Source organism: Psychrobacillus sp. Z3-81 (genome assembly GCF_056620325.1).
On the sequence record NZ_JBWQPU010000002.1, the window covers coordinates 171,250 to 228,920 of the forward strand.

At 38.5% G+C, this 57,671-nt stretch carries 60 protein-coding genes (2 of these 60 only partly in view); 24 read left to right on the forward strand and 36 right to left on the reverse strand.

Translation table 11 applies throughout. The features are described 5' to 3' along the window. Together kdpB and kdpC are read left to right on the forward strand one after the other, a co-directional pair. Positions 1-1,530, forward strand: partial view of a potassium-transporting ATPase subunit KdpB gene (gene kdpB, locus AC1ECF_RS03025; protein WP_480388108.1) — the 3' portion only. It extends 465 nt beyond the left edge of the window; 1,530 of the gene's 1,995 nt are visible here — the last part of the coding sequence; its start codon lies beyond the left edge, outside the window; it ends in the stop codon at positions 1,528-1,530. A gap of 32 nt (positions 1,531-1,562) precedes the next feature. Beyond that, the gene (gene kdpC, locus AC1ECF_RS03030; RefSeq protein WP_480387915.1) at positions 1,563-2,168 is read left to right on the forward strand and encodes a K(+)-transporting ATPase subunit C; all 606 of its coding nucleotides are present in this window, start codon (positions 1,563-1,565) and stop codon (positions 2,166-2,168) included. A gap of 308 nt (positions 2,169-2,476) precedes the next feature. Here kdpC and AC1ECF_RS03035 read toward each other — a convergent pair whose 3' ends face one another. Together AC1ECF_RS03035 and AC1ECF_RS03040 are read right to left on the reverse strand one after the other, a co-directional pair. Beyond that, positions 2,477-3,292, reverse strand: a complete 816-nt coding sequence (locus AC1ECF_RS03035) for a VanW family protein (protein WP_480387916.1) — start codon at positions 3,290-3,292, stop codon at positions 2,477-2,479. A gap of 71 nt (positions 3,293-3,363) precedes the next feature. Continuing rightward, positions 3,364-3,831 carry a hypothetical protein gene (locus tag AC1ECF_RS03040; protein ID WP_480387917.1) on the reverse strand — a complete coding sequence of 156 codons (468 nt, stop codon included), beginning with the start codon at positions 3,829-3,831 and terminating at the stop codon, positions 3,364-3,366. 299 nt (positions 3,832-4,130) lie between these two features. Here AC1ECF_RS03040 and AC1ECF_RS03045 point away from each other — a divergent pair, with 299 nt between their 5' ends. Continuing rightward, on the forward strand, positions 4,131-4,715 hold the full coding sequence (locus tag AC1ECF_RS03045; protein WP_480387918.1) for a lipoprotein BA_5634 family protein: 585 nt from the start codon (positions 4,131-4,133) through the stop codon (positions 4,713-4,715). Positions 4,716-4,912: 197 nt separating this feature from the next. Beyond that, positions 4,913-5,311 carry an RDD family protein gene (locus tag AC1ECF_RS03050; RefSeq protein WP_480387919.1) on the forward strand — a complete coding sequence of 133 codons (399 nt, stop codon included), beginning with the start codon at positions 4,913-4,915 and terminating at the stop codon, positions 5,309-5,311. A 327-nt stretch (positions 5,312-5,638) separates the two neighbouring features. On the opposite strand, the gene AC1ECF_RS03055 is transcribed toward AC1ECF_RS03050, so the two are convergent. After that, a complete protein-coding gene (locus AC1ECF_RS03055; protein WP_480387920.1) occupies positions 5,639-6,076 on the reverse strand; it encodes a hypothetical protein in 438 nt (145 codons plus the stop codon). A gap of 106 nt (positions 6,077-6,182) precedes the next feature. Here AC1ECF_RS03055 and AC1ECF_RS03060 point away from each other — a divergent pair, with 106 nt between their 5' ends. The 3 genes from AC1ECF_RS03060 to AC1ECF_RS03070 all read left to right on the forward strand — a co-directional run bounded on the left by AC1ECF_RS03060 (position 6,183) and on the right by AC1ECF_RS03070 (position 8,647). Then, positions 6,183-6,953: a hypothetical protein gene (locus AC1ECF_RS03060; RefSeq protein WP_480387921.1), complete on the forward strand. Its 771-nt coding sequence runs from the start codon at positions 6,183-6,185 to the stop codon at positions 6,951-6,953. Positions 6,954-6,996: 43 nt separating this feature from the next. Then, a complete protein-coding gene (locus tag AC1ECF_RS03065) occupies positions 6,997-7,242 on the forward strand; it encodes a hypothetical protein (RefSeq protein WP_480387922.1) in 246 nt (81 codons plus the stop codon). A 358-nt stretch (positions 7,243-7,600) separates the two neighbouring features. Further along, positions 7,601-8,647: a hypothetical protein gene (locus tag AC1ECF_RS03070; protein ID WP_480387923.1), complete on the forward strand. Its 1,047-nt coding sequence runs from the start codon at positions 7,601-7,603 to the stop codon at positions 8,645-8,647. Between the two features lie 271 nt (positions 8,648-8,918). Here AC1ECF_RS03070 and AC1ECF_RS03075 read toward each other — a convergent pair whose 3' ends face one another. The 4 genes from AC1ECF_RS03075 to AC1ECF_RS03090 form a co-directional block, all read right to left on the reverse strand. Then, complete coding sequence (locus AC1ECF_RS03075) at positions 8,919-9,143, reverse strand: hypothetical protein (protein ID WP_480387924.1); 225 nt, start codon at positions 9,141-9,143, stop codon at positions 8,919-8,921. Positions 9,144-9,520: 377 nt separating this feature from the next. Then, positions 9,521-9,748 carry a hypothetical protein gene (locus tag AC1ECF_RS03080; RefSeq protein WP_480387925.1) on the reverse strand — a complete coding sequence of 76 codons (228 nt, stop codon included), beginning with the start codon at positions 9,746-9,748 and terminating at the stop codon, positions 9,521-9,523. A 176-nt stretch (positions 9,749-9,924) separates the two neighbouring features. Then, on the reverse strand, positions 9,925-10,386 hold the full coding sequence (locus tag AC1ECF_RS03085; RefSeq protein WP_480387926.1) for a hypothetical protein: 462 nt from the start codon (positions 10,384-10,386) through the stop codon (positions 9,925-9,927). 21 nt (positions 10,387-10,407) lie between these two features. Beyond that, the gene (locus AC1ECF_RS03090) at positions 10,408-10,824 is read right to left on the reverse strand and encodes a hypothetical protein (RefSeq protein WP_480387927.1); all 417 of its coding nucleotides are present in this window, start codon (positions 10,822-10,824) and stop codon (positions 10,408-10,410) included. A gap of 367 nt (positions 10,825-11,191) precedes the next feature. On the opposite strand from AC1ECF_RS03090, the gene AC1ECF_RS03095 reads away from it, so the two are divergent. From AC1ECF_RS03095 to AC1ECF_RS03125, 7 genes are all read left to right on the forward strand, one after another. Beyond that, entirely contained in the window at positions 11,192-11,716 is a 525-nt protein-coding gene (locus AC1ECF_RS03095) for a hypothetical protein (RefSeq protein WP_480387928.1), read from the forward strand. Between the two features lie 49 nt (positions 11,717-11,765). Further along, positions 11,766-12,119 (forward strand): hypothetical protein, encoded by a 354-nt coding sequence (locus tag AC1ECF_RS03100; RefSeq protein WP_480387929.1) that lies wholly within the window; start codon positions 11,766-11,768, stop codon positions 12,117-12,119. A gap of 32 nt (positions 12,120-12,151) precedes the next feature. Continuing rightward, entirely contained in the window at positions 12,152-12,448 is a 297-nt protein-coding gene (locus AC1ECF_RS03105; RefSeq protein WP_480387930.1) for a hypothetical protein, read from the forward strand. 21 nt (positions 12,449-12,469) lie between these two features. Further along, complete coding sequence (locus AC1ECF_RS03110; RefSeq protein ID WP_480387931.1) at positions 12,470-16,135, forward strand: multicopper oxidase domain-containing protein; 3,666 nt, start codon at positions 12,470-12,472, stop codon at positions 16,133-16,135. Positions 16,136-16,521: 386 nt separating this feature from the next. Continuing rightward, positions 16,522-16,794, forward strand: coding sequence for a hypothetical protein (locus tag AC1ECF_RS03115; RefSeq protein WP_480387932.1), 273 nt, complete (start codon positions 16,522-16,524; stop codon positions 16,792-16,794). A gap of 588 nt (positions 16,795-17,382) precedes the next feature. Continuing rightward, complete coding sequence (locus tag AC1ECF_RS03120) at positions 17,383-17,985, forward strand: SCO family protein (protein WP_480387933.1); 603 nt, start codon at positions 17,383-17,385, stop codon at positions 17,983-17,985. An 83-nt stretch (positions 17,986-18,068) separates the two neighbouring features. Further along, positions 18,069-19,022 carry a hypothetical protein gene (locus AC1ECF_RS03125; protein ID WP_480387934.1) on the forward strand — a complete coding sequence of 318 codons (954 nt, stop codon included), beginning with the start codon at positions 18,069-18,071 and terminating at the stop codon, positions 19,020-19,022. 271 nt (positions 19,023-19,293) lie between these two features. Here the strand turns inward: AC1ECF_RS03125 and AC1ECF_RS03130 are convergent, their stop codons facing one another. After that, positions 19,294-19,671: a FixH family protein gene (locus AC1ECF_RS03130; protein WP_480388109.1), complete on the reverse strand. Its 378-nt coding sequence runs from the start codon at positions 19,669-19,671 to the stop codon at positions 19,294-19,296. A gap of 370 nt (positions 19,672-20,041) precedes the next feature. Here AC1ECF_RS03130 and adhP point away from each other — a divergent pair, with 370 nt between their 5' ends. Next, complete coding sequence (gene adhP, locus AC1ECF_RS03135) at positions 20,042-21,058, forward strand: alcohol dehydrogenase AdhP (protein WP_480388110.1); 1,017 nt, start codon at positions 20,042-20,044, stop codon at positions 21,056-21,058. Between the two features lie 106 nt (positions 21,059-21,164). Here the strand turns inward: adhP and AC1ECF_RS03140 are convergent, their stop codons facing one another. Next, a complete protein-coding gene (locus tag AC1ECF_RS03140) occupies positions 21,165-21,887 on the reverse strand; it encodes a CPBP family intramembrane glutamic endopeptidase (protein WP_480387935.1) in 723 nt (240 codons plus the stop codon). 288 nt (positions 21,888-22,175) lie between these two features. Here AC1ECF_RS03140 and AC1ECF_RS03145 point away from each other — a divergent pair, with 288 nt between their 5' ends. The 6 genes from AC1ECF_RS03145 (at position 22,176) to AC1ECF_RS03170 (ending at position 27,181) form a co-directional block, all read left to right on the forward strand. Beyond that, positions 22,176-23,381 (forward strand): hypothetical protein, encoded by a 1,206-nt coding sequence (locus AC1ECF_RS03145; RefSeq protein ID WP_480387936.1) that lies wholly within the window; start codon positions 22,176-22,178, stop codon positions 23,379-23,381. Between the two features lie 30 nt (positions 23,382-23,411). Beyond that, positions 23,412-23,921: a hypothetical protein gene (locus tag AC1ECF_RS03150; protein ID WP_480387937.1), complete on the forward strand. Its 510-nt coding sequence runs from the start codon at positions 23,412-23,414 to the stop codon at positions 23,919-23,921. A gap of 108 nt (positions 23,922-24,029) precedes the next feature. Continuing rightward, the gene (locus AC1ECF_RS03155; protein ID WP_480387938.1) at positions 24,030-24,611 is read left to right on the forward strand and encodes an SMI1/KNR4 family protein; all 582 of its coding nucleotides are present in this window, start codon (positions 24,030-24,032) and stop codon (positions 24,609-24,611) included. Between the two features lie 160 nt (positions 24,612-24,771). Further along, the gene (locus AC1ECF_RS03160) at positions 24,772-24,969 is read left to right on the forward strand and encodes a hypothetical protein (protein ID WP_480387939.1); all 198 of its coding nucleotides are present in this window, start codon (positions 24,772-24,774) and stop codon (positions 24,967-24,969) included. Positions 24,970-25,305: 336 nt separating this feature from the next. Then, positions 25,306-26,121, forward strand: coding sequence for an SAM-dependent methyltransferase (locus AC1ECF_RS03165; protein WP_480387940.1), 816 nt, complete (start codon positions 25,306-25,308; stop codon positions 26,119-26,121). Positions 26,122-26,782: 661 nt separating this feature from the next. Next, positions 26,783-27,181 (forward strand): ribosomal maturation YjgA family protein, encoded by a 399-nt coding sequence (locus AC1ECF_RS03170; RefSeq protein WP_480387941.1) that lies wholly within the window; start codon positions 26,783-26,785, stop codon positions 27,179-27,181. Positions 27,182-27,433: 252 nt separating this feature from the next. Here the strand turns inward: AC1ECF_RS03170 and AC1ECF_RS03175 are convergent, their stop codons facing one another. From AC1ECF_RS03175 to AC1ECF_RS03210, 8 genes are all read right to left on the reverse strand, one after another. Continuing rightward, a complete protein-coding gene (locus tag AC1ECF_RS03175; RefSeq protein WP_480387942.1) occupies positions 27,434-27,664 on the reverse strand; it encodes a hypothetical protein in 231 nt (76 codons plus the stop codon). A gap of 580 nt (positions 27,665-28,244) precedes the next feature. Next, positions 28,245-28,589 carry a hypothetical protein gene (locus AC1ECF_RS03180; protein WP_480387943.1) on the reverse strand — a complete coding sequence of 115 codons (345 nt, stop codon included), beginning with the start codon at positions 28,587-28,589 and terminating at the stop codon, positions 28,245-28,247. Between the two features lie 42 nt (positions 28,590-28,631). Then, on the reverse strand, positions 28,632-29,051 hold the full coding sequence (fosM, locus tag AC1ECF_RS03185; RefSeq protein ID WP_480387944.1) for a FosM family fosfomycin resistance protein: 420 nt from the start codon (positions 29,049-29,051) through the stop codon (positions 28,632-28,634). Positions 29,052-29,590: 539 nt separating this feature from the next. Next, complete coding sequence (locus AC1ECF_RS03190; RefSeq protein WP_480387945.1) at positions 29,591-30,577, reverse strand: extracellular catalytic domain type 1 short-chain-length polyhydroxyalkanoate depolymerase; 987 nt, start codon at positions 30,575-30,577, stop codon at positions 29,591-29,593. A gap of 58 nt (positions 30,578-30,635) precedes the next feature. Next, positions 30,636-31,109: a GNAT family N-acetyltransferase gene (locus AC1ECF_RS03195; RefSeq protein ID WP_480387946.1), complete on the reverse strand. Its 474-nt coding sequence runs from the start codon at positions 31,107-31,109 to the stop codon at positions 30,636-30,638. 13 nt (positions 31,110-31,122) lie between these two features. Then, positions 31,123-31,626: an N-acetyltransferase family protein gene (locus AC1ECF_RS03200; protein ID WP_480387947.1), complete on the reverse strand. Its 504-nt coding sequence runs from the start codon at positions 31,624-31,626 to the stop codon at positions 31,123-31,125. Between the two features lie 112 nt (positions 31,627-31,738). After that, on the reverse strand, positions 31,739-32,839 hold the full coding sequence (locus AC1ECF_RS03205; protein ID WP_480387948.1) for a copper resistance D family protein: 1,101 nt from the start codon (positions 32,837-32,839) through the stop codon (positions 31,739-31,741). Next, on the reverse strand, positions 32,836-33,348 hold the full coding sequence (locus AC1ECF_RS03210; protein ID WP_480387949.1) for a copper resistance CopC family protein: 513 nt from the start codon (positions 33,346-33,348) through the stop codon (positions 32,836-32,838). Before AC1ECF_RS03210 ends, AC1ECF_RS03205 begins: the two co-directional genes overlap by 4 nt. 130 nt (positions 33,349-33,478) lie before the next feature. On the opposite strand from AC1ECF_RS03210, the gene AC1ECF_RS03215 reads away from it, so the two are divergent. Further along, the gene (locus AC1ECF_RS03215) at positions 33,479-33,712 is read left to right on the forward strand and encodes a hypothetical protein (RefSeq protein WP_480387950.1); all 234 of its coding nucleotides are present in this window, start codon (positions 33,479-33,481) and stop codon (positions 33,710-33,712) included. 5 nt (positions 33,713-33,717) lie between these two features. Here AC1ECF_RS03215 and AC1ECF_RS03220 read toward each other — a convergent pair whose 3' ends face one another. The 4 genes from AC1ECF_RS03220 to parE form a co-directional block, all read right to left on the reverse strand. Continuing rightward, positions 33,718-33,987 (reverse strand): hypothetical protein, encoded by a 270-nt coding sequence (locus AC1ECF_RS03220; RefSeq protein WP_480387951.1) that lies wholly within the window; start codon positions 33,985-33,987, stop codon positions 33,718-33,720. An 83-nt stretch (positions 33,988-34,070) separates the two neighbouring features. Beyond that, a complete protein-coding gene (locus tag AC1ECF_RS03225; protein ID WP_480387952.1) occupies positions 34,071-34,712 on the reverse strand; it encodes an HAD hydrolase-like protein in 642 nt (213 codons plus the stop codon). 225 nt (positions 34,713-34,937) lie between these two features. After that, positions 34,938-37,367 carry a DNA topoisomerase IV subunit A gene (gene parC / locus AC1ECF_RS03230; protein ID WP_480387953.1) on the reverse strand — a complete coding sequence of 810 codons (2,430 nt, stop codon included), beginning with the start codon at positions 37,365-37,367 and terminating at the stop codon, positions 34,938-34,940. Beyond that, complete coding sequence (gene parE, locus AC1ECF_RS03235; RefSeq protein ID WP_480387954.1) at positions 37,364-39,364, reverse strand: DNA topoisomerase IV subunit B; 2,001 nt, start codon at positions 39,362-39,364, stop codon at positions 37,364-37,366. Before parE ends, parC begins: the two co-directional genes overlap by 4 nt. Positions 39,365-39,640: 276 nt before the next feature. Here parE and plsY point away from each other — a divergent pair, with 276 nt between their 5' ends. Then, positions 39,641-40,246: a glycerol-3-phosphate 1-O-acyltransferase PlsY gene (gene plsY / locus AC1ECF_RS03240; protein WP_480387955.1), complete on the forward strand. Its 606-nt coding sequence runs from the start codon at positions 39,641-39,643 to the stop codon at positions 40,244-40,246. A 23-nt stretch (positions 40,247-40,269) separates the two neighbouring features. After that, positions 40,270-40,569, forward strand: coding sequence for a HesB/YadR/YfhF family protein (locus tag AC1ECF_RS03245; protein WP_480387956.1), 300 nt, complete (start codon positions 40,270-40,272; stop codon positions 40,567-40,569). A 47-nt stretch (positions 40,570-40,616) separates the two neighbouring features. On the opposite strand, the gene AC1ECF_RS03250 is transcribed toward AC1ECF_RS03245, so the two are convergent. The 15 genes from AC1ECF_RS03250 to acnA all read right to left on the reverse strand — a co-directional run. Next, entirely contained in the window at positions 40,617-40,931 is a 315-nt protein-coding gene (locus AC1ECF_RS03250; protein WP_480387957.1) for a hypothetical protein, read from the reverse strand. Then, a complete protein-coding gene (locus AC1ECF_RS03255; RefSeq protein ID WP_480387958.1) occupies positions 40,932-41,357 on the reverse strand; it encodes an acyl-CoA thioesterase in 426 nt (141 codons plus the stop codon). Positions 41,358-41,587: 230 nt separating this feature from the next. Beyond that, positions 41,588-42,040 carry a YehR family lipoprotein gene (locus AC1ECF_RS03260; protein WP_480387959.1) on the reverse strand — a complete coding sequence of 151 codons (453 nt, stop codon included), beginning with the start codon at positions 42,038-42,040 and terminating at the stop codon, positions 41,588-41,590. Between the two features lie 190 nt (positions 42,041-42,230). Continuing rightward, positions 42,231-42,959, reverse strand: a complete 729-nt coding sequence (locus AC1ECF_RS03265; protein ID WP_480387960.1) for an AAA family ATPase — start codon at positions 42,957-42,959, stop codon at positions 42,231-42,233. 49 nt (positions 42,960-43,008) lie between these two features. Then, positions 43,009-44,481, reverse strand: a complete 1,473-nt coding sequence (locus AC1ECF_RS03270; RefSeq protein ID WP_480387961.1) for an AMP-binding protein — start codon at positions 44,479-44,481, stop codon at positions 43,009-43,011. A 15-nt stretch (positions 44,482-44,496) separates the two neighbouring features. After that, positions 44,497-45,237: a 3-oxoacyl-ACP reductase FabG gene (gene fabG / locus AC1ECF_RS03275; RefSeq protein ID WP_480387962.1), complete on the reverse strand. Its 741-nt coding sequence runs from the start codon at positions 45,235-45,237 to the stop codon at positions 44,497-44,499. After that, positions 45,221-46,135 (reverse strand): intracellular short-chain-length polyhydroxyalkanoate depolymerase, encoded by a 915-nt coding sequence (gene phaZ / locus AC1ECF_RS03280; protein WP_480387963.1) that lies wholly within the window; start codon positions 46,133-46,135, stop codon positions 45,221-45,223. Before phaZ ends, fabG begins: the two co-directional genes overlap by 17 nt. Next, positions 46,132-47,154: a 3-oxoacyl-ACP synthase gene (locus AC1ECF_RS03285; RefSeq protein WP_480387964.1), complete on the reverse strand. Its 1,023-nt coding sequence runs from the start codon at positions 47,152-47,154 to the stop codon at positions 46,132-46,134. The genes phaZ and AC1ECF_RS03285 overlap by 4 nt, the downstream gene beginning before the upstream one ends. Further along, positions 47,151-48,158, reverse strand: coding sequence for a branched-chain amino acid ABC transporter permease (locus AC1ECF_RS03290; protein WP_480387965.1), 1,008 nt, complete (start codon positions 48,156-48,158; stop codon positions 47,151-47,153). The genes AC1ECF_RS03285 and AC1ECF_RS03290 overlap by 4 nt, the downstream gene beginning before the upstream one ends. A 6-nt stretch (positions 48,159-48,164) precedes the next feature. Continuing rightward, positions 48,165-49,025 carry a branched-chain amino acid ABC transporter permease gene (locus AC1ECF_RS03295; RefSeq protein ID WP_480387966.1) on the reverse strand — a complete coding sequence of 287 codons (861 nt, stop codon included), beginning with the start codon at positions 49,023-49,025 and terminating at the stop codon, positions 48,165-48,167. A 13-nt stretch (positions 49,026-49,038) separates the two neighbouring features. Next, positions 49,039-49,746 carry an ABC transporter ATP-binding protein gene (locus tag AC1ECF_RS03300; RefSeq protein WP_480387967.1) on the reverse strand — a complete coding sequence of 236 codons (708 nt, stop codon included), beginning with the start codon at positions 49,744-49,746 and terminating at the stop codon, positions 49,039-49,041. Further along, positions 49,730-50,497, reverse strand: coding sequence for an ABC transporter ATP-binding protein (locus tag AC1ECF_RS03305; RefSeq protein ID WP_480387968.1), 768 nt, complete (start codon positions 50,495-50,497; stop codon positions 49,730-49,732). Before AC1ECF_RS03305 ends, AC1ECF_RS03300 begins: the two co-directional genes overlap by 17 nt. Before the next feature lie 97 nt (positions 50,498-50,594). Next, on the reverse strand, positions 50,595-51,812 hold the full coding sequence (locus tag AC1ECF_RS03310; protein WP_480387969.1) for a substrate-binding domain-containing protein: 1,218 nt from the start codon (positions 51,810-51,812) through the stop codon (positions 50,595-50,597). A 147-nt stretch (positions 51,813-51,959) separates the two neighbouring features. Beyond that, complete coding sequence (locus AC1ECF_RS03315) at positions 51,960-55,160, reverse strand: AfsR/SARP family transcriptional regulator (protein ID WP_480387970.1); 3,201 nt, start codon at positions 55,158-55,160, stop codon at positions 51,960-51,962. Between the two features lie 489 nt (positions 55,161-55,649). After that, positions 55,650-57,671: the 3' portion of an aconitate hydratase AcnA gene (gene acnA / locus AC1ECF_RS03320; RefSeq protein WP_480387971.1), read on the reverse strand. The gene runs 687 nt beyond the window's last position; only the last 2,022 of its 2,709 coding nucleotides appear in the window; the start codon falls outside the window, past its right edge; it ends in the stop codon at positions 55,650-55,652.

Genomic DNA, 57,671 nt, shown 5'->3' on the forward strand with positions numbered 1-57,671 from the left:
GGAGGAACAACAGTCATTTCAGATGCTCTGATTATTAAAGTGACAAGTATTCCTGGAGAAAGTTTTCTAGATAAAATGATTGCAATGGTGGAAGGGGCACAACGGAAAAAAACACCAAATGAATTAGCACTTCAAATGTTACTTGTTGCCTTATCGATTATATTTATTTTAGTAACGTTATCGTTATATACGTTCTCTTCGTTTTCTGCAAATTTATCAGAGAAAAATAATCCTGTTTCAGTAACAACGCTTGTTGCATTGCTTGTATGTTTAGCACCAACAACGATAGGCGCACTACTTTCAGCAATCGGAATTGCAGGTATGAGCAGATTAAATCAGGCGAATGTTCTTGCGATGAGTGGGAGGGCAATTGAAGCAGCAGGTGATGTAGATATTTTAATGCTCGACAAAACCGGAACGATTACAATTGGAAATCGTCAGGCGACAGAATTTATAGCTGTTGATGAAGTAAAACCAGAAGAATTAGCAAATGCTGCACAATTATCATCTTTGGCTGATGAAACACCAGAAGGACGTAGTATTGTCATTCTCTCAAAAGAGAAGTTTGGTATACGGGGTCGTTCTATGAAGGAACTTGCTTTGAAGTTTATTCCATTTAGTGCAAAAACGCGGATGAGTGGTGTGGATTTTGAAGGACATGAAATCCGAAAAGGTGCAGCTGAAGTGATGAAGCAGTATGTAGAGCAAAATGGTGGTACGTACAGTAAGGCGTGCGAGGATGCAGTGAAGCGAATAGCTGAAAAAGGTGGGACACCGCTAGTTGTGTCGCAAAATTTTCGAATATTAGGTGTAATTTATTTAAAGGATATTGTGAAGCAAGGGGTACAAGAGAAATTTGCGGATCTTCGTAAAATGGGTATTAAAACGATTATGATTACAGGGGATAATCCTCTCACTGCTGCCGCAATTGCAGCGGAGGCAGGTGTCGATGATTTTTTAGCAGAGGCAACGCCTGAAGCAAAGCTCGAAATGATAAGAGATTTTCAAAGAAACGGGCATCTAGTAGCCATGACAGGTGACGGTACGAATGATGCACCAGCTCTTGCTCAAGCAGATGTTGCTGTTGCCATGAATACAGGCACACAGGCTGCGAAAGAGGCTGGTAATATGGTGGATTTGGATTCTTCACCAACGAAGCTAATTGAAATTGTGCGTATAGGAAAGCAACTACTTATGACAAGGGGAAGCTTAACAACTTTTTCGATTGCGAATGATTTAGCGAAATATTTCGCGATTATCCCTGCCCTTTTCGTCGGCTTATATCCCCAATTAAATCAGTTAAATATTATGCAATTACACACTCCAGAAAGTGCGATATTATCAGCGATTATTTATAATGCTGTCATTATTATTGCACTGATCCCATTAGCGCTTAGAGGGGTGAAGTATAAAGAAGTCGCAGCTAATAAGTTGTTAGCGAGAAATATACTTATCTATGGCATTGGAGGGATTGTTACACCATTCCTGTTGATTAAATTAATCGATATGTCACTGGCAGTTTTTATTTAACAGTCTAGTTTTTTTAGAAAGGGGTATTAAAAATGAAACGGTTTAACGGAACTGTATCTAGAGCAATCGGTATTTTTGTCGTATTTACAATCATTTGTGGAGGGATCTATCCATTGCTTATGACTGCGTTTGCGCAAATCGTATATCCTGAAAAAGCGAATGGTAGTTTACTAGAGGTTGAAGGAAAGGTGTATGGATCGGAGCTGCTAGGTCAGCAATTTACTGAGGATTCTCACATGTGGGGAAGAATAATGCAACTGGATACAGCCACATATAAAGATGCAAAGGGAAATGTGGTGATGTATGCTTATCCTGCAAATTTAAGCCCTGCAAGTGAGCAATTTGAATCCTTAGTAGCGAAACGTGTAAATTTGATTCAAGAGGCGCATCCCACAAAGGTGGGTGAACCGATTCCAGTAGATTTAGTCACAAGTTCAGGCAGTGGCCTAGATCCAGGAATTTCAGTGGACGCTGCTATGTACCAAGTGGAACGCCTAGCAGAAAATAATGACATATCGATAGAAGAAGTCAAAAACATCATTCGAGCATGTACTGATGTAAAATTTTTGGGGATATTTGGCGAAAAAACCGTCAATGTATTAAAGGTGAATTTAATGCTAGATGGAATTTTAAAATAAATTTTAGATAAATTTCCACCTGGCTGTAGGATTTAATTGTAAAGTACGTAACAGCATTAAAAAGTTATGGGTTCGATTAAGAAATATAAAATTTCCATGAGCATTAAAAATAAGAGGTGGAATTCGCACCTCTTTTTGGAATTATGATTAGAATGAAATGTCTTTGTATATACTCCGGAAAAAGAATTATATGTAAATCACGAACATATGTGTTCAATTTAGCTACTAATTCAAAGTCGTTTGTTCTACTAATTTTCATTTTCTTTTCCCTTTGTAAAAATTCTCATCCTAGTCACAACTTCAGCTTGCTAGCTAATTTCTCTTTCAACAATCTCATGTATTGGATACTTCACTTCAGAAAAGTTACGGATAAGTAATTCTTCATCTGTTAAATCTCCGGTCCTTTTATCAAATGTTTTTCTCCAGATTTCATTTTGACGATAGTTTTTCCCGTCTTGTTTTAAGAACTGATGATTACGTTCCTCTATATGAAAGGAGTAGGGGATAAGGTCATTGGAATAAATGGCTCCCTTTAAATGCTTTTCCGTAACCCACACCTTTATTTGAAAAGAGGTGGTAGTAGGATTATGAAATCGTAAATCTACGTAATTATAAAAAACGCTTGCTCCGCTACCGAATGGTAGGGTACGACCCGAATCAGGAAAGGGGTCAAAGCTATGATGATGCCTTTCTGTAACAACAAGAGGGGTATGTAATATCATCCAATACAGTAGATTTGCAAGCTGGCATATACCTCCACCAATTCCCGTCTTTACTTCCCCTTGGGAAAGCTGCATCCCTTCAATATAACCTTTTCCCTTTGTAGCCTTTCCGACTAGCTTCCAAAAGGAAAAGATTTCACCAGGCTTAATGATGACGCCATCTATTTTACTTGCCGCAATCTTAAGATTTACTATCTTGTTTTCCTGCAGCTCAGGATCGCTATTGCCTAATGTCCTCCTTAATAGCGACTGGTGCTTCTTGCAAGAGTGGGGGAACGTAATGGATGGTGCTCTTTCAGTCGCAAACCTATATGTGTCTTTTAAGTTGAGCAGAGATCGAAATAGCCTTTTCTGTTGGATACGAAGATGATAGAAGATGGGATGAACTTCAGACAGTCTCATTATTTTCCACCTTTCTCTTACTAAGCTCAATTCTATTTAACTTATTAATACCTACTAGGAAATATTCAATTTTACTTAGTAACATAACTTGATTTAATCAGATGTGCTTTGTTTGAACTCAAAAACCTTTTATCAAGACGAATAAATTCCTCCTGCTTTTCCATTTCACTGCACATAACACCGATGTTGTCTTCATAAATACTATCGTGTTGATGCCAAAATTCCTCTACGTAGGTTTCTCGCCTTTCCAATAAAGTTAGGATCTCTTTACCGTCGATATATGTAAAAGACCTAGGCACTTTAAAATCGAATTCCATTTGTTTAATTTTCGTGAAAGAAATAGGGTCCTGAAATAGTTGGAAGCTTATAATTGGGATGATTGCTCGTTCCTTGTTTTCGATACAGCGATCCATTCGATTCATTATTTGATGATTTTCCACATATAAAGCTTTCAAATCTTCAGGATGAAGAGCTTTGCCTAATTCCAATATGCCTATAAATTCACTTACTGGTCTTGTGAGATATAAATACGCTGTCACAGGCTCTTTACAGAAGGACTTTCTATATTCATATTTTTTAAGTCCATATAAGAGGGTTCTGAAATAATCAGGATGGAATGATAAATGATGTTTTTCTTCATGAAAAAAGCTCCTTTGAGTCTAGAGTACGAGATGTTCTTCTTAGATAAAAGAATACCATTAAATGTCAGTAAATTGAAAAATGCAGAAATATTTATTTCAAGGTTGCAAAAATGTCATCTACACGTCATCTAAAGAGAGGGCTGGGTTCCAATAACTTCCCTATAATGAACACATAGCAAAGAAAGGGGAAATAATAAATGAAAAAAACAATTTGGGGCTTCCTAGTAACCATAATCGCGATAACTACTCTCAGTGGATGCAATTTGTTGGCGAAAGCAAATGGGGTAATACTATACGGAGAAGAAGAGGAAATTGTAGCTACAATAGATAAGGAGAAGGATGAGTTAGTAAAAGAAGAACAGCATCAGATGAAGATTCTAGAAAATGGCAATAAACAAATCATGATACTTACGGACGAAACAGCACAAGCATTACTTGATAAAAAATTAATTAGAGAAATAACAAACCAAGAGAAAGGGAAATCAAAAGCTATTGAATCCCTTCCGAAAGTGACTAAAGGAGAAGGATTACTTTTTGCCAGGGAACAGAAGAATGATATCACTGCTGAAGGCGTCGATATAAAAATTAACTATGAGGGAAATCTTATCATCGGAGAAGGAAGAACATATGCGGATATGTTTTTAATCGTTCATGAGGAGGACTGGGCGTCTTTCCAAGGGACTGAAAAGATGATGGCCATATTAGAATATGACAAGGATCCAAGTGCCCAAGGAATAAGTTATGACGTAGAAAAAGCGCAGTTAGTTAGAATACAGGAATAAAAGAAGGGATTGCCCATTTATCGGGTGATCTTTTTTCATTTTAAGATGATAGGTTCAATTACTATCTAAGTGCCTACTACAAATAATAAAAACATTTTATCTTCGTCATGAATATTTCACCCACTAAGTATGTATAGTAAAAGAATCTATTACTTAGTTGAAAGGTGGAATAAGTAATCAATAATCGAGCAGGTTTCTTGATAAGATTACAAGCGAATATCATAGACTATTTTCTTTTAAACTTACTATGCGGAATCGTTATATACTGCGTGTATCTGATTTATCCAATAAAACCTATGAGTTATGATAGCTGGAGAGTCATTTATATATCTTACTTAATCATCATACCTGTCCTTTGGAAAGGATATGTAATAGGGAAGCGGATATGTGAAATTAAAATAAAACGTGCGAAAGACGGTAAAGACGTGACTTTGTTCAATATGTTCATGAGAGAAGTAGTGGGTAATTATCTCCTTGTTTTGATTACTTTCGGAATGTCGGCTATAGCCAGTATATTCATGATTATGCTTCGAGAGGATAAAAGGGGAGTGCATGATTTTATCGGAGGAACCTACGTTGAAAACACAGGAAGATGACTTGTCTTATGAAAGTTAGTTGTTGAAAACACTTAAGATTCTTTTCAAGAGTTTAGAAACTTTAGTGCTTCTCATTTGTTCTGTCCTACCTTAGCTTAAACATGTTTAATATCTAGTTTTTTAAAGCTCACAACTAAAATGAATACAAGCAGATACACCGAAGACATAAATAACGAGAAAGTCTCATAACTAACGTCAAATAGGAAGTTTACACCAAATAACAGGTCGTAAAAATTACATAAAAAAGATATTGAATGGATGCTATCATATCCAAGACAGCATAATCCATCGTAGTGTCTTCAATCATTTTGCTAACATATACAACTATTATTTTATTTCCATTATCGGCTCGAATTCTTTTAGTAGCTCATCCACCCAAGTAGTATCCACCGGACCATTTAGAATATGATAATAGTCTCCTCCATTTAAAAAAATTAATCGCTTTTCATAGATATACACTATTACTCGGTTTTCCTCCTTACTAATGAATGTTAGGTCAAAGCCTTTTTCACCTGCCACATTGCTATCCCATTCTCTGTCCTTCATCTTTTTCACTCGATAACCACTTAAAAATTCTACCATTTGTTCAGCATGTTTTTTATCATGGGAGATGAACTGATTATTCAAAACTATAGCTTCAAAATCAGTTAAATCATAGTCAATTAGTACATCTAACCCCTTTTCTCTATTTTCCATATAGTGATTAAAAATTAGAAGGGTTATTGCTGAAACAATACCGATCATGATTATTTTATTTTTCTTCATTTGAACTCCCTGTTAAATTAGTTTCATCAATCATACTATTTTTTACCATTTTATGCTACATTTATAGTTAGAATTATGCGAATTTTAAATGTGGAGAGATGAGCTAATGAAGGAAGAAATGGGTAGTCTGATCTGTAGGAAATTTATTGCTACTTTCTTTTCAGCTACAATCGTTACTATTCTTTTTTTATATCTGATGGATATTTCTAGGTTGACACATTATCGATGGATTGATTTTATCGCGTTCTTCCTGCTTTTTTATATGTATATCGGGGGAATAATCCTCGTATATGGAAACCTCGTATCTATTAGTGTTGAGAAGGTGCAAAGAAAATTGTCCAAGGAACAGGATTGGCTGTATGTCATCATACTTGGTGTTTTTGGGCTAGCGAACGGTCTCCTTTTTCAAGAATTCATATTTGGTCTACTTGGATTAGTTGCAGCTGTCATTTATGCAATTGTCGATAAGTGGTTAAGGAAAAGAATAAAGGAAGAGAAAAGTATCAAGGCGTTTTTACTGATTCCTATCGCTGCTCTTCTCATCTCCTGGGGCTATTACGGATTAACTTTTCAACCATTGTCTCCTTTAACGATGGAGGAAGCCGTTCAATATGTAACCTCCGGGGAGGGGACCTACATAGACCATTTCCCAAAGGAGATAGGTGAATGGAAAGGGACAGTTGAGGGGTATTCCTATCAAGTAAAAAGAGAGACAAGTGCCAAGGAAATCGATGAAGGTACCTATAAAGTGATCTTTACGGAAACATGGGGTAACGAGAAAAGTGAGAGAGCATGGATACTAACTTACATCGTAGAACGCGAGTCATCATTTTTATATAGTGAAGAAGGCATTAAGCCTCCATACTATAAAAAATGATGCAATTTCAAAAAGAATTGGGAATAGTATGAGGATATTTCGCTTGATACAAATATCTGTTGCTTTGTTTGTAATTAGTATCTTCTATTATTTTATAGAACCTAAGCTACCAGATAGCATGTTGCTTAAAGTATTCATTTTGGCGCTGGTTCTATTAACACTTAGTTTTCTTACGGACAGATTAGATGGTCGAATACAACTTTTGGAAAACCGTATCGACAAGCAGCTAAGCGTATGGATTGTAGTTGGGTTACTTATTCTACCATTATTAATTCCTTTATTTACTTAACGGGTTGCAGCATGTCAAACTCTCGGCAGAAAGAATTAAAAAAGAGGGACATGATTTATCAGCAGATCAGCTGGAAGAGCTTGAAGAAAATAAATCCTTCCTCACTACTTTATTAACAACAGTTAGAACTGACTTAGGAGAAGATAGCCTCGTCTGGTTCAAAGAGATTCAGTATGATTCGTCCAAGACCCAAAATAACTCTTTTCAGGACAAAGAGGGGGTGAGAATTAATACATACTTCTGATGTCTCTTTGTCCAATTCGTTTAATATGTAATAACTCCCACGATAACCATCCTATATGCACCCCTGCTATCCGTCTATCATATAATACGGATAAATAAGAGAGGTGAAAGAAGTTTGTCTACTTTTTTTGACCAACAAAGTACTTACCCAAAGCCATATTTAACGAATGGGATAAACATTAGCTCGAATCAAGATTACTTTTATCTAAATGAGAAGCTAGATACCGAGAAAAAAATAACAGAACAAATAAATGAATTAGCGAGTAACGTTGAAAAAATAAATGATGAGATACGAGAAGTGATTTGTAATCATCATCAATTAAAGGATACCGTGCATCAAAATCATAAAGAAGCGCTCTTTAAACTCAATCAGCAGGCCAGATATAATCGAAATTTGTCTAAACAGATCTATCTAAGTAAAACAGACCATACTTTCATAAAGACTCAACTGGATAATCTAAAGGGGAATAGTCAAAAATTCAGTGAAGAAATGAGTCAATTGGAAAGCGGTATTACACATCGAATAGATAAATTTACGCATGAGCAACAATTATTTAGAGATCAACATGAAATGGAAAGAAGTCTATTTACGGACCAATTAAATAGCCAACAAGAAAGGGTTCAAAATCTGAGTGAGGTAATTAGTCAAACCAAATCTGAAATAAGTCTCCCATTAGAAAGCATAGAAAAGCTTGCGAATAAAATGAAGAGAATGGTCCGAGAGCATCAAATGTTAAAAGTAATCGTTGATTCATCTATTTTATTACAAAACAATATAAACCAAGAATTTAAGAAACATCTTAGTCAATGCCATTCTAATAGCAGTGAAATGCCTGTACAAGCTGAAAACGAAGTTCATATCCTTTCTAAGCAATTTACCACTAATTTTGAGACCATTGAAGAAGTGAAACAGCAACTCGGAAAAACGGAGCAGCTACCTGTGGAGAATGAGTTGATTCAATACCCTTTTGCTTTATTTTTAAATATTTTACCCTCCAATTATCCTGCTCAAAGTATTTTCGTAAATGGGAAGCAAGAGAGGGTAACCGCATTTTTAAGCGTAAATAATCAAGAAAAGGTTGCTCTATTTCTCGAGGATGAAAAAGTAAAAAAATATGATTATCGAATTATTGAAGGTATTACGCTTGGGGAAGAATGGTAAGTAATACATTTGTTTAAGCCTGTGGCTCCAATGGAATTTCTAAAAGTTGATTGAACGTCGCGAACGTGTGCTTATAAGAAAAGTTGCAACTTGATAGAGAGCTCTTTTGGGCATGATTGATTCATCTCAAACTAAGCATTACCAAAGCTGAGTCCTTCATCTTTGCCCATCACTCTAATCAAAGTTGCAACCAGTTGCCACTTTGTATTGCCTGCACTTTTATAAAGTCTTAACGATCCTTCTTATAGCACAAGACGTGTAATTAAGAAAATTATACTTCTTCTTCTACTTCAGCTTCACCAAATGCTACACCATCAATTTTATTGATGTCTAAGACTGTAATCAGTCCTTCTGCATCTATAAAGAAAGCTAGTCCTGTGTCATTGTTTAGGTTAGAAAACCTTGCAACTTCAACAGCAATTCCATTCAAGAATACAACCCCTAAAGGGTAGTTAGCCGGAATTTTTTTAAAGAATTTCTCGAAATTTTGACTCATATTCTCACCACCTTGTCTAAGATTATCCCTAATTTCTCTGCAGGGATAATATAGTATATTGCTGCTATGTATTTATACATAGACAAACATAATGACAATTAAATAATTTTTCAAAAAATCTATCAAAGCTTATATGATAGTTAACATGTAGTTTACTTACTCTCTAACAACATCTATAGAAAATCTATTTCTTAAAGTAGCAAGAGAACAAATGCTCCCTGGCTTACCAGATAAAAAAGAAGGCCCTGCAGACACAAGAAGTGAGCTGTAGGGCCTTCTAATTCAATCAAAGAGTATGGTAACAGGTAAAAACCTTAACAAATCTTCAAGTAATATCAGATGATATAACTGATTATTTCTCCACCTACTTTACAGTATCAGCAGCCTTCTTCTTCCAATTCCGCTTCACCAAATGCAACACCATCAATTTTGTTGGTGTCTAATACTATGATTTGACCTTCCGCATCCACAAAGTATGCTAACCCTGTTTCTGTATTTAGGTTAGAAAAGTTAGCAACTTCGACTGCAATCCCGTTTAAAAAAACGACTCCCATAGGATAGTTCACGGGAATATTTTTTAACAATTGTTCAAAACTTCCGCTCATCATTTCACCACCTCATGTAAAAACACTTTATTTATAATTGGAACAATATAGTATATTGTGGGAACGGAGGTTCATCTAGACAAAAGAAACCACTCAAAACAATTTTCTTTGCAAATTATGTATGTTAAAGAGAAAAGGAGCAGGATTTAGTTGGACCATTCCATCCTGCTTCTTTTCTATATTCTTAATGCAAAACATAGTAAGCCGAATGTTAGGGACAAAAGGAAGAAACTGAAAAACCCGAGGACTAATAGGATACTTTGTTCTGTGAATGCAGATGGTGGAAGGCCACAAAGTGCAGGGTTCAAGGCTACTGCTCCAATCATGGTTCCCATCATTCCGGCAACTCCTCCATTAAAGAATCCAGCTATTAATGATTGTGTATTGAGTATCGCCCCAAATGCCATTCCTATTAATATCCCAAGTGTCATGTTTATTGCACTCATCATTCCTAGGTTAGTAGGAAATAGTAGAAAGAGATTAAGGGAGGTGACAATTCCTAGAATACTACTGCCTGTTAAAGCTACAACAAATGCAAATCGATCACTGAATAAGATTCTTGACCTGTTAAGAAACCGAAAACCTAAGTATCCAATCAAACTATTAGCCAGAAGAATAACAAACAAAAAAACCTGCATAAAAGAAACATCTCCCATTTGCTATGAAAATTTTGAAGACAACATCAACATGAAAAATGACCCGATTATAAATAATTCTAGAGATAATATAAAAAGGATGCTATCTGAAGCAGCAGCCCCGACCATTGGAGCCATAATCCCCATTAACAGACCATTTATATATCCAGTTAACAGCGTTTGATAATCGAACATCCCACCAAACAAGCTTCCTACAATCATGCCAACTAATGTAGCTGCAATCGTAATCTCTAAGTAATGCAAGGGAAAGCGGTTTATTAATAAGACTCCTGTTAATAAAGCTAACCCTCCTCCGCTAACCATAGCAATATTCATACCAAGGTGGAACCCGATTAGTTTTCGATGCTGAAAAAGATAAATATACGAGATAAAAGCAACAATAAAATTACCATACAAAAAAATACCGACCCATTGTGACAATTCTCCTCACCTCTCTTCTAACATATGAAGATTCTTGTAGTTTTTACCTTCATTTTGAAATTTTTTGTGAATAATAAATCCTTTACTCCCATACATTATGGTGAAGTACTGTGCAAGGAGGAGTTTTCTTAAACACAAGGATGAGGTTGAACGATTACATTCCGCTTTTGATGGAAAAAAGAAGGAACGAGAAGGGAAGGGAAGAGGAAATTTATGTAACAGATGAAGGATTGACTTCACCTCCAGGGACCGGATCGTCGGAAGAAATCCGTATATTCATGGATTATATGAAACAAGCAAATTTATTAAAAATTACGGAAGCGGCACCTGAAAAAAAAAAGTACTATTGTTGAAAAGATTTTTAAATATGAAACGGAACCAGCAAGTGGTCATTTATTCGAAATGTGGAGCTGATACCTTACAAACGCTTGGCAAAGTTAGCTCAGTTGGGCGTGATTTTGTGATGATAACCAATTTGAATAAGCGGATCTGGTTGCCCTATCATTCTATTGATTCAGCTAATATTGCAACGGGGATACCAAACTTTTCGAACAGTCATCAGTATTTATTGTTTGATAACGATTTAAGAAATAAGCTGCTATACAACTTCGGGGAGACAGTGTCGAAAAGAGACGTATTAATTCAGCAATTTTACGAAGAATCTTTAGCCACCAGTCTACAATCTTGGGGGAACACTTGGGTAAAGGTTCGTACAGCTAATGAAGTGAAATTTGGAAAAATAGTAACTGTCACCGAAGGAAAACTGCACATTTCACTATTAAAGGAGCAACAAGTGGTTGAGTTAGGTCAGATAGCAACCATTCATAGTATAAGGTTCTTTAGTCTGCTGACATTGTTAGGGAAGGAAAAAATACGCCAATTTTTCAAATGAGAACTAGTGTTTCATTTCATGATGTATTGCTTATAGGAGGAGAGGAATTTTGGAGAGACCAAATGAGCATTTAGAAGACGAAAATATAGAAGAAAGCAATGATGAGAGTAGTTCAGAAACCGTGGAGGTCACTATTATTAACGAACTCGCTGGGTTTATTGGTGAAGAAATATTAATCGTCACAGAGGCTTCACAGCTGAACCTCCTGGGTCAGACATTTAGACCGATTTTTGTTGGTCCGATAGTGGAAGTCGAAGGGGGTCATATTACATTGTTCCCTGTGACGATAAAAATATTAAATGCGCCTTTCTATAGATTTCCAACACCATTATCCATTCCTTTAGAAAAGATTGCCCACTTTACACCTAATTTCGATAGTGACATTAGGTTTCCACTGGTATAACCGAGGACCCTTAAGGGAGGAGGAACAATATAATGAAACGAATTAATTCGGAACAACATGCTATTAATACGAACCATGACGTGGAACTGCTTAACCACTTTAGGGATGGAATAGGTCATAAAGTGTTTATACTCACTCCATCGTACCCGTTTATGTTTATCGGAGAGATTCTCTCTATTGTGGAGGATTCAGTTGAACTGTTCGTGGAAACAACTCAATTTTCCCAGCTAGAAAATCGAATATGGTACATTCATGTCGACAACATAGAGGTGTTTTATATCGAGCGTCCTGGAGAACCAAGAATTCCAGAGCTAAACGATATGAAGTAAGGCGGCGAGAGGAGTGAGTTAATGAACAGGAGATTTCATGTGGTTGCTATTCCCGTACGCATTGTGGTCAATAACTTTGGAGATCATAATCCGGATGGAAGAATGTATGTATTAAAGGAAAATGAATCAAAAGTAAAAGATTTGATTAAAAAAAATCCGTTCTCACCAGTCGAGCTAGTGCAGCCCCTTACTATCAGGGCTAATGCGGGAGATACGGTCGAAATTCTTTTTGAAAATCAACTTCCCTTTGATGCAGGGATGCATTTTCAGGAAGCAGATTATAATGTCTTATCCTCTGACGGGGCGAATGTGGGGTATAATCCAAGCTCGTTAGCTGCCTGTGGTGAAACGATTCTTTACCGAATCCAAACACCTACAGAGGGGATCTATTTTTTTACTGACCTTGGCAACGTCTCTAGCACAGAAGAGGGATCTAGCATACAAGGTCTATTTGGGGCATTACTTGTGGAGAGAAGAGGCTCTTGGTGGACGGATCCTGTGACCGGAGGAAATATAAATAGTGGTGTGTTTGCTGATATCCATCACCCATTTCTACCTTCTTTCAGGGAGTATGCATGGTTCTTCAATGATGAGATGGAAGTGGATGATTTAACTGGAAACAGACCGCTCAATCCTGTTACTGGTCAGGAGGGAGAGTCTTTTCATGGCGTAAATTATCGCTATGAGCCGCTAACAAATCGTCTAAAACTGATAGAAGAAGGCGTTGTCTCTCCAGAGTGTGACGGAGAAGAGGTTCATCATGATTCATGGGTATTCGGGGATCCTGCCACACCTATTTTGCGAGGATATAGGGGGGACCCTGCGGTTATTAGAATGATCCATGGTGCAAGTAAGGAAACGCATGTCTTTCACTATCATGTACACCAGTGGTTGAGAGACCCAAACAATATGCATTCGGAGGTTGTGGATGCACAGGCCATAAGTCCGCAATCTCATTATAACGTCGAACCATTATACGGACTTGGAAGCCTACATGGTGGAATTGGTGACGTGGTTATTCACTGCCACTTATATCCTCATTTCGAAGCAGGGATGTGGGGAATCAATCGTATTTTCGATACGCTTCAGGATGGTAGCCAATGTTATCCAAATGGACTTCCAATTGCTGCTCTTCAGCCTCTACCTGGTCGACCATGTCCACCGAAGCCAACAAAAGAGAGACCTGGATTTCCTAACTTCATCCCAGGAAAAGTAGGATGTAAAGCTCCTAGACCACCACTAGGAATTGTAGGTGGTCGAGATATGACTGTACTTGAAAAAAATGCAGCTGTTCCAAATGCAAGACCAGGTGCAGTTTTTGTTGATTCCTGTCTTGGAAACCCAGTGGTTGTAGAATTTGATTGCTCCATTATCGAACTTCCGATTGTGTATAACAAACAGGGCTGGAATGACCCGAAAGGGAGAATTTACGTTCTTGATAAAGATATCGAAGACGTGTTATCTGGAAAGAAAGAGCCGGAACCACTTGTCCTGCATATTCCAGCTGGTTCGTGTATTAGGTTGAACTTTACCAATCGATTGCCTACTGTGATGGACGGGGATGCATTCCAGCTCGTGACGAGAATATATGAGACTGGGTTCCATATTCATTTCGTCAAATTTGACGTGCTTGTTTCCGATGGTGCGAACGTCGGTTGGAATTATGACAGCTCTGTCTTACCTGGTGAGACTATTCGCTATGAATGGTATGCAGACACAGAGTTAAAGGCCTTTTTCTTACATGATCACCTTTTTCCTGTTTCTCATCAACAGCACGGTGCATTTGGAGCGGGAGTCATACAACCACGGTTCTCGAAAGCTTATGATTCACAAACAGGTGAGGAAACAGATAGAGGAACGCAGGTAACAATCAAAAACCCGCTTATTCCAGATTATCGGGATTTTTCTCTATTTGTTCAAGATTTCACGTTATTGTTCAATAAAGATGGAAAACCAATCCAGCCGCCTCAATTTCCTGGTTCGCAGGATGACCCCGGGGTTTTTGGAGTCAATTACAAGAATGAACCGCTCCAATTCCGACTTGGGAAAGATTGTGATCCAGCTTATTCCTTTAGCTCTTTTGTGAATGGTGACCCAGTCACACCTATCTTAAAAGCCTATGAAGGAGATCCGATTCGAATACGTTTACTACAGGGTGCTCATGAAGAGTCACACAGCTTCAACATTCATGGATTAAAGTGGAAGCAAGAACGCGCGAGTAATGATACAGTCTTAAGAGCGCAACAGCATATCGGTATATCCGAGTCTTTTACCTTGGAGATGGATATTCCACTTGCTGGAGACTACCTATGGGCTTTTGAAACAGAAGAAGATGTCTGGAACGGTACATGGGGATTGATTCGAGCGTTTGACCAGCAGGTAGAAGGGTTGATTCCATTATCCGATCGTCCATTGCCTCATCCTAGAACGAAGCCTTTGCCTAAAGTGACAGGAAAACCACCTGCCCTTGCAAACCCACAAAGCACATTGCCACCTGAAGCAGCAGCTAACGTACCAATTAGAAGGTATAATGTTGTGGCCTTTCAGACACCTATTATTTATAACTCCTACGGGGACCATGACCCTTACGGTATTGTCTTTGCTCTCGAAGAAGACGTGGATGATATTCTCGCTAAGAAGAAAAATCCAGAACCGCTCGTATTAAGAGGGAATGTCGGGGACCTGGTGGAAGTTACGTTGACTAGTCGACTGAAATTTGAGCTATTTCCTTTCCCGGACGGCATACATCCTTATCCGCCTGTAAAGGAACAAGCATTTTATCCACCATCATTAAGGATCTCTTTGCATGTAAGTTTGCTTGATTATGACGTAAAAACTTCTAGTGGGGATACTGTAGGATTTAATCCGGATCAAACGGTTGGTCCTGGAGAAAAAATCACCTATCGTTGGCATGTTAGTGAGAATGTTGGTACATGTGCAATGTGGGATATGGCAGATTTACGAAATCACCGCTCCTTTGGCACATTTGGCGCCTTCATTGCAGAACCACGCTTTTCAACCTACCTAGATCCAAAAACTCTTGGACCTGTCAAAACAGGCACTAATATAGTTTTAAGCAATCCTCTCTTAGGTAATACCAGAGAATTTGTTCTTATCCTGCATGATGGTGTTCGACTAGTCGATAAACGAGGACAGTTAATTGTGGATCCTTTTGCAGGTGCTATTCCTCAAGCAGCTCCAGATGATGATGTCGACACTTATGATAATGGGTCCAGAGGTTTTAATTATCGGTCAGAAAGATTGATCAACCGTTATACAGAAAAACCAAAGTTAGGTGATTTGTTTAGTTCGAAAGTGTTCGGTGACCCTGCGACTCCTGTTTTCGAAGCATATGCTGGCGATTCCGTTGTCATTCGCCTAACCAATCCTTCAGAGCGAAGAAGAGCGCATACATTTCATCTACATGGTCACGTGTGGAAATTTGATCCTCGAGAAATAGAATCGCGCACAGATTCCTATGTTGGTCATATTGTAGCAGGTGCAGCAGAAGATTTATATTTAATTGGCGGTGCAGGAGGCAGATTAAATTACCCGGGAGATTATATGTATCGATCAGGGAATATAAGATGGGATATAGAGCAAGGTATGTGGGGAATTATACGAGTCCATGATAAAGTGCAGTCTTATTTGCCGGTAATACAAAATAAAAACTTAGAAAATCACTAATAAAAAATGATGTTCATTTTTAAAATGAACATCATTTTCTTTTAAACGCGTATTGCGGTAGACATGTTAGACATCTACTATCTTAAAGCTCCATAAGAATATTAATGTAGATTTTCGATAGTCATTATGGAGTCGAATGGAACAATACGGGAATGCATCTTACATTTACAGTCTTTTTTCCTTTTTTTATTGTGTACTTCTTTAACCAATACTTCTGCAAAATCTGTTCCGACATTCACTAATCTACCTTGGATCCTCTCATTATCTGTAACCATTATTTTAACGTCACAATCTAATAATTGACGTAGCCTAAAGGACATACCACTTGTTAAACCACCTAAACGAATGGAAAAACGATCATCACAATAACAATTGTGATGATGCTTATGACAATCACAGTCATCGTGGTGATGGCGCTTATGGCAACCGCAGTCATCATGGTGATGATGTTTATGGCAACCGCAATCATCATGATGGTTATGATGATTATGACAACCACAGTCATCGTGGTGATGACGGTTCATATGACCATTCCAATCATCGTGATGGTCATGGTTTTTCCGACATTTACAGTCATCATGTCGGTGATGTTTCTTATGGCAATCGCATTCATTATGATGATGCTTTCTACAATCATCACAATGACAATCATTGTGTAAACTCATATACCTTTCTCCTTTAACTCGTAGAATTCTATTGCTGTTGAAACAGTCATCATTACTTCGTTTTTTTAATGGGGTTAGCAAACGAACTTTCTTTCTGGGATAACAATCATAGGGGCTTAACTCGAAGAACTTATCGTAAATACACTTGGCATGGCATTTGTTGCTACAGCAAGTTGAATGGTTCTTGTTATAACAATTGTTTGAATAGCGATGAGATTTTCCATGACTATGACAGTGACAGCTTTGAAAACTTGTCAATTCTAACACCTCCTTTCCTAGCTTCTACTATCTTATGTCTGTCCCAGTCAACAGAAATATGCAGTATACCTATCAATGACAAATAAGTAACTATGCTTAATAGAAATAGAGGGGAAGTAATTTTGAAACTAGTTTTATAAAAAAGAACAGAAACACAGAATTTTTATACGGATGTGAATAAAATAGAGGAATAGGATGCACTATCCATGAGATAGGTAATAGACAGCCAAAATTTGCGTGCCTATTTTGAATGAGTGGATGCCAACGTAAAGAAAGGCATGTGGGAAAACAATTTCACAAACAGTAAATAGGAGAGGTGAATCATTGGAATTCAAACAGCGGTTTATAAGATACGTTATTTCATTCATCATTTTGCTAGGTTTTCTATTCACATTTTATTTCTGGAAAGAAAGCAAGGAAATACCTGTATTAGATAAGGTAGAGTCTTTTGAAATGAATACCGTTTTTGGAGAACCATATAATTTGACGAATAACAAAGTAAAATTATTAACTTTCTTTTATACGCGTTGTCCAGATATTTGTCCGATGACCATGTTTGATTTGAAAGATTTACAGGTTCAGCTTCAAAAAGAGGGGCTATTTGGGACTGAGGTCGAGCTTCTTGCAATCACTCTAGATCCTCAAAATGATAGTGAGGAGATTATAAGAGAGTATGCAAATTTATTTGAAGCAAATCCGAATGGGTGGAAATTTATGAGGGGAGAATTGGATGAAACGAAAGACATTGCTGACACATTAAAAATGAAATACAAAAAGGTAAGTGACGACTTTATTTCTCATAATACGACGATGTATTTGATAGATCAGGACAATAATATTCGTAGCCTGTTTAATATGGCAAATTCAAAAGAGCCTGTAGATAAAGAAGAAATTATGAAAACAATTCGGATTATCATTCAAGAATAACAGTTTAGGGCAGCGTATTAAATTCGATTGTAGCTGAACACACCTGAGAGGAAGTATTTCTTCTTCTGAAAGGAGGTGATTTAATGAATAAGAAGAAAGATGACAAAGGTTTTTGTTGTCCAGAATTTGTTCCTCCAGGTGCACCAGACGATTTTTGTATCCCCGAAAGCTGCTGTCCTCCACGTCTCCAAACCCCTAAATTCCCTTCCCCAACATCGTGTCTTCCAGAGGAGCAGACACGAGAGCTTGAAGAGTTAATCGATAGGACGAATGAATTGCTATTGGATTTAGCTTTATCTAGTGAACGGACAGAAGAGGGAAGAATGAGAGCTTTTGATGGCTTATTAGGTCAATTAGTAGAAGTTATAATAGAGAGAGAAGAAGATGGAAATCAAGAAAGTAAGAAACAACAAATACCATCATTAGAGTTTGAGACAACCGTTGACCTAGTATTACCAGAGGAAAAGCCTGTCCAACAGAAACAAAAGAAAAAGCGCTACTGGACAAAAAAGGTAGTGAAATTGAAGAAAAAGGAAAAAAGAAGAGGCAAGAAAGCTAGTAAAAATAAGAGAAATGCAACCATAGTAAAAGGTAATAAGAAAAGTGCGAGAGAGAGGTTAAAAGGTTATGTACATCTCTCAGGCCGAGACTTCGTTCTTTTAAGAAAAGATAAAGAAAAATTATTAATTCCTTTGAGGCGAGTTGCTTTAATCAAAGGTCGCGATCGATTTGCACAGCCTATTGATGAACCAGCATTATTAGATATTGACCCTTGCCTACGAAGAGCAATAACCTTTAATTTTGGGAAAACTGTTGCTTCTTCGCCAGAATTAATTGAAATATTTTTCAGACTGACCATTGCTATATTTTTATTAATTCACTTGGGGAAAAAGGTGAAGATAAAAATAGAGGACGAAGAAGTTCAAGGAACCTTAAGGGATGTTAACAAGGAATCTCTCGTTATTTCCATGAAAAATGATAAAGAAAAGATAATACCAATCCAATCAATATCTTTTATGATTATTAAAGAGAACTAATTTAGCTAGTTGCACTAGTTGGACAAAATACAAGGCTAGTAGTGATTTTGCACAAAAAAACAGACAATGTTTAAATTCAATGGCGCTGACTAAGCGATCTACCTTATGAAAGGACATCTATTTTTATCAATGTTATTCATTGATAGAAATTGAAAAGTAGATTGGCCTAGCTTTATCAGCGCCAAATTACATTGTCACACGTGAACTTTGTAAACTATCTATCAAGCACTATAACCAGTTACTAACGGATTCTTGTAGGGGACCATTCTAATTACTTCATTACTTCCACTTCAAGCTTAGGCATGTTGTGCATATTTCTTGCCGTTACATGAGCTATCACATAATAAAGGCCAGGCTCATGAAATATTTTATGGATGAAATACACCTCTTCCTCTGGATGTATTTCTCCTTCCACCATTTCACGTTCCTCGTATCCATCTCTCCAAATTTCAAACTTTACCTCTGTCGCATCTGTCACCACTTCTTTCCCTTGGGTGATTTTTGCCTTGATCATGACCTCCTCATGAACCTTTACCGGTTGTGTCTCTATTTCTATCATTACATCAATTAATTCAGCATTTCCTGCTCCTTGTTGACCATTATTGCAACCAGTCACCAGTATAAGAGCCATAATCAGTAGACACACCACTTTCTTCAAATAGAATTCTTCCTCTCTATCTATTAATTTAGGTTGCTGAGGGAACGGTGACTTAGAGGGGAAGGAAGGCTACTCTCGTTCGTACACTCATCCACCCTACAAAGATCAAATAACCCTTAGAAAGCGATTCAAATACCGAATTCCTATTATTCATCTTATGACATAACTCGATAAAATATTTAAGAACAGTTTACTTGTCATTTACGGTTTATCGAAAAATTGACTCAAACTATAAATTATATTAAAAAAATGTTCACTAGACTTTTATTTTCATCTGTCTTTAAAATGGAATTAGATTCATATTATTGTGAATCTATGCTTGTATATTAATGAATTTCTTGTATCTGGAGGTATGTTAATGATTAAAGCAGCAGTAGTAACAAAAGACAGAAAAGTAAGTGTGGAGGAGAAACAGCTTCGACCACTGAAACATGGCGAGGCACTAGTGCAAACAGAGTACTGTGGTGTTTGTCATACGGACCTACATGTAAAAAATGCAGACTTCGGTGATGTAACCGGTGTTGTTTTAGGACATGAAGGTATTGGGAAGGTTATCGAAGTAGCAGAAGGTGTTACTTCATTAAAAGTAGGGGACCGCGTTTCGATCGCTTGGATGTTCGAGAGCTGTGGTCACTGTGAATATTGTACGTCAGGTCGCGAAACATTGTGCCGTGATGTAAAAAATGCAGGTTACTCAGTTGACGGAGCGATGGCTGAGCAAGTTATCGTTACTGCAGACTATGCTGTGAAAGTACCAGATGGTTTATGCCCAGCAGCAGCTTCTTCTGTAACTTGTGCCGGTGTTACTACATATAAAGCTGTAAAAGAATCACATATTCGTCCAGGCCAATGGATTGGTATTTTTGGCGTTGGCGGTTTAGGAAACTTAGCCGTTCAATACGCGAAAAACGTATTTGGAGCAAAGGTTGTTGCATTCGATATTAATGATGAAAAATTAGCATTTGCGAAAGAGGTTGGCGCAGATGTGGTAATTAACTCACTGAATGAAGATCCAATTGCAAAGGTGAAAGAAGTTACAAACGGTAAAGGTCTAGATGCTACTGTCGTTACATCTGTTGTCAAAATTCCTTTCAACCAAGCAATCGATGTTGTAAAAGCCGGTGCTCGAGTAGTAGCTGTTGGTTTACCTGTCGAAAAAATGGATTTAGATATCCCACGTTTAGTATTAGATGGTATTCAAGTAATCGGTTCTCTCGTAGGAACACGTCAAGACTTGGCTGAAGCCTTCCAATTTGCAGCTGAAGGAAAAGTAGTTCCGAAAGTAGCATTACGCAAACTAGAAGAGATCAACGAAATCTTTGAAGAAATGGAACAAGGTACAATCACTGGCCGTATGGTTATTGACTTTACGAACTAAAATATAATAGAAAACCAAGTGTAGATTATATTCGCACTTGGTTTTTATTGAAGAAGGAAAAGGGATTACAAAATCTTATTGATACTGTAATCCCTTTTCTTTATCTCTACGCTTCATAAACAGGTTTTACGTTTTTTATTATGTACCATGCATATCCAATGGAAATAGCGGACAATACAATCGCTGTGACAGTATTGAATACCAATGAACCTTCCACGGAAAAGACACTTAACGAATTAAATAAGCTATGTACAAGGATACAAGGAAACAGGCTTTTTCCCTTATAAAAAATAATCGTAAAAAGAAATCCTATAGCAGTTGCGTAGCAGATTTGTAATATAGTTAAAAATACCTCTGCACCATTCAATAAGTTGATAATATGACCTATACCAAACGTGATACTTGAAATCATTATTGCTCGGTTAAGATTTTCTTTGACCAAAGCTTTAAATAGGAAACCGCGAAATATCACTTCCTCAATAAATCCCACGCCAAACATACTTAAGATATATAGCGTCGTTTCAACCGGAGATAGATTAAACGTGACGCCATTCCACAGATTACAGGTTAGAATCAAGAAAAGTGGAATAAAGTATAAGTATTTTTTCACATCCCCTTTGAAACTACACAAACCATACTTCTCAAGTAAATTCTGTTTCTTAATCCAATACCAAAGAAAGATAACAAAGAGGATGCTCACAGGAGCAGTAACAATTTTCTCGATTCCTAAAAGGATAGATAGGTTATCCGAAAGGCTGAATAAAATAACATATACAGCAATCCACACTAACGTAAACATTAACTCATTTTTCTTATATAAACGGTTCATAACAATTCCACCTTTAAAGCGTAGATTGCACAGATGAATAGTCACTCTGGAACTTAGAATACCGGGTACATTTGTGATTCACCTTTGCTTCATTACAATTTGCGTTTTATACATAAATTACAGTACTGAAATGGTCTGAGGTCAATAGCACTTAGAGGAAAGTTATAAATTTGTCATAAAAATCGGATTTACCATTCAGTCCCTAAATTGTGGTTTCGAACCTTTTTTTATCCATAAATGAGTGTTAAAGTTTAAATAATCAATGCCAAAGCAGTGAAGGGGAGAGCCATGTTACAGTATATCGAACCATTTGTATCAAGCACGGTAGAAACATTTCAAGAAGAGGATGGGGTCCTATCTTATTTTGATGTAGATGGAAATCTATTGGCCGAAGCGTATTTCCAACATGGACATTTTTATTCTGCAGTGTTTTTTAATACAGACACTGAACAAACACAAGCACAGATTACAAAATTAGAAGCAGAAAACATCACGAAAAAAGTACAGACGATTTTTCAGCAAGGGGATCTTACCATAGAATCAATTAAACAGTCTGACTATGAATTTATTGTGAGCTTAAAAATGTTGGAGCCGGTTTATCAGGTACCGATTCACAATAGCAGTATGGATATTACCATTAGCAATTCAGGCTTTGTGGAAAGTATTACGCTTCCAGAGAAGGATTTTATCATTCATTATCCTGAAAAACTTATCACAAAAGAGGAAGCGAGCTCCATATTAAAGCAACAGCCTCTTTTAAAGCTTGGAATTGCACCTGAGCTGGATTGGCAATACGTATATAGGCAAAATTATGATATTTATGGGGTCGATCCAGATGGAAAAGTCCGTTTATGGAGTCAAGATGAAACATTGAAAGATGCTGGTTTTGAATCTTTACCTGATGTGGAGGATATTGACCAGCTGGAGACTTTCATACAAGGCGGAAGATTGGAGCCAGTAGTAACAGAGCACACGGAAAATGAAAAACAATGGAATATATCAAGCGATGAAGACTTGCCTTTACAGGAAGATAGCTTTATACGAGCATGCAAAATAGTAAAAAACTTAGTAGGAGAGCATTATAAACACTATTATGTTGAACGCTATCCCTATTTAAAGCAATTGTTACAAGTAAAGGGAGGTTCAACGGATACGTATCGCTTTGTATATGTTTTGGACGAGATAACCTTTGATTTTCAGGCAATTTCCATTTCAGTTAATACGAAAACGAATCAAATCAATTCTATTACCTATCCCATTATTCCATTAGAGAGGTTTTCTACCTTACCATTGCCGACCATTACAGAAGAGGAGGCAAATGCAATCGCACAACAGTTTGTGGACGTAGAACTAACGTTAGAAAGCGATATAAAGGACCGAAAGAAGTTATCCTTCGTTTATTTAATGGACTATCCGACCTCTCCAACAAAAGGACATATTCAGTATGTTGATGCATTTACAGGCGAAATTCATTGGGTTGAAACGGGCTGGTAACCATGTTGTTCTAATAGAAGGAGGGAGATCATGAAAAGAGCAGGATTATTTGTACTTATTCTTTCTATCTCATTGGTGTTTGGATGTAATGAAAAAGTAGAACTAGAGAGAGGAAGTTTAGAGCAGAGTCTTGTTATAACTGAAAAAAGTTTGCCGGATACCTTTGAACAAATTGCTACAGAGTACGATAATCAGAAGTTTGTCGTCGTAAGAGTCAATAACACAGAGGACTACCAAGAAATGTGGAGACAGTTTCAGATAAAGGAAGAGATCGTAGCCGTGAACATGGAGGACAAGGATGTTTTGTTTTTAGGACTCTTCGAATCAAGTAGCTGCCCTTATGACATTAGTGATCTATTAACCAATACAGAAAAGCATGAACTAAAAGTTTACTTTGCTCCGATAGATAGAAATTGTACGGCAGACAGTAGTCCAAGGAATTTTGTAGTTAGCATTGATAAAGATGTTTCTGAAGAATTATCAACACTTGTCTTTGTTAACCATTCTAAACAGATTTTAGTACCTATAAGTGATAAGTAACCAATTTCCCGAATATCTATGATATGAAATATTTTGTTTATAAGGAAATGTGAAACGAAAATAAAGATGATAAATGGTCGTTTTATTTAACATAAGAGGAGTCATTATATGAAAATCCATGATTTCATACTTGAATTTAACCAAACATATCCTGAACAGGAGCTTTACAGAGTCGCAACAGCAACAGAAATTGCTTCATTTGAGGACTCACTCGGAATTCCACTTCCTTCATCGTTTAAAGAGTTTCTCATGACTTTTTCTAACGGAATTTTGCTATTAGGGTGGGAACCTATAGGGGGCGTCAGTGAAGATTCCCCTTGTTCATATTTACGTCACTCTGAGCGAATAATGTATGACCTTCCATCAAGAGTTTTAATTGAAGAGACGAATGAACTCGTAGATTCCGACCGGCTTATCTCATTAACGATGTTCGATGGGGGAGAGAGTTCAAATGATCATTGGGCACTCATTTGTGAAGAGGGTCTCCCTAATAACGAATATAGGATAGGTTATATAGGTCAAGACAGTAAATCTATCGTAAAAGTTGTTCGGAATTTTGAAGAATGGTTGGGCATCTTTTGGGAAGGAAACAAGAATAACAAGGATAGTGAATTTGCAATTCCAACGTTCCGTGTAATTTACCCAGATTATGATGAACGTGGCAGAATATTGCATGAGTGGTTAAGATAATTATAGTTTGAATAACATTTAGTAATAGTTATCTTACGAAGGTTAAATGTTAAAAAGTATTGTTAAATATTTTAAAAATCCTGAAAAAAGAAGGATTATTTAAATTGGAATCAGAATTTGGGAGATATGGAAAATTTCCAAAAAGAAAGCAGGTGATGTTATGAGCAAGGTTTTGGCGTTAGTAATCTTGGGAATGGGTTTTGCTGGAGCAGCTATAATTAGTACGGTCCCGGAGCTGTTCGAATCTCCAATTGGAGAAGAGACGAAGATGGTCGCTGCCACCTCTACAGTAGTTTTCGTGGTGCTCACTATCTACGCTCTAAAATTGCGTCGGGGATTGGATAACAAAAAAGAGTGAAAAACTCAGTGCTTAAAAAGGGAGTTGCCCTCGGAAATCGACAAAAGGCTTCGAATTTCACTCATTGCTTTTTGTCTTTTTATTTTGTATTTTCAATTCCTTCTGTGTGAATTTATGCTCAAATATCATTAAATCTGCATCCATCTTTTGGAGTGTCGGTTTATATGGCATTTTTGACACCTCCATAATCTGTTGGTTTTTCTTACATATTATTGTAATTATAATATGTAAGAAATATAATATATTTCCTATATTTATTCTACCTAATTAACTATATAACTATTAATAAACAAATCGATTACCCTTCAATTTTGCCTAGAACGGAGCAACTTACATATGTTAAATAACAGAGTGAAACAATTTACGGACACTTATCAATTATTTGAAAAAGATGTAATTCAACAAACACAATTACAGCATCGTATGACTTTAGTTGACTCTTTTGAGATTAAAAAAGGAATGCACGTCTTAGAGATCGGTTGTGGACAAGGGGATACAACGATGATTTTAGCCGATGCAGTTGGGGAACAGGGTCATGTAACAGCAATTGATATTGCATCTGGTGATTATGGTGCTCCTATGACATTAGCTAGAGCACATGACAACATCAAGGATTCTGTACTTGGAAAGAGTATAACATTTCGCTTAGAAACGGATTTTCTAGATTATGAGATTCAAAAGCCCGTTGATGTTATCGTTTTATCTCACTGTTTATGGTATTTTAAATCGAAAGTTCAATTAGCACAGTATTTCAAGAAAATGCATGCGATTTCTCCGAGAGTTTGCGTAGCAGAATGGGATTTAACGTTTACAAACATTGCGCAACGTAGTCATTTTTGTGCTGTGTCCATTTTAGCGTTATATTCCACCTTTACTGAAAATGACGGGAATATTCAAAATGTCTTTAGTAAAGATCAAATCATCAAGATTGCTAAGCGGGCAAACTACCATCTAATCAAGCAAGATGTCGTAGATGCTTCCTTTTTACAAGATGGCGCATGGGAAGTAGATTATGCTAACAGTATTGCATCATCATTTAAAAACACGCCAGAAAGCATTCATATACTTGTTCAAACTTACTACGAGGTAATGAATCGCATTCAAGAAAGAGAATCTCTAAATAGCTTTGTTTGCATTTTTGAAAAAAGGTAGTGCTCTAAATAGCTTTTCAAACTAAAGTTAGAATTTTTTTCTTGGGCATTTTTCTCATAAAAGCTCTATCAACTAATCCTAGCTAATGGTTGGCAGTATGGCTTATAGTCATCTCAGACGAATTAATGATATGAATAATTATCAGAAGGTAAGGGAAAGGATTTTTTACTCTTTAAAAATATTTTAGTTTACATAATATAAATTATACTAAGTTGCGTTTCATTGAAAAAGTATACTTTTAATATTGAGATATTTGAGAAAAAATAGTTTGAAATGCTGTATTTTATAGTTTTTTATTTTTATCGTTATTCAAAGGTTTTATAACATCGTTTTATTACTTACATTATTTATTTTTATTACTTGCTGTTCATCAATTTATACCTTGTATTTGCTTATTATTTTATCTATCCATGCTATGCTTAGTTAGATCATGATTTTTCTGTTCACTATCAGATTTATGTTTCGCTCATTCAGTTACATATCATATCTATAATATCGTTATAAAAATACTGCCAAAAATGCTCTTTCTAGCAGCTTTAATATGTTTGGGCTCTTAATACCTTTCTATACTCTTAAAACAGCTTACAGCATAGCTTAATGCGTTTTATTGTAATATTATAAGTTAAAAGAACAATTTTGCAGCTAAAGGCAGTGACTTACCTTGACTACAAGCATACATAAACGATTAGCTTATTTAGCTCTAACTTCCCTACTTGTTTTTCTGGGATTAGCTTCCAGGTCATATGATCATCTTCTACCTAATATTATCGCCATACATATCGGTGACATGCTATGGGCAATGATGATCTATTGCGGCATGCGCTTTCTATTTGCTAGTAAACCTCCTCTACTGGCAGTATTTTTAAGCTTATCCTTTTGTTTTATTATTGAATTCAGCCAACTATATCAAGCTGAATGGATTAATAGCATTCGTGAGACAACTATTGGAGCTTTAATTCTAGGAAGAGGATTTTTGCTGGTGGATCTATGGAGATATACAATGGGGATTGGTTTGGCTTTTCTGATGGACTTTATCCTAATCAAGTACTTAAAACCCTAAAAAAATTACCGTTTATATCTGGTTTGCAAAAAGAGGAACCTTCATAAAACTAACGAGTTCGGTTGATGGGGAGAAACAAGTAAAAGCACTTAAATTACTGAGCGCTTTTTAACGAAATATTCTAATATCCTTATTTAACTGCCGCGCCCGTTTGGAGAAAAAAGGTGAAGCTTATTCAACAATTATGGAATACTATTTCATCATTTCAATATCAACAAAAAAGACAAGAATGTAATATGTTTTTCCCTGTTGCTATGCCTTATGTTTCTTTTTATAATCCCACCAACCAATAAACAAGCCTAAAAACATTCCTATAATTCCATAACGTAAAATCGTTATAAAATAATCAAGAAACGATTTATACGTAATTATCTGACCACCGTCACCTACCTGTTGAACTTCTTTGTAATTAACAAATAAAATGGAAACAGCCAGTCCGAACACTAACCCATACAGACCTGATTTTCTTAATACTTTTTCCATAGTTCTCCTATTTTCATTCTCCACAAATATCCCCTCGCAAGTCTATTTTGTTTTAATTTTATAAAACTTAACTTAACATATATTTCCTAATGTTGAAAGATTCCTTGTATTCCTTCTAAATTTTTCATTCCAATATCCAATTAGCAAGTGTTTTAACAAGTGAATTAACAAAGGCACATAAATTTATTTGTCTTTGTTAATGTCTGCGCTAATTGAGGTCCCCGTGCTTCTGTATAAAGCATCTATTTTTTGATATAACAACAAAACAGGGACACTAATTCATATGCGAATTGTATCCCCAAAAGGTGTGTTTTTTATTATTTTCTCACCATCAACCGAACCCGTTATCATAAAACATAGGCTCCTCTTTTTTTACTGATAGTGTCTCTTCCTCTTAATCCTAGCAAACTAAAATAAAACAATATACATGTAATCAAAAGCATGGCATAGAAACTTATGGAATGATGCCAGGTATTCTTTAATTCCATCCCAAAACTCATTCCACCTTGTTCTGCAGGTAAAACAGAATATAGTGATACTTCTAGCATCCACCTCTCTATTCGACAGGAGCTAATATCATTTAATCTATCTTTTCTAATGTTATAGCTTGTACCATGACTGGGGCGCTTTCGAAAGTCGTTCCGTCAAAGCCTATTTTCACTTTATCTCCAGCATTAAATTTTTCTGTTATATCATCCGGTATACCTACGCTCACAGAACCCGATAACTTTGTACCAGTTGATTCCTCGATATGCACCATCAAACTCCCGGATTCATAAACTGTTTCAACTGTTCCAGTAAATGTCGCTTCCACATTAGAAGTATCCGAGTTACAAGCGACTAATAAACAACTAGAAATCAAGATCAATAATAGTATCCCTGTCTTTGTTCTGGAAATCTTTTTTATACATGTTAATAGATGCATTCATTCACCTCTATTTTTCATTTTCATGTGTTCCGCAGTCCGTTAACCATAAAATTCCATATGTTTTTTATCCATCTTATAATAATCTAACCTATCCTGCAAGGTGCCTGTATGGAATTCGAATTTATGACCATCTGGATCGGTAAAGTAGATAGATTGCTTATCTTTCTCATCTCTCGTCCGCCCAGGTAATATATGTACTTGTAACTTTCTAAGCTTATGAACTGCCTCTTCGAAATCCTGCTCCAATACCGTGAAAGCAATATGAGTATAAGAATCCTTTATCTCATTTCTAGGTATGTCCTTTTCTTCATTCAACGCAAGCCACATGCCATTTAGATCAAAATAAGCAGTAGTTCTCCCTTTTACTAATAGCTTCGCCTCCAAAACATCTTGATAAAAGGCGATTGACCTCTCTAAATTTGAAACAGAAAATAATAAATGATTTAACCCCTTAATCATCCTGCTCCCTCTCCCTTTCTTATGAGAATGTGTAGATCTTTATAAAGAGTGCACATATAAATATCGTTTACTATCTCTTAATGTAGACAGCATATTCTTTCGATTACCTTCTAGGGAATAATTTAGCTTTTCTCTGTTTTTTAAAATTGATTGTATGGTGACTTCTGCAGCGTCTTCTATAAATTATTCAGGCTTCTTTCCTAGATTATGTGAATTATCCACGAACAGAACATTTGTTCTCACCTCGAGAATTTCGTCATTTTGAAGGAAGAGTTTGATATTATAGTCTGATTCAATTCTATATTTTGTAATATTAGGCCTACTATTTTATTCTACAATAACTTTTTATTTAGGCGCATCTGTCTCCTCCTATTGATTTATACCGATTAGCAGATAGCCAAATACTAGAATGAGAATAAGAGCACCTGCTCCACCCCATATTTTTTTCTTTTCTTTCTCTTTTTCTTCTTTTTAAAGTAGTATCTCTACTTAACTATTCTAGTAAATAGTAAAAAAACCTGCATAAGCAGGTTTTCATGTCAATTCGGTATAAAGGTTTGAAAGAATTCCACCATCATCGTACTTGCATCTGGACCTAGTGGATCTGTATAAGAGCCGACTGAGCTTCCACCCGGCCATGCATGCCACATATTCTGCACTAAGATGCTCTTCATCCAGACCTTATTATCGTTAGCCTTATAGCTATTAATCGTATACGGCTTTCCAACTGGGACAACATTTTCTACCTGATCCGGCTGATTGTCAATCCATCCTCTAAACGTCCCATCTACAACTAAGTCATTCGTTGCTGCCCATTGGGAAATCACTTGTCTCGCATTAATCGGATACACCACATTGTCTAAGGCACCTTGGAACACAATCACCGGCATATGCTTTGCGCGGGACCCCATCGAATGATAGGCAAGTGTTCCTTGCTGTATCTGATTTGGACCACCATACACCATGACATGTAAAGAAGTAAGGGCACTAGTAGCTGCCTTATATTCTAGTCCTGCCACAACCCCAACTCCTGAGAATATATCCGGGTAGGTGGCTTCCATAATGACACTCATCGCACCACCGGCTGAAAGTCCAGACACGTAGATTTGATCATTCTTAATGGAATACGACTGTCTCACTTGATTAACCATACCTGCTATAACCTTTGGCTCCCCGCTACCTCTTGATTGGTGGGCTGTATCGAACCAGTTCCAGCACCTATTCGCATTCGCATCAGTGCTTTGCTCAGGATACAACACGAGAAAGCCCTTTGCCTCTGCAAGAGCATTCATTTTTGTTCCGATAGAAAAATCCTCTGCATCCTGACCACATCCATGCAGCATCACATATAGTGGGTAGCTCTTCGCCCCGTCATAACTACTTGGCACATATACCTTATAGTCCTTTCCTTCGTAAGTACCTGAAACAAAGCTTCCATTGGCATTGGTTACTGTAGGATGATAGAGCATGGTACTGATAAACAAAAAACAGCTTGCGAGTAACCACTTACATGTCCTCTTTCCCAAAAAACTCACTCCTTTCCAGTATTGCGAGACATTTTACTAGAAAGCAGTTACAAATGAGTTACAAGCTTTTCACTAACTCTAATTCATCTCTAATCGGGATTCCGTCATTTCCTAGGTGAGGAATGGAGGGCTTTCGAATTCTCGCTTTCTCGACTGCATTTGGATAGAGCTTGCTAAGTTTATAGCCACGCTTTTGATAGAAGCGGAGAGCGTGTAGGTTGTCATTCGTCGTAATTAACTTCACTTCGGTACAACCTGCTTGCATTGCCAGCTGTTCAACCTCCTCGATCAGACGGGAGCCGAATCCTTTCGACTCTATTAAACTATCCAAAGAAATGATTTCGCATGATTGGTGTCGAATTTCAAAGGTTACAAGGCCAACGATTTGCTGCTCCTCTTTTACAATAAACCCATCAAGTGCTGCACAGTCATAAACACCTGTCGAGACGACCATCTCGCTGCTCCCCCAATGCTCTATGAAAAACTTACGTACATCTTCTCTATGCTCATCTCTAATTCTGTCTATGTGCATATCCGAATCCCCTTTAATCTATGCCTACAGCTTCGCTTCTATATTCTAGACGTACTACATCTCTCCAGACGCCGTTTAGTTTGCCCATTCTTTGATGGGTGCCGATCACTTGAAAGCCATGCTTCTGATGAAGCTTGATGCTACCGATATTTTCAGGAAATATCATCGATTGGATCGTCCAAAACCCATTCTTTTCGCTTTCTTGTATGAGATGGTTCAAAAGCTTGCTTCCGATTCCTTTACCGGCCGCATTCTTCGATAGATAGATACTAACCTCTGCCACGCCTCTGAAGGCTTCTCTGCTGGAAATTGGACTTAATGCCACCCAGCCGATCATCTCATCTTCTATCCTCGCTACAAATCGGCATGCCTTCGTATGCCCCTGATCCCATTCCTCCCAGGTTGGTACCTCTGTCTGAAAAGTAGCATTCCCAGTATCAATCCCCTCCTGGAAGATTGCTTTCACATATTCCCAATCAGTATCCTTCATTTCCCCTATCACAACTGAATCGTTCATCGGTAGTATTCCTCTCTATTATCTGAAATATGTATAATAATAGAATAATTATACGTCTGTCCTAAACAGAAAAAAAGCATTTCCTTTCTCCGATTAGAGAAAAGAAGTGCTTTCAATAGGTTTGCAAGCTAAACATAAGACCAAGATATACTGCTCCTATGACAGCGATGCTTACTAGGAACGAAACAACTGGAGAAGCCTTTATTCGAAAGCTTAAAACATTGATTGCCATCAGCAAGATTGCAAAAGCAAACATCGCAAGACCAGGAAAACCTAGCTGAAAGCCGATTTGCTCAAAGCTCACAAAGGATAAATCCAAATGATAGAACTGTAGGACATTCTCCATGATAGGTAGCTCCGTCAGATTGTGCAGTGGCTGCTGCTGGCTAAGTGCTCCGGTCGCTGAAAAAATAAGCAGGATGATGATCGATTCAAGCTTCGTCCAAGGTCTCGGATCCGCCTGCTCGTTTCTTCTGATTCTTCTTTTCATTAGCACCCCGTTTACCACTGCATATAAAACTAGTGGAATCATGAGCACATGCTTGATTAGCAGACTATGACCATAAGGCACTAACCAAGAAGCAGGATAATCACTGTATTCCATCGAATAGCCCATTAAGGATAGACCTGTAATAGCGATGATTGCTAGGCAAAAAATAGCGGTAATATGGAACCAATCTAAAAACGAAAGCCAGTTACGGGTATCTTTACTGAACCAACCAACGATGAAAACAATCCCTACCCAGACTACTACCGTCAAATAATGAGAAAGATGGGTTAGATAACCTGGAATCCCATAGACAGCGTTTGCATGACTGGTCCAGCTGAGTACGGCAATCAAAAGAAACACCAAGCCTACTCCTAACAAGTGATATACCAAAGAATCTTGCTTTCTACCAATAAGAAGATAGATTGCAATAATAACAGATAAGCAAAATGTAACTAGCCAGGCTTTCCCCACCTCAAAGGTAAATAATATGGTTGTCAGGACATAGCTAAAAGAGTAGTCTCCTAGCAAGAAAAAAAGAATGGATAAGAGTGGGATAAAAGAAAATACCATTATCCCAATTATCCCTGAAAGCTTTGCCCAGAAAGGCACTCTAATAGTCGGCTTTAAATCGCCCGGTAGCGCTTGAAGGATAAAGCTGCCCATTAGGATTGCTAAACATACATATACAAATGCTTCTGCGATTATACTGACTAACAGGATCATCTCTTCCATCTTCCCAAAAAGAATGCTAGTACTACAATCGTCACGGCAAATAGGACATAATATATCCAAGCGTTCGAACTCTCTTCTTCAGAAATGTCTGTAGAGGCTTGTTCATCCTCTATGACAGTGTCCTCTATAATTTCTGGTAAATTCTCGGCGTCTTGGCTAAATGGAATGACCCCTTGAATAGGATGACCGTCCGCCCCTATAATGCTCCATTCAATTATATAAGCACCATTTGGAATGCCTTCTACTGTTCCAGTCATTTGACGATCGGTAACAGTGATATTTTCAATTGGCATCTCGTCTCCCTCTTCATTTATTAAAGAAAAAGAGCTTGTCTTTTCAATCTTTCCCTCAAATGTTAAAACGATTTCTTGCAAAGCCTCTTGTATGACTTCTCCCTCAGCTGGAACAGAGCTTTCTAATCCAGTGTGAGCATTAGCAGGAACTGTGAGTAGAAAAAACATGAAGAAGAACAGAATCATACTATAACTAATTTTTTTCACTACGAAACCTCCAAGATATTCTAATTACCCTATTATTTATACCATAATTTTCGTATCATATGGTGTAATTTGAATTTTAGGATAAGCTAGGGTACCATGAAGAGGAAGAATAAAGAAGGAGAGATGACCAATGGCAAAATCAGCCGCAAAGCGTAAACGGATGCACAAGCGCCGCACAACTGGTAAGGATGTCACGAATTTTAGAGGAGAGGCGGCTTTTAGCTTACATGTAAGAAAAACGAAAACGAAGCAAGAGCGTCTGCTACAAATGGAGAAGAAACATAAAAAGCATTTCCAAGGCCCAAGACCTGATGGAAATGCTTTTTTATTCTTTAGAAGCCTCATTCATTTTCCAACTATATAGGATCGTTATTTGCTCTGCTGTTTTAAGGCATCGACATATTGTTTTGCTTCTACCAAAGATAGACCCAACGAATCCCTCACTACTTTTACAGCTTTCACATCTTTGCCCTCGTTTATCAGCTGTTTCAATTCATGATCTATTGGCATACCAGTTTGGTTATACATTTGGTTTAACATATATTTTAAACCTTTGACTTGACCAGTAAGCTTTATAACTGCAGAGAATAAAAACACAATTAGAAATAGCGTCATCACTTCAATAAAATTAAATTCCACGAAAATCCCCCTCAGTCATAAGAAATATCTTATCATTATACAATTTTAGCAGAAAACTTCCTTTCCCATACACTTATACGCTCCTAGACTAACTGGAGAAGTTCTCCGAAAGAATCTACGACATAGTCTGCTAGAGAAAGCTCGTCCTCCTGTGCAAAATCAAAACGAACCCCAATAGAGACTAGATGGTTATCCTTCGCAGCCAATATATCGGAGGAACGGTCTCCCACCACATAACCTGTTTCTATATGATTTTTCTCTTTCACAAGAGTAACGAGCTCAGATTTGTTCCCAGAAGCGATTTGCTCAATGCTATAGACAATCTGAATATAACGGTCCAGATTAAAAGTCTTTACGATAGCGTCTAGATATTTCTGCTGACCATTGCTTGCTATGTAAAGGGGATATCGCTTACTAAGCGAACAAAGTGTCTCCTCCACCTCCTGATAGAGTGCACCTTTGTTCTTTTCTATTAGGGAAATCAATTTCTCTTGGAATATCCTATTACTTTGAATCCGTTGCTTCTCTGAATGTTCAGGGCATAGCGTCTCCCATACTACACCTAACGGAACTCCCATAATATCTCTATACTTTTCAATTGGTGTCTCCCCCAACCAGTCTCCATTCTTACGCAGCACATCAAAGGTAGCCTCAAGAGCTGGCTCTAAAATAAGGTTTGTTTGAAATAATGTTCCGTCCATATCAAAAATAATTGCCTTTGTCATTTTCTCACCCCTTCTCACTATAGAACGTCTATCAAGCCTTAAAGGGTCCTTCATCCACTGCAATTAAATATAGCGAGTATTTCAATCCCCCTAACACAAAAAAGGCTCTCAGCTTTCGCCAAGAACCTTTTCAGGTACTACTACAGGCACCCCTATTGCCTGTTTTCTCATTTGAATAAAGACAAAAAGAGATAAAGTTAAAAGATATCTCATTTCCCATCTAGTTTAGGATTCCGGCTGTGCCTGCTTCCTAACTCGGAGCAGCTGACCGTCTTTATCTATATCTATTACAAATGATCCATTTGAATAGCGATCAACTGGTCGGAATGCTGATGCCTGAATTGTCTCTTGATGTCCTTTTTCCGTTTCTATGATAATCACATCATTCTTTTCTACCAGTACGATATCAAATACTCTATGGGCATTTGATTTTAATTCGCGAAGGGTGACAAGGCCTCGTTTTGCACGAGCTCCTACCTCCACCTCAGCTAGATGCATTTTTTTCACAGCGCCTCGGTGTGTCACTAACATGATGTCGGCTGTACTGTCTTTTTCTACTCTATTAACTGCGACAACAGTATCATCATCCTTCAGATTAATGCCTTTTACCCCTGCAGTCTTCACACCCGTAATTGGCACTTCGTCTAAGGAGAAGCGAACTGCATAGCTATTATAAGTAGTCATCAGCAGCTCATCTGATGGAGCAGCAAGCTCTGCAAAGATCATGACGTCATCCTTTTTCAAGTTCATTGTTTTGATTGGTCGGTGATAGCGCTGTACTTGATAATCAGATAGTAAGGAGCGTTTTACTTGCCCATCTCTTGTTGCTGTTAATACGCTTAAATCTAAGTCGAAAGCTTCTACACCAAAGGCATTAATAATCGTTTCATTCTGATCGAGTGGTACAATGCTGGAGATATGCTGACCGAGGTCCTTCCAACGAATGTCCGGAAGCTCATGTACCGGCTGATATATATAGTTTCCTTTGGTCGTAAATAGAAGAAGATGATGCTGCGTATTGATTTGCCCTTGATAAAGAAGGTAATCAGATTCCTTGATTGCAAAATCCTGTCCATTGGAAGCATTGAAGGATCTAAGGCTGGTACGTTTCACATAACCGTCCTTTGTAACAGTGACGATCACCTCTTCACTTGGAATAAGTACGTCAAGCGTCAGTTTAATCTCTTCAATTTCCTCTTCAATCAGAGACTTACGAGGCTCTGCAAACTGCTTTCTAACAGCTAGAAGCTCTTTTTTAATGACCTTCATTAAGGCAGATTCCTTCTCAAGAATCGTTTCTAGCTCTTTTACAAGCTTTGTTAAAGAAGCCTCTTCTTCTTGAAGCTCTGTAATATCCGTATTTGTTAATCGATAAAGCTGTAAAGAAACGATTGCTTCTGCTTGTGCTTCTGTAAATTCATACGCTGTCATCAGGTTATTTTTAGCATCTCTCTTGTCTTTAGAGGCGCGAATTGTCTTAATTACTTCATCCAGAATAGACAGAGCCTTCATGAGACCAGCAACGATATGCAGTCGGTCCTTTGCTTTCTTTAAATCGAATTCCGTACGACGAGTTACGACCTCTTTTTGATGTCCAATATAAGCATCTAACATTAATGGAAGGGTCATCATAGTAGGTCTACGATTATGGATCGCAATCATATTGAAGTTGTAGGTAACCTGAAGATCTGTGTTTTTAAATAAAAACTGCAGAATTCCGTGTGCAGCTACTTCTTTTTTCATTTCTATTACAATACGTAAACCAGTTCGATCTGATTCGTCACGGACATCAGCAATACCCTCTAGACGCTTATCCAATCGAAGCTCGTCGATTTTCTTTACAAGGTTCGCTTTATTCACCTCATAAGGAAGCTCGGTAACGACAATTTGCTCCTTGCCGCCCTTGATTTGCTCAATCGCTGTCTTTGAGCGTACAACAATTTTTCCTCTTCCAGTTTCATAAGCCTTCTTAATGCCATCGACCCCTTGAATAATTCCTCCAGTTGGGAAATCAGGGCCTTTGATCACAGTCATCAGCTCATCCACTGTAGCTGCTGGATTCTCGATACGCATCAATACAGCATCTAGTGCTTCATGTAATGCATGCGGGGGAATATCAGTGGCATACCCGGCAGAAATTCCTGTTGATCCATTTACAAGAAGGTTTGGGAACCTAGCAGGTAATACGATTGGCTCTCTGTCTGAGTCATCAAAGTTTGGAATATAATCTACTGTGTTCTTGGTAATATCGCGAAGCATCTCCTGTGAGATAGCAGAAAGTCTTGCCTCTGTGTAACGCATAGCAGCAGGTGGATCTCCATCCATTGACCCGTTGTTTCCATGCATTTCGACTAACATATGACGAAGCTTCCAATCCTGACTCATACGGACCATTGCTTCATAAACAGAGCTGTCTCCATGAGGGTGGTAGTTACCGATAACATTTCCGACGGTCTTAGCAGACTTACGGAATGGTTTGTCGTTGGTATTTCCTTCAGTGAACATAGCGAAAAGAATGCGTCGTTGAACGGGCTTTAACCCGTCCCTCGCATCCGGTAGTGCTCGGTCTTGGATGATATATTTACTATAACGACCAAACCGATCACCGATCACCTCTTCTAATGGTAAATCCTGATATCGTTCGGTTTGCGTCATACTACTTCATCCTCCGTGTGAATTCTATCGTTTTCAAGGATATTTGAATCATCCTCTAAGCTAAAGTTAACATTTGCTTCAATCCATTTACGTCGTGGTTCAACCTTGTCACCCATGAGTGTCGTAACGTGTCTTTCCGCACGAGCTCCGTCCTCTATCGTAACGCGGATCAGTGTTCTTGTATCTGGGTTCATCGTCGTATCCCAAAGCTGGTCAGCGTTCATCTCACCAAGTCCTTTATAGCGCTGAAGCATAGCACCCTTACCGATGCGCTTCATAGCTGCGTCTAGCTCCTTCTCCGTCCATACATATTCAAAGGTTTCTTTTTTACCGACACCTTTAAATACCTTATAGAGTGGTGGAAGCGCAATATAGATTTTGCCATTCTCGATTAGCGGCTTCATATAGCGGTAAAAGAACGTCAGCAGTAAAACCTGGATATGGGCTCCATCTGTATCAGCATCCGTCATGATGACAACCTTGTCATACGCGATATCTTCAATAGTGAAATCTGCTCCAACCCCGCCTCCAATAGCGTGAATGATTGTAGCAATCTCTTCATTTTTCATAATATCCGCAAGCTTCGCTTTTTCTGTATTAATTACTTTTCCTCTAAGCGGAAGGATTGCTTGGAACGTTCTGTCTCGCCCCTGCTTTGCCGAACCACCTGCAGAATCACCCTCTACTAGATATAATTCATTTTTCGAGGCATTTCGAGATTGCGCCGGTGTAAGCTTTCCAGATAATAACGTATCGGATTTTTTGCGCTTTTTACCGTTACGTGCATCCTCTCTAGCTTTTCGAGCAGCTTCACGAGCCTGCTGTGCACGGATTGCTTTTCGAATAAGAGATGCGGTAAGCTCTGCATTTTCCTCGAGCACATATTGAAGCTTTTCGGAAACTAGTGCGTCTACTGCGCTTCTTGCTTCACTTGTGCCAAGCTTTCCTTTCGTCTGTCCTTCAAATTGCAATAAATTTTCAGGGATACGGACAGAAACGATTGCAGAGATACCCTCTCGTATATCAGAGCCATCTAAGTTTTTATCCTTTTCCTTTAATAACCCCGTTTTTCTTGCATACTCATTAAACACACGAGTCAAACCAGCCTTTGCTCCCGTTTCGTGAGTACCTCCGTCTCTTGTACGCACATTATTTACAAAGGATAGAATGGTTTCTGAATATCCATCGTTAAATTGAAAAGCAAATTCTACTTCAATTTGATCTTGAGTACCTTCTATATAAAATACTGGATGTAAAACATCCTTCTCTTCATTTAAATATGCAACAAACGCCTCTATACCGGTTTCATAGAAGAATATGTCATGTGCATCCGTTCTTTCGTCCTTCAGTTCGATTTTCAAACCTTTTAGTAGAAATGCGGATTCTCTAAGGCGCTCACTTAATGTTTCATAATTGTATTTTGTGGTAGAAAAAATGGTGCTGTCTGGAAGGAAATGAACAGATGTACCCGTTTCCTTCGTAGTTCCCACTTGCTTAAGTGGCTGAACGACCTTTCCTCCATTTTCGAAGCGTTGGGTAAATTTTTTGCCGTCACGGTGGATTTCTACTTCTACAAAAGTAGAGAGAGCATTTACTACAGAAGCACCTACCCCGTGAAGACCACCACTTGTTTTATAACCACCCTGACCAAATTTTCCGCCAGCATGTAGAACAGTGAAAATTACTTCTGCCGTAGGAATTCCCGTTTTGTGCATTCCAGTAGGCATGCCTCGCCCATAATCTCGAACAGTGATGCTTTGATCTTGATGGATCGTTACTTTAATATGGTCCCCAAATCCAGCCAAGCTTTCATCTACTGCATTATCTACTATTTCATATACTAAATGATGAAGACCTCTTGCATCGGTTGACCCAATATACATACCAGGTCTCTTTCGGACAGCTTCGAGTCCCTCTAAAACTTGAATGTCATCATCCGTATAATTAGTTAAAGTATTATTTTTAGTCAAATACGTTCCCCCCAAAAAACAAAACATCTGTTCTTTCTTTCTTCTAATTTAAGCCTACAAATAGTTTGACATTATGTCAATAGCGCTGAAGGACAAGTCAGACCTTAATTGTAGTGAATAATTCATTAGAATGCAATCTGCCCATCTCTTGCATTCTCTATTCATTTTGTTTATTCCTTCTTGCTATTTTAAAAATTGACGTAATATACAATTCTATTTTTCCATACATTGAACTAATAATCTGGAACATGGTAAAATAAGTGGGATAGATATATTTAAGTTTGAAAATTAAAGGAGTTTACCATGATGCTAATTGTTTTACTATTGCTAGCCTATCTAATAGGCTCCATTCCTTCAGGGCTCTGGATTGGAAAAATTTTTTACCAGACTGATATTAGGCAGCATGGGAGCGGGAACTTAGGTGGAACAAATACGTTCCGCACACTTGGCAAAAAGGCAGGCTTGGTCGTGACAGTCCTGGATATACTGAAAGGAACTGCTGCTACCACACTCGGTTTACTCCCACTGTTCAGCCAAGTAAATGTCCATCCTCTTCTATTAGGGACGCTAGCTGTTATAGGGCATATGTTCCCAATTTTCGCAGGCTTTAAGGGTGGAAAGGCGGTTGCTACGTCTGGCGGGGTCCTACTTGGATATCATTGGCCTATTTTTGTTATTTTGGTTGTAGGATTTTTCATTATATTAAAAATAACGAAAATAGTATCGCTGACTTCCATGTGTGTTGCAGTTATCGCCCTTATTTATACACTTGTTTATTATGTGACCGTGGAAAGGGACTGGCCTCTCGTTCTAATAGTAGCTATCCTTGTTGCTTTTATTTTTTATAGACATCGTGCTAACATTAAGCGTATCAAGGATGGTACTGAACCCAAGGTAAAATGGATCTAGTCCTAGAAAGTTAGGTGTTACAAATGAAAGTCTATATCTCAGAAGAAGCGCAAAAATGGTTTAAGCAAGAGATGGAGGTAGTACCAGGAGACACTATACGGTTTTATGTGAGATACGGGGGCTCAAGCCCACTCCATGAAGCATTTTCTCTAGGTATGACGAAGGATGCTCCTTTTGAACCCGCTGTCACCGTAATGCATGATGAGGTTATGTACTTTATCGAAGAGAGAGATGAATGGTATTTTACTGGACATGACCTATATGTAGATGTCCAAACAAATTCCAATGAACTTGAATACTCATACAAAAAAGGGACCGTCTGAAAAGACATGTTGTGACGGGCCTTTGGAATGGGATGTCCCATAAGTTTTTACTTATGGACATCCTCTTTTTTAAATCTTTCAAGCTGGCTTAGTAAGCCTTCCTTTGTTAAAATGTCTTGCTCGTACTTACCAAATAGATCGAAGTGTGGATATCCTTCCTTATGATCTATCCATTCTTCCTTTAAGCCGTATTGCTTCCCCCACTCCACTAAGCGCCGCACGTCTGCACATCCAACCTTTGTAACTGTATTACACCCAGGGAATCTCTTATCCAGCCAGTAGTGAGTTAAAAAGGAGATTTCGTTTCTTTCGACGCGCCGTTTCCATTCGATTAACTCATCCCTTGTAATACCGAATGCCATCTATACGAGCTCCTTCGCTATCTCTTTATATCTAGCATCCCATTCAGGCGCAATCTTTGCCAAGGATACTGGTCGGAAACTTTCTTTTTTTACAACGACATGGTCGGTAGTAGCCGTAGAGGAAATCCTTCCATCTGGGAGTAAAATTTCATAGCCGTATGTCGTTCTCAGCTTACCGTGCTTTGCAATCCAAGTCCTTACCTTCACTTTATCTCCATATGTAACGGGCAGACGATAATCTATATTCACATTGGTCACAGGAGAAATATACCCATCCTTTTCTAGTCCTGCGTAGGAAAAGCCTAGCTCATTAATTAAGTGCGTTCTTCCGATTTCGAGCCAAATAAGGTAATTCGCGTGATAAACTACCCCCATCTGATCGGTCTCTGCATAGCGTACTTCTATCTCTTTTTCATTTATAACCATTACCTTTCACCTCCTTATATATTATATCGTTAAAATTTTGGTGGAGGTAAGATTTTTCTCGCTTTTAAAAGTTTTCATCAACAGCTCCTGAAATACCCAAATAAAATAACCTCTAAAATCGCAAGGTATGAAGGTCACGAATAGAAGCAGCGAGTACGTGAATGGTAATGCTCACGTACTCGCTGTATGTTGTTATTATTAAATAATGTCTCCTATTCTATCTTTTACGGTTATTTCACTTCTTTAAAGCCTTGACTTTCTAGTAATTCAGCGGACTCCTTCATACTGATTCCTTCCTCTGTATCACCCGTGAAGTTCATACCTGGTAGGTTCTTGATTTCATCGAATTTGGCAGTCTCGTAATCTATGGTTAGTTTTTCTACTAACTGCGAGTCTCCGAATTCCATTTCATGTGTTACCCCATCGATACCTTTAAATTGTTCAGTTAGTGGTCCAAACATTTCTTGCGCTTGTTCCTTTGAGGTAACGCCAACTTGTTCGTATTGGACGATGTTTTCTGTGGATTGCTTGGTTACTTTATCACCTTCATAGGTGTACACCAATGTCGACACAACACCTTCCTGCTCTAATTGGAATTTTTTCGTTTCTTCCTTTTCATTACCGCATGCTGATAAAAATATTACGAATAAGATCATGGTAATGGATGCCGTTAATTTCTTCATCTTACACACACCTTTCGACATTATTTTATTACAGTATTAACCATACCATAATGAAAATAATTTAGGAAATGAAAAAGGAAAGGACAATCTATCTATTCGGATAAAAATGAATTATTTGTTATTTATGCTCGTTTAGAGAAGATATTTGTAATAAAATGTACACGAAAATCATATGAATAATGGCGAGCTTTCAATCTTCTATGTCTTTAAATAGCTCCTCGAATACTCTTTCTCTCGCATCGAGAAAACGCTTGGTCACAATATAATGCATAGACTCCTCGTACCTAATTCTCTCTATCGGGCCTTCGTCAAATTGATAAATGGTAGCATCGGGATACCCAAGCAATATAGGAGAATGTGTTGCAATAATAAATTGGGCTTGATCCTCCAATTCCTTCAAAATCCTCATGAAGCTTAGCTGTCTTGTCGGAGATAGTGCAGCCTCAGGCTCGTCCAATAAGAAGATGGAGTTCTGTCCAAATGCATGTTTGAATAAGCTTAAGAATGCCTCCCCATGCGATTGCTTGTGAAGAGATTCTCCTCCGTATGGATCGTACTTTCCAGGTGCATTTTCCATCAAATCTAAATAGCTCGCAAACTGATAAAAGGTCTCAGCTCGTAGGAAAAAACCCTTCGTCACCTTTAGTTTCCAAGAGAGCTTTAAATATTCCGATAGATCCGATTGAGAGGAATGAACGTCATAAAGATGATTTTTGTTTCCACCTGCAGTATGAAACCCAGTAATATCTGCAATCGCTTCCAGAAGGGTGGATTTTCCAGAACCATTTTCCCCCACAAAAAAAGTGACGTTCGACGGGATATCGAGACTCTCCATATGCTGCAGAAAGGGAATATTGAATGGATACTTATCTTCGCTAGGAACATTTTCACGTAAATAGCGGACTTGTTTTAGGAACATATAGTAACCTCCTTTCCTCCATCATAACAAAAAAGCAAGCTGTAAAGATCTACTTTACAGCTAACTCATGTAATAGTTTTTTATCGATTTTGCCAACGTCCGTTCGTGGGAGCTCCTCTAGGCAATAGACCATCTTTGGAACCTTGTAGCTTCCCAAGTGCTGTCTACAGTGCGTAATGACTTCCTGTTCTGTTACATGTTCATGAAGAGAGACAAAGGCTGTGACACGCTCTCCCCATTTTTCATCATGTGTACCTATTACTGCGGCTTCTCGTATAGATGGATGCTTGATCAAGCATTGCTCAATCTCTTGAGGATATATATTTTCTCCTCCAGAGATAATCATTTCTTTTTTACGGCCAACAATAAAATAGTCACCTTGTTCATCATACCGAACTAAATCTCCTGTTTTTAGCCACTTCCCATCGAACACTTTCTCCGTTTCTGTTTCATTGTTCCAGTAGTAAGAGAAGACATGCTTTCCGGAGATATATAGCTCCCCAACCTCGTGGGGCTTACATACGTCACCGGAATCATTAACCACCTTAATCTCATTGAATTGCATGCATTTCCCGACAGAACCTCTTTTTTGTGCCGCAACCTGTGGTTCGATAAAGAAATTGTTTGGACCTGCCTCTGTTAGACCATAGCCTTCCTTAAATAAGATTCCCTTTTTAGCAAACTCCTTATAGATTGTATGGGGACAAGGAGCTCCTCCTGATAGAAAGCATCTCACTGTTGGAAAGGTTAGAGAATGGATTAGCTCTGTCTCGAGCATTGCTTGATACATAGTTGGAACGAACAAGGACAATGTTGTTTTATATGTATTCAACGCTAACAGTGCTGCTTTTGCTTGGAAACGTCTCCCTGTTACGACAGTGCCTCCTGCCATTAATATCGGTAGACAAAGAGCGTTTAAACCTCCTGTATGAAACATAGGCATATAATTCAATGTGCAGTCAGCTTCTCCGATGTTCCAAGAGATAATTGTATTGATAGCATTCCAGTTTACCGCCTCAAAGGACAAGACAACACCCTTGGGCCGTCCCGTGGTCCCCCCTGTATAAATCATGATCCAAGGTTCATGATTGCTCCAATTTGACTCCAACCAATAGTTATCCTTATTAGATGTAGATAAATCTTGAATAAACAGTTTATCTGTATGGATGAAATTACCACTTAATTCAGCGTTCTCTTCATCATATACAAGTAGAACTGGCTCACAATCTGCCAGAATGAAGGATAATTCTGTTTCACTTAACCGGTAGTTCAAAGGGACATAGATGAGTCCTCTAAGGCCACATGCAAAAAGAATAGCAAATAGCTCAATTCTGTTTAATGAAAGGACCGCAATTCTTTCTCCCTTTTGGTAGTTTTGACTATCTATAAAAGTCAGCCATTTAGAAATTTCCTGTACTAATTCTTTATATGTCCAAGACAGATTTATATCGCTATCAATTAAGGCAACTTTATTAGGAGAAAGCTGAGCTCTCTTGATAATCCATGCTTGCTCGCTATACATGGCGAAGCACCCCTCCTACATCATAATTCCGCCATCCACATGTAGCACATGCCCATGTACATAGCTGGATTCATCGGACGCTAAGTACAGGTAGGCATTTGCGATGTCCACTGGCTGCGCTAAACGTTGAAGAGCCACGACTGATTTCATTTGGTCGATAATCTTCTCTGGCATTTTTTCTACCATCTTTGTATTCGTAAAGCCCGGAGCTACTGCATTCACGTTAATTCCCTTTCTGCCTAGCTCCTTTGCCCACGTTTTGGTCATCCCGATTACTGCTGCCTTGGAAGCAGCATAGTTCGTCTGACCAACATTTCCATAGACTCCGCTTACTGAAGAGGTGTTAATAATTTTGCCATACCCTTGCTCTACTAAATGAGGCAAAACTGCTTGCGTGCAATGAAAAACTCCTGTTAGATTGACATCGAGCACTTTTGCAAAATCCTCAACAGTCATTTTTGAAAGCATCGCATCCCTTGTTATACCTGCATTGTTAACTAGAATATGAATCTTCCCATAGGCTTTCATCGTCTGTTCAACAAGATTTTGCACACTGTCCTGCTGAGCTACGTTCACTTGAATAAAAATGGCTTGATACCCTTGCTCGCGAAGCTCCTGCTCCAGCTGTTTTCCGGCATGTTCATCATAATCAGCCAGCACCACCTTTGCTCCTTCCTCTGCAAAGCGTTTTGCCGCTGCTGATCCAATTCCGTTGCCTGCACCAGTAATGATTGCTACTTTATCTAGTAATCTCATGATGTTCCTCCCTCAAAAAGCCCTCTATTTTAGATATTAACTGCTCCATATCGTCTATGAGCGGAGAATGACCACAGTCTACTAAAGGAATATAGGTTGCATTTTCCCCTAAATCCTCCACAATTTCTTGTGTCATTTGCTCGGTTACAATGTAATCTCGATCTCCTCTTAAAATTAACACTGGTATGGTAATATCCTTCGCCTGATTTGTACCCTGTGTTAATCCATTATGGAACCCACTTATATTAAAGGTATTCAAAGAATGATAGACATCCGCCAGGTTTCGTTGTGTCAGCATATCGTCGACATATTCGTCATATAGGCTAGCCTCGGGCTGATTATGTGTGTATATACCAGCATTCCATACCGCCTTTAAGCCTGCTCGATTTTTCGTATCATAAAAGCCTTGAATGACTTTTGTTTTGGAAGGGTCAGCCTCTACTTCTTCAATTGTTTGTAAGCGTTTCTCGAGATCCGATGTGCCATCAGCCTTGGTACCAAAGAATGGATATCCTCTAGTAGAAGCGGAGGCTAGCAGCACTAGCTTGTCGCAATAACCAGGGTAGTCCGCAACAAACTGCATACAGACTGCTCCCCCCGTCGACCAACCGATGAAAGTAAAATCCTTGATGCCCAGTTGATCAATAAATTCCTTTAAATCCTCTGAGAAATCTTTGATTCCGCTTATACGTCGATGATAAGTAGATTCACCGAAGCCTCTCATATCTAAGGCATAAATCGAATAAGCAGGATCTAACGCATCCATAAAAATATCCCAGTGCTTAGAGGAGGTCATATTTCCATGAACAAGCACGATTGTCTTTTCACTACCTAACCGCTCACGATAAGCGATCGACTCTCCATTTGATAGTATCTTTCGTTGGTATGTTGTATTCATGATAATCCCCCTTGTTTTCCCCATTTAATAGGAACCGCTCCCCATGCATATCCAATGCCGGCACTTACCAGTACTGCGATATCTCCATCCTTCAGCTTGCCTTGCTCCACAGCAAGCTCGAGTGAAATAATTTGATCTATCTGACCGATATGCCCATAATCACTCAAGTAAATAGATTGTTCCTCTTGTAAACCTAATTCATGTAACACGAAATCATGTGCTGACTTCTTCATATGCAAGATAGCTAGATAGTCAATATCCGTTTCGTTCAAGCCACTCTTCAACAAGGAATTTTTGATTACCTTGATAAAGTTCTGCATCGATTTTTGCTCTAATCTTGCTTTCATTCCTTCAGGGTCTAATACATCAAGTCTATATAGGCCCTGCTCAAGATGCTCAGCTCTAAGCGGCTCCTTTGTGCCCCCAACCGGGACGACCACATCCTCTGAAAAGGATCCATCGGTCATGATGTCAGCCTCTAACAACATGTTCTCAGGATGGTCTCGCTTTAGTATAATCGCCCCACCCCCTGCACCAAGGTTGAACATAAAACGTGTTCGTTCGTTCTTGTAGTCGATGAAATCACTATTGCGATAGCCACCTGCAAGCAAAACTGTTCTAATAGAAGGATCTGCCTGCATCAAACTTTTTGCAACCTTTAGAGCCATAATCGTCGTTCCACAGCGAAGGGCAACGTCAAAAGCCCAAGCATGATAAGCCCCTATCTCCTCTTGTAGCTTAATGGCTGCTGTCCAAAGTGGATATTCCTTATGCTCTTCGCCGATATAAATAATTAAATCAATACTTTTAGGATCAATCGAACCCTTTTCTAATGCTTTTTGTGCTGCCTTTATTCCCATCGCTACTGTATGGTCCTCTTCACCAGGTATAGGCTTTTGGTTAATTCCCATTTTCTTTTGAACAACCTCAAGTGGTAGACTTGCTGCTTGAGCAATTTCCTCTGCAGTCATTCTATTAGATGGGAGGTATACGCCAGTACTCGCTATTCCGACTATCATTTTGCAAGCTCCCTTCTCTTAGGGGCTACATCCACCTTTATGTTTTTATTCTTCCGTTTCCAAAGTGCATGTTGGATTGTTCCTACAATTCCTTTCGGGAAGAAGATTACTGCTAGAATGTAGACAATCCCAAAGAAAATGATCCAACGTTCGAAAATCGGATGCTCTTTTGCCATCCCTGATAAGTAATGCTGTGCGAGTTCTATCACACCTGCTCCTATGATTGGGCCGATCAATGTCCCCACCCCACCAATAATAGTCATCAGGAGTGCATCCAAGGTAATATCCATGGAGAGATAGCTCGTATTTACAAAACGAAGAGAGATGGCATACAGAGATCCAGCAAGACTTGCGATGACGCCTGCTACTACAGAGGCAATTACTTTATAGTGTAGCGTCTGAAAACCAAGTGATTTTGTACGTTGTTCGTTTTCACGGACTGCTATTAACACCCTACCCATTGGAGAAACTACAAATCTTCTTAGAAGGAAGTAGACTAACACCATACAGACAAGAACAACTAAATAGAACATCATTCGGTCCCTAAATACCTCTGGAGCTCGAAAGGTGAATCCGTCATTCCCTTGCGTAAGGCTCCTCCATTTTTCAGCTAGCACTAATATGAGCCCAGATACTGCCATCGTCAGCATTGCAAAGAAGTGACTTTTTAAACGGAGTGTTAACAGTCCAACTAAAAAGCTGACAGCTCCAGCAATCAGCATTCCAACTAAGATAGACAAAAGGAAAATGCCTAATGTTGAATCATAATGGTTGAGCATGATTGCAGTGGCATACGCACCAATACCAAAAAACATAGCGTGACCAAAGGAAACAATCCCCGTGTATCCAAGCAAGATATCATAGCTCATTGCTAAAATGGAAAAGATAAAAATTTGAGTAAGTAAAATGGTCCATGTCCTAGAATCAGAGACAAATGGGAAGATAAACAGTGATGCCACAATGATCAGCAAGATCCCGTGTTTTAATTGAAAAGTCGATTTCACTTTGCATCATCCTTTCGCTGTGAACAAGCCCTGCGGACGGAAGATTAATACGATTGCCATAAGCAACATATTGACCGCAAGGGATAAAGCAGGAACATAATAGGCCATGAAGCTTCCTGCTAGGCCTACTAGAATAGCTGCTAGAAGGGAGCCAGGAAAGCTTCCCATTCCTCCAATAACTACAACGATGAAAGCAAGAATAGCGTATTCCATCCCCATCTCTGCATAAACGACACCTGAATAGGGAGCCATTAAAGCACCACTTAATGCTGCAAGAGCCGCACCAGCCATAAACACATATAAAAATACTCTCTTAATATTAATGCCCAGTGCCTGCACCATTTCTTTATTCATCACGCCTGCCCGCACTGTAAGCCCAATTTTCGTTTTCTTTAAAATGAACTGGAAGATACCGAATACTAAAAAGCCCACTAAAATGATGAAAAGACGATACTTGATAATAATTACGTCTCCTATCTCCCAGCTCCCTGCAAATGCCGGAGGTACTTTCGCTGCCAGTTGGTTAGGTCCAAAGACAACCTTTAACATCTCAGACAAGACAATCATAAAACCAAGGGTGATTAAAATTTGCTGCACGTGATTTCCGTAAACAGGAGTAATAATAAGCTTTTCTGTGATAAAGCCAAGGATGATTCCTGTCGCTATTGCTCCTATAATCGCTAAAGTGAAGCTATCTGTCACGCTATAAAACCAAACGCCTGAAAATGCTCCCCAGGCAAATAATCCACCATGTGCAAAATTTAACACATCCATTAATCCGAAAATCAGGGTTAGTCCAGCAGCAAGTAAGAATATAAGCATCCCCGTAGCTAGACCATTGATCAATAGGTTGATGATCAATTCCATTTTTGTTCCTCCTTTATGCGATACCTAAGTACTTACGCTTTAATTCCTCATTCTGTACTAAATCTTTCATCGGGCCAGATTGGATGGATTCCCCATCATCGATGAGGGTGTATGTATCTCCGATGCGACTGGCCATTAGGAAGTTTTGCTCTACTAACACGATGGTCGTCTGCTTTTTCATTTCTATAATCGCTTCCATTACTTTTTCCACCACGACTGGAGCAAGTCCTTTAGAGGGCTCATCTATCAATAAAAGCTTGCTATCGTTTACAAAGGCTCTTGCCATTGCGAGCATTTGCTTTTGACCTCCTGATAGGTGTCCTCCCGCCTTTTTCCAATACTTTTTCAAATCTGGAAAAAGGTCCAGGACATATTCTTGTCTAGCTAACGCCGCATCATCTTCTTTTCTCATTGCCACTTTTAAGTTTTCTTCTACTGTAAGCCCCGCAAAAACCCCTTGATCCTCTGGGACATAGCCAATGCCATGAGTGGCAATTTGAAACGTAGGTACTTTGCTAATGTCTTTGTCTTGAAACATGATAGTTCCTGAAGTGGGTGGAGTTAGCCCCATAATCGTCTTTAAAGTAGTTGTCTTTCCCGCTCCATTTCTTCCTAAAAGAACGCTTACTTCCCCAGCTTTCGCTTCAAACGATACGCCTTGTAGTATGTGGTATTGCCCGATATGTGTATGAATGTTCTCCATTTTAAGCAAGGTGCTCATCATATAACCCTCCTAAATAAGCATTCTGTACGGTTTCATTATTCATAATTTCTGATGGCGTCCCATCCGCAAGGAGTCTTCCGTTGAATAAAACCATGATAGAATCCGATAAATCTAAAATCATATCCATCTTGTGCTCGATCAATAAGATTGTTTTATCGCCTTTTTGCTTGATCTGCTTGATTACCTCTAATATTGCGGGTACCTCTTCCAAAGACATTCCAGCGGTCGGTTCATCTAAGAGAAGAACCTCCGTGTCTAATGCTAAAAGCATGGCAATCTCTAGCTTTCTTTTTTCCCCATGAGAAAGCTGGTTTGCAATTGCATGAGATTTATTTGCAAGTAGAACCACTTCTAGAAGTTCCTCTGCTTGAGTTAACAAGTGTTTATAAGAAGTGAAATGTCGTAGCATTTGATAACGGATTTTTTCCTTAGATTGAAGCGCCAGTCGGACATTTTCTAATACCGTGAGGTTTGGAAAGACGTTCGTGATTTGAAACGAACGACCTAATCCAATTCTTGTTCTTTCAACAGCAGACATTTTGGCTAATGACTGTTCTTTGAAGAAGACATCACCCTCTGTTGGCTTTAGCTCCCCACTGATTAGATTGAAGAAGGTTGTCTTTCCTGCACCATTTGGTCCAATAATCGATTTAAAATGTCTTGGGGGCATGACAAAGTTGACGTGGTCTACTGCTGTCTGCCCTCCGAATTTAATGGTTAGATTTTCTGTTCGTAATATAGGTTCCATTGAAACGATCTCCTTTCTATCTGTCACTCTCCACAAGATAGAAGCATCTATCCCATGGAGAGTGACAGGCCTACTTCAGATAGGCTGTCACTTAACGTTACTTTTTGTTTAAAATCGGTGGCTCTGTTTCTTCTGGTGTTAATTCACGCAATAACACAGGTACTGGATAAGGGAGTCCTTCCTGTTTCTCCAGCTTGATGGAATATAATGTTTGTAATGCTTGATGATCCTCCGGACGGAAAGTCATTTTCCCTTTAGGTGTCTCAAATGACATTCCTTCCATGATACTAATTAGCTCATTTCCATCTGCATTTCCTTCCGAATTCTTCAACGCTTCTACGATTGCAATAGCTGCGGACATACCACCCGGTGTAAATAGGTCTGGTACTTCTCCGTTAAAGCGTTTTTTATGCTCATCTACTAACCAATCGTTTATTTCATTGTCAGGTAATGTATGGTAGTAAACCGAGAAGCCTTCCATCCCTACTAGAGGCTCCATGATACTAAGAGCTGCAATGTCAGGTGCTCCTGTAGAAATTTTGATGCCTTTTTCCTGCAAATTTAAATCAGCAATTTGGTTCCAGGGAGAGTTAGCCCCTGCCCAAACAATGAACAAATAATCTGGCTTTGCTTGAATAATCTTTTGCAAGTTAGAAGTAAAGTCTGTCGCAGCTGGGTCTGCATATTCTTCTAATACGATTTCCGCTCCAAGCTCTTCTGCTGCAGCTTTAAATGCGGAAACGCCATCCCAGCCAAATGAATAATCTGGTGCGAATGTTGCAATCTTTACTCCTTCTTTTGCTATTGCCGCTGCCCCTGCTACCGCATCTTGTGATGAGTTACGAGCTGTTCTAAAAATAAACGGATTAAACTCGGAGCCGGTAATACTATCTGCAACTGCAGGCTCTACGATCATAATCTTTTCATATTCCTCTGCTAGTGGCAGAACAGCCAATGTATCTCCTGAGCTAGAAGCTCCAACCAAGAAGTCAACCTCATCTTCTTCCAGTAGCTTAGTTGCCTTTTGAACAGCTACCTCTGGCTTCGTTTCTGTATCCTCATAGATGATTTCAATTTTCTTGCCGGCAACCTCCATTGTTCCATCAGTAGCATACTCAATTCCTAGATCAAATCCATTTCTTGTTTGCTTACCATAGGATTCTAGAGCTCCTGTCAATGAGGCAAGTACACCGATACGTATTGTTTCTTGATTCTCCCCTGAAACAGCTACCTTTTCCCCTTCTGAATCTGAACAAGCTGCGCTAAAAACCATGATAAATAGTAGGACCAAAAGCAAACTCCATTTTTTTAACATGTACATCCCCCTATTGCATTTTGTAAGCGTTCTCATGCTTCGTGATTATCTTACAAAATAGGAGTTACAAAAGAGTTACAGGATGGATAGCTAGAAAATCGCAAGAAAAAATCCACTTAACAATTCTGTGTTAAATGGATTAATTGATTAGCTATAATTCGTTATCATCTCATACATCTGGATGGTTGTTGGCATGGGCTCGACCTTTAACTCATCTCTCAATATAGCCACGCATTTCTCATACCATCTGATAGAAAGAGATCTATTTTGACGCTGATAATAGGCGAACATCAGCAGTCTGTATGCCTCTTCCCACGTAGGGTCTATTTTGAGAAGCTTTTCAGCCCAATAGATTGTTTGGTCAAACTCTTTTAATCTAGTAGAAGTTTGGGCAAGTCTTTCTAGAATAAATAAATATTTCTGCTCTGTCCTCTCTCTGTCATGTTGGATCCATTCGATTCCTTGTCTATCCTCTAAAATCGGTCCATGATATAGATTAACTGCTCTCATTAGCTGATCAATTGCAAATCTAGGATTTGTCTCTTTCATGCCTTTATCAGCAGATTCATGGAAAAGAGCTAAATCACTTGTGACGTTTGCCTGTGGATTCAATCTATACATGGATTGTCTTCTGGTGATAAAAAATGAATCCTCTCGGGCCATTCGAAACGGTTCAATGGTTTTCAGCAAGGAGTTTAGGACAACCTTAAAATCCCTATCCATCGTTTTTTCGTTGTTTTCTTTCCATAAAGCTCTTATTAGCTCTTCTTTCGGTACAAACCGGTTTTTGTTCATATATAAATAAACGAATAATTCCTTTGACTTATCTCTTTGCCATTTACGTTCTTCCACCTCTTCTAGACCCATATATAAGGTGAAAGAGCCTAATAGCTGTAACCTAAGCTCATAACCAGGATAGGCTATCCCTTCTTGGATGTTTAAACGGGCAGCAGCTGCTTGTAATATTTCATCTGCATCTATCTCTAATGCCTTTTGGTAAATCAAGTAATTCACCTGAAGATCTGGCGGACCAAAGATGGTTCGTTTTTGAAGGAAAAACCAAAAGTTATTGTCTATACATAGTTGCGAAAAGGAGATGCTATATTGGTGAAATAAATCATTCCTATCGAGCTTTAGATATATTCTCAGAAGCCAGTAATGAGTTAACATGAGACCGTAAACATCTTCACTCTCTTCCAAAAGCTTTTTAGCCTCTAAACAGGTTGCTTCACTTTTTTCCAAAAGATTATTTTCTAGATATACAATGGAAAGTCCCAAAAGGATATAAGCCGAAAGCCAGTAGTCATTGCTTCTTATTGTCTCTGCTAATCCTCTTTCACCATAAGAGATTGCCTCTTGAAGATTTCCTTGTCTACTTTTTAATATAGCCAGTCCGAGAAATGGCTCTGCCATTGCTCGTGAAACGTTTAAATCATCAATAAGATGTATTGCCTTCCTATAGCATGCCTCTGGGCCTTCTAAGTTATAAGGATTTATTAAGAGCTCCGCGTGTCCCTTCCTGATCCAACCTACTGCCTCCACAAATCCGGACCTCTCTTTAATTCCTGTTTGGATTCCCTTATCCGCCAATCGTTTGGCTTCTTCCATTTCTCCAATCAAGGAATAAATAAAAGACAAGAGTACATCTGTCTCCCTGTGAGAATCAGGTAAAGAAAGTTCATTTCCTAGGCGTTCCTGAAGGACATGAACCGCTCTTTCTAGCATGCCAGTCCGTAGGTATATTCTTCCGTCCAGGTTTCCCTCCTTCAAAACTTCTTCCGTTAACCTTTCGCTCTCTACCCACTGCTTGGCTTTGTTCGCTTTGCCGAGATTCACTAGATTTTCTGCTAGTAACCGCTTAAGAGTTATTTTTTCGTTCATTTTAATTTGTTTACTTTCTTCCGCCCATTTGATGGATTCCTCTAAGTATGACTTAGCCAGTGCAGGCTGTATGGTGTCCAAATATATATGAGCAATCCCTGCATTTGCTTTACTAATAAACACACTGTCCTGTGCTTCCATTGCTTTCTCTAAGCACCATTCGTAGGATTTCCGAGCCTTTTCATAAAAAGCACGATACCGATGACATTCTCCTTCATAAAAATATAATGGGTAAAATTTATCTTTAGATGACAGATGGTCTTTCATTAAATCCAGTAGCCAATCAAATTGCCCTGCTTGAATCATCGAAGGAGCAGCCTCTAGAAGGAGTGTGCCTAAAAATTCTTCGTCATTTGCTTTTACCCCATGGTGAATGGCTTGGACCATATTTTGTCTTTCTTTAAAAAATAGGGAGGCTTTTTGATGGTGCTCATCGTATAATTTTTTATTTTTTTGGAGCCATTTATTCTCTAAAAATTGCTGAAATAATGCATGAAAACGATATTCTCCATCTACACTTAGCGATTGGATAAACGTATGACTATTTGCAAGTCGCTCTAGCTGGTTTAATTCCCCCTCCCCAAAAAACGCTTGTATTATCTCTTTAGAAAATATAGAGAATATACTAAAGTTCAATAAGGATTGTTGGTCCTTCTCATTCATCAACAAGAAGACTTCTTCTGATAAATAGGAGAATAAATCTTGTAATGCTGGGTCTACTAGGTTGGTAATTTGCTTCGATGAATCTACAAACTGAACAGCAAAAAGCTGAATAGCAATCGCCCATCCTTCTGTTAACCTTTCAATCATAGCCGCTTCTTCTGCAGTTATTACTTTTTCGAAGTAATCCTCAAAAAACACCATTATTTCCTCTTCCGTGAAGGACAAATCTTTCTCGGTAATCTCTATTAGATGACTATTCATCTTTAGCTTGATTAACGCTGTCCACTTAGGACGTACTCTCGATGCAATAACTAAATGTATATGGTCAGGCAAAAACTCAATAATTTTTTCCATCATATAATTTATTTGAAAGACATGATCCACTAAATGAAAGTCATCTAACACGATTGAAAACGGTTTCTCAATGGCTGACAGCTCATTGCTGAACAAGGAATACCACCTTGTAAGCTCTGCTTCCTTTGGATACATGGAAAGTAGGTCGGTTGATAATAACTGTTGGCCAAAGGTAGGAATAGTTTTTTGAATACTTGCTATTAGGTGTCTAAGAAAAGGAAGAATATCGTCATCCTCTTCCGTTATGGAATACCAGGAAAATGTCTCTTTGGAATCTATTAAGTATTGCGCGATTGCGGAGCTCTTACCAAATCCAGCACCGCTATGTAATAAGCATACCTTTTTGTCTGAAATAGTCTTTAGCTTTTTCATGAGGGAAGCTCTTCTCATATAGTGAGAAGAAGGCATTGGCGGATTTAGCTTAGACAAGATAATAGTTGTTTGCTTCATCCTTTTCCTCCTATATTTTCAACGTAATCTTACACATATCCTACCATATCTGTTATATAAATAGAATGATAATTCTGATAGGATAGCAAGAATGAATCAAGGTTCGTGTTGATGAAAAGAACTATATTGGAAAATGATTGCTTGGAAGATAGATTACTTTAGAAGCGATTTTTATTACTAATAGAGAAAGTTATAAATATATACGTTTTAACTGTGGAGCAACAAAAGAGAGGTTGGAGATCTTATCGAATGGTAGAGACTTAAATAATACGGGGATTTTTTTAGAAAATCTGAGGCATGTTAGAAAAACAGAATTCGATCAGTTGTTACCGAAAATATACAGTCGGAAAACGACCTAATGATGTTAATATTATATTAGGAGCAATAATAATCAACCGACACAATCAAGAATGATAGTTTGTACATTAAAAAAGAGAAAGTCGGATTTGAATCAATTCAAATCCGACTTTCTTCTATTGAAAGCTAATATTAAGCTTCTTGAATTTTGTTACGTAGTACCATTTGAAGGATACCACCGTGACGGTAGTAATCTACCTCAACCTCTGAGTCGAAACGTGCAAGAACCTTGAATTCTTTTACAGATCCGTCTTCTGCTTTCGCAGTAACAGTTAGAATATCACGAGGTTTTACACCTTCAGCGATGTTGATACTGATTTCTTCTTTACCAGTTAAGCCAAGAGTCTCAGCATTTTCTCCTGGTAAGAAGTTTAATGGAAGCACACCCATCATAACTAGGTTAGAACGGTGAATACGCTCGAAGCTTTCTGTGATAACAGCTTTGATACCAAGTAAGTTAGTACCTTTTGCTGCCCAGTCACGAGAAGATCCCATTCCGTAATCTTTTCCACCTAGAACTACTAATCCAGTACCTTCTTCTTGGTACTTCATAGCAGCATCATAGATAGACATGATTTCGCCAGTTGGCCAGTAAGTAGTATAACCACCCTCTGTACCTGGAGCGATTTGGTTGCGGATACGGATATTAGCGAATGTTCCGCGCATCATTACTTCATGGTTACCACGACGAGAACCATAAGAGTTGAAGTCACGTACTTCTACACCGTTTTCACGTAGGTATTTACCTGCAGGTGTATCTTTACCGATTGCACCAGCTGGTGAAATATGGTCAGTAGTGATAGAGTCACCGAATTTAGCAACTACACGTAAACCTGATAATCCTTCGATACTACCTGGCTCAGGAGATAATCCTTGGAAGAATGGTGGGTTTTGGATGTAAGTTGATTTTTCATCGAATGTGTATAGAGACTCAGTAGATGTCTCGATCGCATTCCATGCTTCGTTTTCATCAAATACACGTGCATATTCTTTTTGGAATAGTTCACGAGTTACCACTTTGTTTAGAACTTCATTTACTTCTTCAGTTGAAGGCCAGATATCTGCGAAGAATACATCGTTTCCATCTTGGTCTTTACCTAAAGAATCTTTTTGTAAGTCAACATCTACAGTTCCAGCAAGAGCATAAGCTACTACTAATGGTGGAGATGCAAGGTAGTTAGCTTTTACAAGTGGGTGTACGCGTCCTTCAAAGTTACGGTTACCAGAAAGCACTGAAGTAACGAATAAGTCTTCTTCTACGATTGCTTTCTCGATTTCAGGTAATAATGGACCTGAGTTACCGATACATGTAGTACATCCGTAACCAACTGTGTTAAAGCCGATTTCGTCTAAGAATTTATCTAAGCCTGAATCTTGTAGGTATCCAGTTACAACTTTAGAACCTGGTGCTAAAGATGTTTTTACATATGCAGGAACTTTTAAGCCTTTTTCTACTGCTTTTTTCGCAACAAGACCAGCTGCAAGCATTACGTATGGGTTAGAAGTGTTTGTACAAGAAGTGATTGCAGCGATTGCTACAGCACCTGTTGGCATAACAACTTCTTTATCTTCAAATTTAACAGTTGCGTTTTTCGCAAATTCTTTTTCTGTTAATCCAAAGCCTTGAGTACCTTGTGGAGCTACTACAGCTTCACGGTAACGAGCTTTCATATCTGTAAGTGGAATTAAATCTTGTGGACGCTTAGGACCAGAAAGGTTTGCTTGAATGTCTGCAAGATTAATTTCAATTACGTCTGTGTAAACAGGCTCGAGTGTAGGATCAAAGAACAAATCATTTGCTTTTAAGTAAGCTTCTACAACTGCGATGTGCTCTTCTTCACGGCCAGTTAAGCGTAAGTATTCAAGAGATTCTTCGTCGATTGCGAAGTAACCACATGTTGCACCATACTCTGGAGCCATGTTAGCGATTGTCGCACGGTCAGCAAGTGGTAGTTTAGATACCCCAGGACCAAAGAATTCTACGAATTTACCTACTACGCCACGTTGACGTAATACTTGAGTAACTTTTAATGCTAAGTCGGTTGCAGTAGTTCCGTTTGGAAGGTCTCCAACTAATTTAACACCAATTACTTCTGGGATTGGGAAGTAAGAAGGTTGGCCTAACATACCAGCCTCTGCTTCAATACCACCTAC

Bases quoted from the DNA above. Each gene is read 5' to 3' on its own strand.
- AC1ECF_RS03315 (WP_480387970.1), bottom strand. From the start codon at position 55,160: ATGAAGCAAACAACTATTATCTTGTCTAAGCTAAATCCGCCAATGCCT.
- AC1ECF_RS03285 (WP_480387964.1), bottom strand. From the start codon at position 47,154: ATGATAGTCGGAATAGCGAGTACTGGCGTATACCTCCCATCTAATAGA.
- AC1ECF_RS03180 (WP_480387943.1), bottom strand. From the start codon at position 28,589: ATGCATCTATTAACATGTATAAAAAAGATTTCCAGAACAAAGACAGGG.
- AC1ECF_RS03260 (WP_480387959.1), bottom strand. From the start codon at position 42,040: ATGAAGAAATTAACGGCATCCATTACCATGATCTTATTCGTAATATTT.
- AC1ECF_RS03140 (WP_480387935.1), bottom strand. From the start codon at position 21,887: ATGAACCGTTTATATAAGAAAAATGAGTTAATGTTTACGTTAGTGTGG.
- kdpC (WP_480387915.1), top strand. From the start codon at position 1,563: ATGAAACGGTTTAACGGAACTGTATCTAGAGCAATCGGTATTTTTGTC.
- AC1ECF_RS03215 (WP_480387950.1), top strand. From the start codon at position 33,479: ATGGCAAAATCAGCCGCAAAGCGTAAACGGATGCACAAGCGCCGCACA.
- AC1ECF_RS03255 (WP_480387958.1), bottom strand. From the start codon at position 41,357: ATGGTTATAAATGAAAAAGAGATAGAAGTACGCTATGCAGAGACCGAT.
- AC1ECF_RS03145 (WP_480387936.1), top strand. From the start codon at position 22,176: ATGTTACAGTATATCGAACCATTTGTATCAAGCACGGTAGAAACATTT.
- AC1ECF_RS03165 (WP_480387940.1), top strand. From the start codon at position 25,306: ATGTTAAATAACAGAGTGAAACAATTTACGGACACTTATCAATTATTT.
- AC1ECF_RS03310 (WP_480387969.1), bottom strand. From the start codon at position 51,812: ATGTTAAAAAAATGGAGTTTGCTTTTGGTCCTACTATTTATCATGGTT.
- AC1ECF_RS03080 (WP_480387925.1), bottom strand. From the start codon at position 9,748: ATGAGCGGAAGTTTTGAACAATTGTTAAAAAATATTCCCGTGAACTAT.
- AC1ECF_RS03035 (WP_480387916.1), bottom strand. From the start codon at position 3,292: ATGAGACTGTCTGAAGTTCATCCCATCTTCTATCATCTTCGTATCCAA.
- AC1ECF_RS03225 (WP_480387952.1), bottom strand. From the start codon at position 34,712: ATGACAAAGGCAATTATTTTTGATATGGACGGAACATTATTTCAAACA.
- AC1ECF_RS03295 (WP_480387966.1), bottom strand. From the start codon at position 49,025: ATGGAATTGATCATCAACCTATTGATCAATGGTCTAGCTACGGGGATG.
- AC1ECF_RS03195 (WP_480387946.1), bottom strand. From the start codon at position 31,109: ATGCACATAGACAGAATTAGAGATGAGCATAGAGAAGATGTACGTAAG.
- parE (WP_480387954.1), bottom strand. From the start codon at position 39,364: ATGTTTTGTTTTTTGGGGGGAACGTATTTGACTAAAAATAATACTTTA.
- AC1ECF_RS03085 (WP_480387926.1), bottom strand. From the start codon at position 10,386: ATGCAGGTTTTTTTGTTTGTTATTCTTCTGGCTAATAGTTTGATTGGA.
- AC1ECF_RS03305 (WP_480387968.1), bottom strand. From the start codon at position 50,497: ATGGAACCTATATTACGAACAGAAAATCTAACCATTAAATTCGGAGGG.
- fabG (WP_480387962.1), bottom strand. From the start codon at position 45,237: ATGAGATTACTAGATAAAGTAGCAATCATTACTGGTGCAGGCAACGGA.
- parC (WP_480387953.1), bottom strand. From the start codon at position 37,367: ATGACGCAAACCGAACGATATCAGGATTTACCATTAGAAGAGGTGATC.
- AC1ECF_RS03250 (WP_480387957.1), bottom strand. From the start codon at position 40,931: ATGGCATTCGGTATTACAAGGGATGAGTTAATCGAATGGAAACGGCGC.
- phaZ (WP_480387963.1), bottom strand. From the start codon at position 46,135: ATGAATACAACATACCAACGAAAGATACTATCAAATGGAGAGTCGATC.
- AC1ECF_RS03060 (WP_480387921.1), top strand. From the start codon at position 6,183: ATGAAGGAAGAAATGGGTAGTCTGATCTGTAGGAAATTTATTGCTACT.
- AC1ECF_RS03045 (WP_480387918.1), top strand. From the start codon at position 4,131: ATGAAAAAAACAATTTGGGGCTTCCTAGTAACCATAATCGCGATAACT.
- AC1ECF_RS03155 (WP_480387938.1), top strand. From the start codon at position 24,030: ATGAAAATCCATGATTTCATACTTGAATTTAACCAAACATATCCTGAA.
- AC1ECF_RS03075 (WP_480387924.1), bottom strand. From the start codon at position 9,143: ATGAGTCAAAATTTCGAGAAATTCTTTAAAAAAATTCCGGCTAACTAC.
- AC1ECF_RS03205 (WP_480387948.1), bottom strand. From the start codon at position 32,839: ATGATCCTGTTAGTCAGTATAATCGCAGAAGCATTTGTATATGTATGT.
- AC1ECF_RS03150 (WP_480387937.1), top strand. From the start codon at position 23,412: ATGAAAAGAGCAGGATTATTTGTACTTATTCTTTCTATCTCATTGGTG.
- fosM (WP_480387944.1), bottom strand. From the start codon at position 29,051: ATGATTAAGGGGTTAAATCATTTATTATTTTCTGTTTCAAATTTAGAG.
- AC1ECF_RS03125 (WP_480387934.1), top strand. From the start codon at position 18,069: ATGAATAAGAAGAAAGATGACAAAGGTTTTTGTTGTCCAGAATTTGTT.
- plsY (WP_480387955.1), top strand. From the start codon at position 39,641: ATGATGCTAATTGTTTTACTATTGCTAGCCTATCTAATAGGCTCCATT.
- AC1ECF_RS03115 (WP_480387932.1), top strand. From the start codon at position 16,522: ATGACAATCACAGTCATCGTGGTGATGGCGCTTATGGCAACCGCAGTC.
- AC1ECF_RS03200 (WP_480387947.1), bottom strand. From the start codon at position 31,626: ATGAACGATTCAGTTGTGATAGGGGAAATGAAGGATACTGATTGGGAA.
- AC1ECF_RS03265 (WP_480387960.1), bottom strand. From the start codon at position 42,959: ATGTTCCTAAAACAAGTCCGCTATTTACGTGAAAATGTTCCTAGCGAA.
- AC1ECF_RS03175 (WP_480387942.1), bottom strand. From the start codon at position 27,664: ATGGAAAAAGTATTAAGAAAATCAGGTCTGTATGGGTTAGTGTTCGGA.
- AC1ECF_RS03095 (WP_480387928.1), top strand. From the start codon at position 11,192: ATGAAACGGAACCAGCAAGTGGTCATTTATTCGAAATGTGGAGCTGAT.
- AC1ECF_RS03270 (WP_480387961.1), bottom strand. From the start codon at position 44,481: ATGTATAGCGAGCAAGCATGGATTATCAAGAGAGCTCAGCTTTCTCCT.
- AC1ECF_RS03105 (WP_480387930.1), top strand. From the start codon at position 12,152: ATGAAACGAATTAATTCGGAACAACATGCTATTAATACGAACCATGAC.
- AC1ECF_RS03300 (WP_480387967.1), bottom strand. From the start codon at position 49,746: ATGAGCACCTTGCTTAAAATGGAGAACATTCATACACATATCGGGCAA.
- AC1ECF_RS03110 (WP_480387931.1), top strand. From the start codon at position 12,470: ATGAACAGGAGATTTCATGTGGTTGCTATTCCCGTACGCATTGTGGTC.
- AC1ECF_RS03055 (WP_480387920.1), bottom strand. From the start codon at position 6,076: ATGAAGAAAAATAAAATAATCATGATCGGTATTGTTTCAGCAATAACC.
- AC1ECF_RS03245 (WP_480387956.1), top strand. From the start codon at position 40,270: ATGAAAGTCTATATCTCAGAAGAAGCGCAAAAATGGTTTAAGCAAGAG.
- AC1ECF_RS03160 (WP_480387939.1), top strand. From the start codon at position 24,772: ATGAGCAAGGTTTTGGCGTTAGTAATCTTGGGAATGGGTTTTGCTGGA.